General features: G+C 72.6%; 53 protein-coding genes, 1 tRNA gene and 1 pseudogene (2 of these 55 only partly in view). 34 read left to right on the forward strand and 21 right to left on the reverse strand.

Going from position 1 to position 56,339, the window contains the following annotated elements:
• On the reverse strand, positions 1-581 hold the 5' portion of the coding sequence (locus tag ACWC97_RS22600; protein ID WP_450651171.1) for a hypothetical protein. 55 nt of this gene lie to the left of the window's left edge; 581 of the gene's 636 nt are visible here — the first part of the coding sequence; its start codon is at positions 579-581; its stop codon lies beyond the left edge, outside the window.
• Between the two features lie 1,208 nt (positions 582-1,789).
• Between ACWC97_RS22600 and ACWC97_RS22605 the strand changes: the two genes are divergently transcribed.
• Both ACWC97_RS22605 and ACWC97_RS22610 read left to right on the forward strand, forming a co-directional pair.
• On the forward strand, positions 1,790-2,650 hold the full coding sequence (locus ACWC97_RS22605) for a helix-turn-helix domain-containing protein (RefSeq protein ID WP_450651173.1): 861 nt from the start codon (positions 1,790-1,792) through the stop codon (positions 2,648-2,650).
• Positions 2,647-3,591 carry a helix-turn-helix domain-containing protein gene (locus tag ACWC97_RS22610; RefSeq protein WP_450651175.1) on the forward strand — a complete coding sequence of 315 codons (945 nt, stop codon included), beginning with the start codon at positions 2,647-2,649 and terminating at the stop codon, positions 3,589-3,591. The genes ACWC97_RS22605 and ACWC97_RS22610 overlap by 4 nt, the downstream gene beginning before the upstream one ends.
• Before the next feature lie 142 nt (positions 3,592-3,733).
• Here ACWC97_RS22610 and ACWC97_RS22615 read toward each other — a convergent pair whose 3' ends face one another.
• The 5 genes from ACWC97_RS22615 to ACWC97_RS22635 form a co-directional block, all read right to left on the reverse strand.
• Positions 3,734-4,189, reverse strand: coding sequence for a peptidoglycan-binding domain-containing protein (locus ACWC97_RS22615; protein WP_352278227.1), 456 nt, complete (start codon positions 4,187-4,189; stop codon positions 3,734-3,736).
• Positions 4,190-4,440: 251 nt separating this feature from the next.
• Positions 4,441-4,671, reverse strand: coding sequence for a hypothetical protein (locus tag ACWC97_RS22620; protein WP_352278226.1), 231 nt, complete (start codon positions 4,669-4,671; stop codon positions 4,441-4,443).
• Between the two features lie 85 nt (positions 4,672-4,756).
• Positions 4,757-5,650 (reverse strand): SDR family oxidoreductase, encoded by an 894-nt coding sequence (locus tag ACWC97_RS22625; protein ID WP_352278224.1) that lies wholly within the window; start codon positions 5,648-5,650, stop codon positions 4,757-4,759.
• Complete coding sequence (locus ACWC97_RS22630; protein WP_450651177.1) at positions 5,647-6,657, reverse strand: alpha/beta fold hydrolase; 1,011 nt, start codon at positions 6,655-6,657, stop codon at positions 5,647-5,649. The genes ACWC97_RS22625 and ACWC97_RS22630 overlap by 4 nt, the downstream gene beginning before the upstream one ends.
• Positions 6,654-8,186, reverse strand: a complete 1,533-nt coding sequence (locus tag ACWC97_RS22635) for a flavin-containing monooxygenase (RefSeq protein WP_450651179.1) — start codon at positions 8,184-8,186, stop codon at positions 6,654-6,656. The genes ACWC97_RS22630 and ACWC97_RS22635 overlap by 4 nt, the downstream gene beginning before the upstream one ends.
• 180 nt (positions 8,187-8,366) lie before the next feature.
• Between ACWC97_RS22635 and ACWC97_RS22640 the strand changes: the two genes are divergently transcribed.
• Complete coding sequence (locus ACWC97_RS22640) at positions 8,367-9,056, forward strand: MerR family transcriptional regulator (RefSeq protein WP_450651369.1); 690 nt, start codon at positions 8,367-8,369, stop codon at positions 9,054-9,056.
• A 144-nt stretch (positions 9,057-9,200) separates the two neighbouring features.
• Here ACWC97_RS22640 and ACWC97_RS22645 read toward each other — a convergent pair whose 3' ends face one another.
• Entirely contained in the window at positions 9,201-9,377 is a 177-nt protein-coding gene (locus ACWC97_RS22645) for a hypothetical protein (protein ID WP_450651181.1), read from the reverse strand.
• A gap of 77 nt (positions 9,378-9,454) precedes the next feature.
• Entirely contained in the window at positions 9,455-9,742 is a 288-nt protein-coding gene (locus tag ACWC97_RS22650) for a hypothetical protein (protein ID WP_450651183.1), read from the reverse strand.
• Between the two features lie 267 nt (positions 9,743-10,009).
• Here ACWC97_RS22650 and ACWC97_RS22655 point away from each other — a divergent pair, with 267 nt between their 5' ends.
• The gene (locus ACWC97_RS22655) at positions 10,010-11,242 is read left to right on the forward strand and encodes a helix-turn-helix domain-containing protein (protein WP_450651184.1); all 1,233 of its coding nucleotides are present in this window, start codon (positions 10,010-10,012) and stop codon (positions 11,240-11,242) included.
• On the opposite strand, the gene ACWC97_RS22660 is transcribed toward ACWC97_RS22655, so the two are convergent.
• Complete coding sequence (locus ACWC97_RS22660; protein ID WP_352278220.1) at positions 11,223-11,885, reverse strand: HAD family hydrolase; 663 nt, start codon at positions 11,883-11,885, stop codon at positions 11,223-11,225. The genes ACWC97_RS22655 and ACWC97_RS22660 overlap by 20 nt on opposite strands.
• 177 nt (positions 11,886-12,062) lie before the next feature.
• Here ACWC97_RS22660 and ACWC97_RS22665 point away from each other — a divergent pair.
• Positions 12,063-12,655, forward strand: a pseudogene (locus ACWC97_RS22665) (flavoprotein).
• Here ACWC97_RS22665 and ACWC97_RS22670 read toward each other — a convergent pair.
• Positions 12,643-13,458: an exodeoxyribonuclease III gene (locus tag ACWC97_RS22670; protein WP_450651187.1), complete on the reverse strand. Its 816-nt coding sequence runs from the start codon at positions 13,456-13,458 to the stop codon at positions 12,643-12,645. The pseudogene ACWC97_RS22665 and the gene ACWC97_RS22670 sit on opposite strands and share 13 nt — an antisense overlap.
• A 78-nt stretch (positions 13,459-13,536) precedes the next feature.
• Positions 13,537-14,310, reverse strand: a complete 774-nt coding sequence (locus ACWC97_RS22675; RefSeq protein ID WP_352278241.1) for an SAM-dependent methyltransferase — start codon at positions 14,308-14,310, stop codon at positions 13,537-13,539.
• A 158-nt stretch (positions 14,311-14,468) separates the two neighbouring features.
• Between ACWC97_RS22675 and ACWC97_RS22680 the strand changes: the two genes are divergently transcribed.
• Complete coding sequence (locus tag ACWC97_RS22680; protein WP_450651189.1) at positions 14,469-17,198, forward strand: AfsR/SARP family transcriptional regulator; 2,730 nt, start codon at positions 14,469-14,471, stop codon at positions 17,196-17,198.
• 141 nt (positions 17,199-17,339) lie between these two features.
• On the opposite strand, the gene ACWC97_RS22685 is transcribed toward ACWC97_RS22680, so the two are convergent.
• Positions 17,340-18,398: a hypothetical protein gene (locus ACWC97_RS22685; protein WP_450651191.1), complete on the reverse strand. Its 1,059-nt coding sequence runs from the start codon at positions 18,396-18,398 to the stop codon at positions 17,340-17,342.
• 196 nt (positions 18,399-18,594) lie between these two features.
• Between ACWC97_RS22685 and ACWC97_RS22690 the strand changes: the two genes are divergently transcribed.
• The 3 genes from ACWC97_RS22690 to ACWC97_RS22700 all read left to right on the forward strand — a co-directional run bounded on the left by ACWC97_RS22690 (position 18,595) and on the right by ACWC97_RS22700 (position 21,884).
• Entirely contained in the window at positions 18,595-18,768 is a 174-nt protein-coding gene (locus ACWC97_RS22690; RefSeq protein ID WP_450651193.1) for a hypothetical protein, read from the forward strand.
• A gap of 49 nt (positions 18,769-18,817) precedes the next feature.
• Positions 18,818-21,685: a class III lanthionine synthetase LanKC N-terminal domain-containing protein gene (locus tag ACWC97_RS22695; protein ID WP_450651194.1), complete on the forward strand. Its 2,868-nt coding sequence runs from the start codon at positions 18,818-18,820 to the stop codon at positions 21,683-21,685.
• Between the two features lie 73 nt (positions 21,686-21,758).
• A complete protein-coding gene (locus ACWC97_RS22700) occupies positions 21,759-21,884 on the forward strand; it encodes an ALQxL family class IV lanthipeptide (RefSeq protein WP_352278210.1) in 126 nt (41 codons plus the stop codon).
• A gap of 179 nt (positions 21,885-22,063) precedes the next feature.
• Here ACWC97_RS22700 and ACWC97_RS22705 read toward each other — a convergent pair whose 3' ends face one another.
• Positions 22,064-22,711 carry a ScbR family autoregulator-binding transcription factor gene (locus ACWC97_RS22705; RefSeq protein WP_352278208.1) on the reverse strand — a complete coding sequence of 216 codons (648 nt, stop codon included), beginning with the start codon at positions 22,709-22,711 and terminating at the stop codon, positions 22,064-22,066.
• Between the two features lie 270 nt (positions 22,712-22,981).
• Between ACWC97_RS22705 and ACWC97_RS22710 the strand changes: the two genes are divergently transcribed.
• From ACWC97_RS22710 to ACWC97_RS22805, 20 genes are all read left to right on the forward strand, one after another.
• Positions 22,982-23,971, forward strand: coding sequence for a ScbA/BarX family gamma-butyrolactone biosynthesis protein (locus ACWC97_RS22710; RefSeq protein ID WP_450651197.1), 990 nt, complete (start codon positions 22,982-22,984; stop codon positions 23,969-23,971).
• Between the two features lie 50 nt (positions 23,972-24,021).
• The gene (locus ACWC97_RS22715) at positions 24,022-24,768 is read left to right on the forward strand and encodes an HAD family hydrolase (RefSeq protein WP_450651199.1); all 747 of its coding nucleotides are present in this window, start codon (positions 24,022-24,024) and stop codon (positions 24,766-24,768) included.
• A 188-nt stretch (positions 24,769-24,956) separates the two neighbouring features.
• Positions 24,957-25,559, forward strand: a complete 603-nt coding sequence (locus ACWC97_RS22720) for a TetR family transcriptional regulator (RefSeq protein ID WP_450651200.1) — start codon at positions 24,957-24,959, stop codon at positions 25,557-25,559.
• A 168-nt stretch (positions 25,560-25,727) separates the two neighbouring features.
• Positions 25,728-26,693 carry a 2-dehydropantoate 2-reductase gene (locus ACWC97_RS22725; RefSeq protein WP_450651202.1) on the forward strand — a complete coding sequence of 322 codons (966 nt, stop codon included), beginning with the start codon at positions 25,728-25,730 and terminating at the stop codon, positions 26,691-26,693.
• Positions 26,690-27,808 carry an NAD(P)/FAD-dependent oxidoreductase gene (locus ACWC97_RS22730; RefSeq protein ID WP_450651204.1) on the forward strand — a complete coding sequence of 373 codons (1,119 nt, stop codon included), beginning with the start codon at positions 26,690-26,692 and terminating at the stop codon, positions 27,806-27,808. Before ACWC97_RS22725 ends, ACWC97_RS22730 begins: the two co-directional genes overlap by 4 nt.
• 48 nt (positions 27,809-27,856) lie before the next feature.
• On the forward strand, positions 27,857-28,153 hold the full coding sequence (locus ACWC97_RS22735; RefSeq protein WP_450651206.1) for a 2Fe-2S iron-sulfur cluster-binding protein: 297 nt from the start codon (positions 27,857-27,859) through the stop codon (positions 28,151-28,153).
• 262 nt (positions 28,154-28,415) lie between these two features.
• Positions 28,416-29,168, forward strand: a complete 753-nt coding sequence (locus ACWC97_RS22740) for a hypothetical protein (protein WP_352278198.1) — start codon at positions 28,416-28,418, stop codon at positions 29,166-29,168.
• Between the two features lie 87 nt (positions 29,169-29,255).
• Entirely contained in the window at positions 29,256-30,617 is a 1,362-nt protein-coding gene (locus tag ACWC97_RS22745) for an ATP-grasp domain-containing protein (protein WP_450651208.1), read from the forward strand.
• Positions 30,614-32,008: an ATP-grasp domain-containing protein gene (locus tag ACWC97_RS22750; RefSeq protein WP_352278195.1), complete on the forward strand. Its 1,395-nt coding sequence runs from the start codon at positions 30,614-30,616 to the stop codon at positions 32,006-32,008. Before ACWC97_RS22745 ends, ACWC97_RS22750 begins: the two co-directional genes overlap by 4 nt.
• Entirely contained in the window at positions 32,005-33,267 is a 1,263-nt protein-coding gene (locus ACWC97_RS22755) for an ATP-grasp domain-containing protein (protein ID WP_450651211.1), read from the forward strand. The genes ACWC97_RS22750 and ACWC97_RS22755 overlap by 4 nt, the downstream gene beginning before the upstream one ends.
• Positions 33,268-33,318: 51 nt before the next feature.
• Positions 33,319-34,398, forward strand: a complete 1,080-nt coding sequence (locus ACWC97_RS22760) for an LLM class flavin-dependent oxidoreductase (protein WP_352278192.1) — start codon at positions 33,319-33,321, stop codon at positions 34,396-34,398.
• Positions 34,395-35,666, forward strand: a complete 1,272-nt coding sequence (locus tag ACWC97_RS22765; RefSeq protein ID WP_352278191.1) for an MFS transporter — start codon at positions 34,395-34,397, stop codon at positions 35,664-35,666. The genes ACWC97_RS22760 and ACWC97_RS22765 overlap by 4 nt, the downstream gene beginning before the upstream one ends.
• Positions 35,623-36,153 (forward strand): flavin reductase family protein, encoded by a 531-nt coding sequence (locus ACWC97_RS22770; protein ID WP_352278189.1) that lies wholly within the window; start codon positions 35,623-35,625, stop codon positions 36,151-36,153. The genes ACWC97_RS22765 and ACWC97_RS22770 overlap by 44 nt, the downstream gene beginning before the upstream one ends.
• Positions 36,150-36,437, forward strand: coding sequence for a hypothetical protein (locus ACWC97_RS22775; protein ID WP_352278188.1), 288 nt, complete (start codon positions 36,150-36,152; stop codon positions 36,435-36,437). The genes ACWC97_RS22770 and ACWC97_RS22775 overlap by 4 nt, the downstream gene beginning before the upstream one ends.
• Positions 36,428-37,678: a fatty acid desaturase gene (locus ACWC97_RS22780; RefSeq protein ID WP_352278187.1), complete on the forward strand. Its 1,251-nt coding sequence runs from the start codon at positions 36,428-36,430 to the stop codon at positions 37,676-37,678. Before ACWC97_RS22775 ends, ACWC97_RS22780 begins: the two co-directional genes overlap by 10 nt.
• A gap of 57 nt (positions 37,679-37,735) precedes the next feature.
• Positions 37,736-38,200 carry a cobalamin-dependent protein gene (locus tag ACWC97_RS22785; protein WP_352278185.1) on the forward strand — a complete coding sequence of 155 codons (465 nt, stop codon included), beginning with the start codon at positions 37,736-37,738 and terminating at the stop codon, positions 38,198-38,200.
• Positions 38,197-39,651 (forward strand): methylaspartate mutase, encoded by a 1,455-nt coding sequence (locus ACWC97_RS22790; protein WP_352278184.1) that lies wholly within the window; start codon positions 38,197-38,199, stop codon positions 39,649-39,651. The genes ACWC97_RS22785 and ACWC97_RS22790 overlap by 4 nt, the downstream gene beginning before the upstream one ends.
• A 4-nt stretch (positions 39,652-39,655) precedes the next feature.
• Positions 39,656-40,618 (forward strand): quinone oxidoreductase family protein, encoded by a 963-nt coding sequence (locus ACWC97_RS22795; protein ID WP_352278182.1) that lies wholly within the window; start codon positions 39,656-39,658, stop codon positions 40,616-40,618.
• Positions 40,615-41,586 (forward strand): EamA family transporter, encoded by a 972-nt coding sequence (locus ACWC97_RS22800; protein ID WP_352278180.1) that lies wholly within the window; start codon positions 40,615-40,617, stop codon positions 41,584-41,586. The genes ACWC97_RS22795 and ACWC97_RS22800 overlap by 4 nt, the downstream gene beginning before the upstream one ends.
• On the forward strand, positions 41,583-43,094 hold the full coding sequence (locus tag ACWC97_RS22805; protein ID WP_450651216.1) for a pyridoxal phosphate-dependent decarboxylase family protein: 1,512 nt from the start codon (positions 41,583-41,585) through the stop codon (positions 43,092-43,094). The genes ACWC97_RS22800 and ACWC97_RS22805 overlap by 4 nt, the downstream gene beginning before the upstream one ends.
• Positions 43,095-43,207: 113 nt before the next feature.
• Here ACWC97_RS22805 and ACWC97_RS22810 read toward each other — a convergent pair.
• The 7 genes from ACWC97_RS22810 to galU form a co-directional block, all read right to left on the reverse strand.
• Positions 43,208-43,281 (reverse strand) — tRNA-Ala (locus tag ACWC97_RS22810).
• A gap of 74 nt (positions 43,282-43,355) precedes the next feature.
• The gene (sepX, locus tag ACWC97_RS22815; protein WP_450651218.1) at positions 43,356-44,531 is read right to left on the reverse strand and encodes a divisome protein SepX/GlpR; all 1,176 of its coding nucleotides are present in this window, start codon (positions 44,529-44,531) and stop codon (positions 43,356-43,358) included.
• Positions 44,532-44,690: 159 nt separating this feature from the next.
• Complete coding sequence (locus tag ACWC97_RS22820; RefSeq protein ID WP_352278240.1) at positions 44,691-45,332, reverse strand: GNAT family N-acetyltransferase; 642 nt, start codon at positions 45,330-45,332, stop codon at positions 44,691-44,693.
• Complete coding sequence (locus ACWC97_RS22825; protein WP_352278175.1) at positions 45,329-45,850, reverse strand: MogA/MoaB family molybdenum cofactor biosynthesis protein; 522 nt, start codon at positions 45,848-45,850, stop codon at positions 45,329-45,331. The genes ACWC97_RS22820 and ACWC97_RS22825 overlap by 4 nt, the downstream gene beginning before the upstream one ends.
• Entirely contained in the window at positions 45,847-46,410 is a 564-nt protein-coding gene (gene moaC / locus ACWC97_RS22830; RefSeq protein ID WP_352278173.1) for a cyclic pyranopterin monophosphate synthase MoaC, read from the reverse strand. The genes ACWC97_RS22825 and moaC overlap by 4 nt, the downstream gene beginning before the upstream one ends.
• Before the next feature lie 124 nt (positions 46,411-46,534).
• A complete protein-coding gene (gene glp / locus ACWC97_RS22835) occupies positions 46,535-47,845 on the reverse strand; it encodes a molybdotransferase-like divisome protein Glp (RefSeq protein ID WP_450651220.1) in 1,311 nt (436 codons plus the stop codon).
• Positions 47,846-47,849: 4 nt separating this feature from the next.
• Positions 47,850-48,752, reverse strand: a complete 903-nt coding sequence (gene galU, locus ACWC97_RS22840) for a UTP--glucose-1-phosphate uridylyltransferase GalU (RefSeq protein WP_352278170.1) — start codon at positions 48,750-48,752, stop codon at positions 47,850-47,852.
• Positions 48,753-48,856: 104 nt separating this feature from the next.
• Here galU and ACWC97_RS22845 point away from each other — a divergent pair, with 104 nt between their 5' ends.
• Entirely contained in the window at positions 48,857-49,438 is a 582-nt protein-coding gene (locus tag ACWC97_RS22845) for a 5-formyltetrahydrofolate cyclo-ligase (protein WP_352278169.1), read from the forward strand.
• Between the two features lie 10 nt (positions 49,439-49,448).
• Here ACWC97_RS22845 and ACWC97_RS22850 read toward each other — a convergent pair whose 3' ends face one another.
• Positions 49,449-52,205: a penicillin acylase family protein gene (locus ACWC97_RS22850; protein WP_450651222.1), complete on the reverse strand. Its 2,757-nt coding sequence runs from the start codon at positions 52,203-52,205 to the stop codon at positions 49,449-49,451.
• A gap of 175 nt (positions 52,206-52,380) precedes the next feature.
• Here ACWC97_RS22850 and ACWC97_RS22855 point away from each other — a divergent pair, with 175 nt between their 5' ends.
• The 4 genes from ACWC97_RS22855 to ACWC97_RS22870 form a co-directional block, all read left to right on the forward strand.
• Complete coding sequence (locus tag ACWC97_RS22855) at positions 52,381-53,973, forward strand: potassium/proton antiporter (protein WP_450651224.1); 1,593 nt, start codon at positions 52,381-52,383, stop codon at positions 53,971-53,973.
• Between the two features lie 318 nt (positions 53,974-54,291).
• Positions 54,292-55,575: an MFS transporter gene (locus tag ACWC97_RS22860; RefSeq protein WP_352278166.1), complete on the forward strand. Its 1,284-nt coding sequence runs from the start codon at positions 54,292-54,294 to the stop codon at positions 55,573-55,575.
• Positions 55,576-55,641: 66 nt separating this feature from the next.
• On the forward strand, positions 55,642-55,986 hold the full coding sequence (locus ACWC97_RS22865) for an FmdB family zinc ribbon protein (RefSeq protein ID WP_352278164.1): 345 nt from the start codon (positions 55,642-55,644) through the stop codon (positions 55,984-55,986).
• Positions 55,987-56,074: 88 nt separating this feature from the next.
• A protein-coding gene (locus tag ACWC97_RS22870) for an S-methyl-5'-thioadenosine phosphorylase (protein ID WP_385206987.1) crosses the window boundary here: on the forward strand, positions 56,075-56,339 show its beginning. It continues 569 nt past the right edge of the window; the window shows 265 of its 834 coding nt (coding positions 1-265); its start codon is at positions 56,075-56,077; its stop codon lies off the right edge, out of view.

The following is a 56,339-nucleotide window of genomic DNA, read 5'->3' on the forward strand; positions in this document are numbered from 1 at the left end:
TCGGGCCTTCCCGGTACGCCGCACTCGGTGCACTCCGGCATCACCCGGCGCACCGGGGCCTCCGCCGGTACGGGCGGAGTGGGTGTCACGGGCAGGTGGGGCGGAAGCTTGTCCTGGAGACGGCGGCGCACCAGCCCGAAGGGAGACCCGACCGCATCGGGAAGCCCGGCCGTCAGGGCCCGGGTCAGGTAGTCGGCATCCACACCCCGCGCGAACCACTCGGCCACCAGCCCCTCCAACCCCGCACAGTCCGCCGCCGACAACGCCAGCCGGGAATCCACCCGCCCCAGCCGCGCCAACGCCGCGAACGCGGGCGAGGGAACGCCACCCTGCGGCTGCGGCTGCGGCTGAACCGGGGGCACCGGCTCCACGGCGCGCGGCTGCGGGACCTCTGCGGCAGGTACGGGTACGGAAGCGGGGGCGGGGGCGGGCGTCGAAGGGGCGGGGGCTTGGGGATTGGACTGTTGGGTGGCTCGGTGGTTCTCGGCGGCAAGGAAGGCGGTCCACCACTCGTTGTCGTGGGCGACCCGCGACCAGAACGTACGCGTGACCCACCGGACCTGACCGTCCTCGATACTCACGCAACGCCCCCGGCGAAGATGCCCGGCCACACTCAGCGCCCGTAACGCACTGCCCACCGCCGCCTGCCCGTACAACGGCAGAGACTTCGCAAGCGACTTGATGTCCATCGCCGCACCCTCCGCCAGGGCCGTCACGTATCCGGCGATGTGCCGCTCACGCACCGGCAGCAACGCGAAGTCGGCCTCACACGGCGGTCGTTCCTCCGGGACGGAACGCTTCCCGTAACCCGGCCTCGCCTTCGGCGGGGCAACGCGCGGAGCTGCGGGCGCACAAGGGTCGGAGATAAGCTCGGAAACAGCCACGGGATCGTCTTTCTACTGGGTTGCGATCTTGGGGTCAGGCCCCGGGCAGTGCTGAGAACACTGTGCCGGGGTCGTTTCGTTCGCACCGTAAGCGGGCACGACTCTGCGCCGCAACTCGATCACAATTAGTCATACTTGCTGGCCGTGACGGGTCCGGGAGGGCGGGTGGGGTTTCCCAACCCACCCAAGAAACCAACCACTTGGAACACACCGCTCGAATCCCGAAGCCCGGATCCCGACCCCCGAATCCCGAAGCTCAAGCCCCGGACCAAGGACCCACCCCGCGCCCACGAAAGAGTGAACCGGCCCCCTCCCGAAGCTCGGAACCCGGAGCCCGAAGCTCAAGCCCCGGGCCGCCACGAGAGCGCGCGCCAACGCATCGCCCCGGATACCGCCGCTTGCCCGGCGACGTGCCCCACGACGTCGACGCACTGCGCGAAAGCGGGCCGAGGCCGCCGCCGAGTCGGTGACCTACGCACGTCCCTGGCGTCGTGAGGCGCGCGCGGGCATCTATGCCGAACACCGGGTGAGCGACCCGCGCAGCGAAAACCGGACAGCGGCCTTCTAGCCAGGGCACTCCCCCGGGTGGACGGCCCCGGCGGCCGGTGCGAAGCAGACCCCCGTCCTTCTTCGCACCGGCCGCCGGTGGCGGCCTGCGGTCCTGGTCCGGAACGGGTCCGGACCAGGGCCGACAGCGACTCTGACGCACCGGATCCTCCGCCGCCAAGCCCGCTCGTGGATCAGGTGCGATGTGGGACGATACCCCTCCTGAACTGCGGGGATGCCCTGTCTCAGGGTGCGATCGTGGGACGGCCCCCGCCGGCCGACACGCCACGGCTTCGTCCATGTGGCAGCGATGCCGCACTATTTACGGGCAACGGCCGGAATGCATCGGGGGGATCTGAATGCCGCGTTGGAAAGAGCTGCCTGCCGAACTGACTACCAGCGAGCATCAGCTTCTGGTCCAGCTGCGCAGGTTGAAGGACCACAGCGACCTCAGCCTCGCGGCCCTCGCCGGTCGCACCAGCTACAGCCGCTCCTCGTGGGAGCGGTACCTGAACGGGAAGAAGCCCGTACCGCGCAAGGCCGTCGAGGAGCTGGCCCAGGTCTGCGGTACGGACCCAACGCGACTCGTCGTGCTGTACGACGTCGCCGAGCGGTCCCGCGCCAAGGAGGCGGGGCGGGCGGACGAGGTCCAGGAGCCGGAGGGTCCCGAGGGCGGGGACGCGGAGCGGGAAAAGGTCAGGTCTCCGGAGCCGGTCACGGAATCGGTCATAGAGCCGGTCGCGGAACCGGTCGTGGAGCCGTTGCGGGCGGGAGGTCCGCGTCGGGAGGGCCGTACGGTACCGCTGGGCCGGGCGATCGGCGTGGCGGTCGTGGCCGTCGCGGTGGCGTTCGGGGCCGGAATGCTGGCGGGCGGCGCCCGGAACGGAACCGAAGCACGGGAGGCCCGCCCCGGCAGCACGGTGGCGGCCGATGCGGGATACCTGCGCGGCCAGACGTACCCGTGCGAGGTCCGGCGCAAGCACGGCGAGCTGCGGGCGGGGCACAGCGGCACCCGCGAGATGCTGCTCGACATCAACAGCACCGGCTTCGACGTGGTGGAAGCGCAGTGCCTGCTGCGCGAGAAGGGCTTCGACCCCGGCGCCACCGACGGGCTGTACGACGAACGGGCCAAGGGCGCGGCCAAGAAGTTCCAGCAGGCCCACCACCTGGTCGTCGACGGGATCATCGGCCCGGACACCTGGAGAGAGCTGCGCCGATGACCGCTTCCACGGCGAGCGGGCAGTTGGCGGAGGAACTCCGTGCGATCAGGGCGCGGGCCGGGCTGAGCCTGGCCGCGCTGGCGGCCCGTACCCCGTACAGCAAATCGTCCTGGGAGCGGTACCTCAACGGGAAGAAGCCCGCGCCCCGGCAGGCGGTCGAGGCGCTGTGCGCACTCACCCGGACACCGACCGGCAGGATGCTGGCGCTCTGGGAGCTGGCCGACGCGGAGTGGAGCGGCCGGGCCCGTCCGGTCGCCGTGCCGAGGAACGCCCCAGCACCCGCGAGCAGCCCGGAGGACCGGCCGGAGAAGCCGGAAGACCGGCCGGAGGAGAAACCCGAGGAGAAAGAGGGGCAGAAAGAGGAGGCGGGGGCCGGAGCCCGGATCAGACCGGAGGACCGGCCCCAGGAACCGGAGGACCGGCCGGAGGAGGCGCCTGCCGCCCGGCCGGGTGTGCTGTGGTGGGCGGTCGCGGTGGCGGTCGTCGGAGTCGTGGCGGTGGGCGCGGCGGCGGGGGCCCTCGCCGGTGGGTCCGCCGAGGAGCCGGACCGGTCCGGGCGCACGGTGGCCGCGACGGAACAGGCCGTCCGCAACCCGGGCTGCCGTGGCGGGAGTTGCGAGGGCAGGAACCCGGTCGCGATGGGCTGCGGCGGGGCCGGGATGGTCACCACCCTGGCCAGCCACACCGCAGACGGCGGCCGCCGTCTGGAACTCCGTCACGCCGCTCTCTGCCGTGCCGTATGGGTACGTACCACCGGGCTGCGGCCGGGCGACAAGGTCGAACTGTCGCTGTCGGCCGGCCGCTCCCAGCAGGTCACCGCCGTGGGCACGCGCGACGCCGGGCAGTACCTGTCGACCCCGATGGCCGCCGGGGACAGCGGGGCCAGCACCCGGATCTGCCTCACCGTGCCGGGCGGCCGCCCCGAGTGCTTCACCGGCTGAGCGGACCCCCGCCGGTACGCCGGGCCCGAAGCCCCGACGTACCGGCGGACCGGCGTACGGACGTATCAACGTGCCGACGTGCCGATGTGCCTTCCGTCGGTCACCGCTCCCGGACGCCGGGAGCGGTGACCCGCTCAGCTACTCAGGTGGACATGAGGTAGATGGCGAACCGGGCGAACGCGGCCTGGGTGCCGGAACCGGCGATCCCGTCGATGGCGCCCGTGTACCCCCAGTAGCTCTTCAGCCAGTTCTGCATCGCCCGGATGGTGTTGGGGCCCGGGTCGCCGTCGATCGCGTCCGAGTAGCCGTAGTTCGCCTTGAGGAAGCGCTGCATCGCCTGCCAGCTTCCGTTGCCGAGCTGGCCGTCGATGGCGCCCGTGTAGCCCCAGTAGTTCCGCAGCCACATCTGGACCGCAGAGGCTGCCGAGCTGTTGAGGCCCATGTTGTTCACCGCGAGCGTGGAGACGGTCGTGGTGCTCACCGTCGCCTGCGCCTGGTGCCCGGTCGCCGCGTAGCTGGTCCCCGCTGCGGCCACGCCGCCCCCGGCGATCGCGACCGCCGTGGTCATGGTGACGAACATCCGCGTCATCCTGCGCATGTCTTGTTCCCTCCCCTTGATACGGAACCGGCCCCCCGGCCGGCTCGGGAACAAGATTGCGGGGCGAGGCGGGCGGGCCGCCATGATCGCCGGGAGACTGACGCGATCATGGGACGTCCCACCGTCCGACCTGCGGGGACGGGGGATGCGGTGAGGGGGCGGTGGGACGGCGGGGCCGGCCGGGACATGCGGAAGGGGCGCGCCCGGTCACCCCGGGCGCGCCCCTCACCGACAGACCCGCCGGACCCGTCTCAGCGGTCGCCGCGGCGGTCGCGGAGGTCGTCCATCGCGTCGGTCGCCCGGTCGCGGCCCCGCCGCATGGTGTCCGAAGCCTGGTCGGACGGGTTCTTCATCCGCTCCTGGGCCTCGTCGCTCGTCCGGTCCTGGCCCTTGTCGTTGCCCTGACCGCTCTGCCCGGCCCGCTTCTTCGCCTCATCGGCGAGCTGCTGCGCCTTGTCCTTGAACTGGTCTGCGATACCCATGCGGGGTCACTCCTCGTGGTGCGTGGGGGACGGTCCATGAGGACCGCGTTCAGCGTCGCAGCCCCCGCCGGGCACCGCATGTCGATCACTTACGCTGCGTGTCCGCCGCCCGCGCGTCCTGGTCGGCGGCGCCTCCGGCGCCCACCAGCCCCTTGCCGATGCTGTCCAGCCGGGGGGCGAACTTCCGTACCTCCCGCTGGCCGACGACCCCTATCAGCGTGGGCAGGTAGCCGCGTACCGACTGCATCCCGCGCAGCCACCACTGCGCGTACACGTGCGGGGCGCGGCGCTCGATGCCCGCCACGATCCGGTCGACGGCGGGCCCCAGCGGGTACGTGCGGTTAGCCGGGAAGGGCAGCCGCTGGCGCAACTCCCGCATCACGTCGTCCTGGTCGGCGCCGCGCACCATGTCCGTGTCGGTCCAGGACAGGTAGCCGACCCCCACCTTCACGCCCCGGTAGCCGACCTCGGCGCGCAGGCAGTGCGCGAACGCCTCCACGCCCGACTTCGACGCGCAGTACGCCGTCATCATCGGGGCCGGGGTCATCGCGGCCAGCGAGGCGATCTGGAGGAAGTAGCCCCGGCTCTCCATGAGCACCGGCAGGAAAGCCCGCCCGGTCACCGCGCCACCGATCAGGTTGACCTCGATGACCCGCCGCCAGGCGTCCGGGTCCGAGTCGACGAACGGTCCGCCCGCCGCGACCCCGGCGTTGGCGACGACGACGTCGATCTTTCCGAACCGCTCCTTGACCTCCTGGGCGACGCGTGCCATCGCCTCGTGGTCGGTGACGTCCGCGAACCAGTGGTCGCTCTCCGTGTGGAGCCGCTCGGAGACCTTCTTCAGCTCGTCCGGCTCCAGGCCGACCAGGGCGACCTTGGCGCCGCGCGCCGAGAGCTTGCGGGCCAGCAGCTCCCCCACGCCCCGTGCCGCGCCGGTGACGACGACGACCTGTCCTTCGAGACTCCGCCTGCCGCTCATGCGACCTCCTCCTTCTCGTCCGTGCCGTCCGTACCGTCCGCGCTCTTCGTAGCGCCCGTGCCGCTCGTGCCGCTCGTGTTCTTGCCCGTGTCCGTGCCGGGGATGCCTGCCGGGAGGTACGCGGCGGCCAGTTCCCGGATCTTCTCGGTGACCGCTTCCGGCGCCTCCACGGGGGTCATGTGGCCCAGGCCCGTCAGTTCGGTGAGGCCCAGGCCGTCGGGGAGCGCCGCCGCGATGGCGTGGGCATGCCCGATGGGCGTCAGCCGGTCCGCGGTGCCCGCGACCACGGCCGTGGGCACCCTCAGCTCCCGTACGCCCGCGTCGAGATCGAGGTCGGCGAGGACCTTGCCCCAGGCTGACCTGGCCGCCCTCGGGCAGGCGTGCACGATCCGGGCGCAGAGGGCGACGCGCTCCGGGGGCGCCCCCGCTCCCATCGTGGCGTACTTGAGCACCCGGCGGGTAATCGGAGTGACCGGGCCGAGCGGGGCGGCGGCCGCGAGGATCGCCCGGGTGCCGGCGGTCCGGGCCTTGCCGGCCGGGAGCGGGAGCACGGTCGACGCGTCGGGGAGCCGTGAGCTGCCGGTGCTGCACAGGAGTACGGCGGCGGCGTGTTCGCGCAGCCCGTCCCGGCGGGCGGCGGCCATGACCGTCATGCCGCCCATGGAGTGCCCGGCGATCACCGCCTTGCGCCCCGGTCCGAGGGTGGCGGCGAGCACGGCTTCGAGGTCGTCGGCGAGGGCGTCGGTGCTGTACCCGCCGGGGGCGGCGGCCGGGGAGCCGCCGTGGCCGCGCTGGTCGTAGGCGACGACCCGGTGGTCCGGCGAGAGGGCCCTGATCTGCGCGTCCCAGAAGCGGGTGCTGCACGTCCAGCCGTGTGCGAGGACCACGGTGGGGGCGTCCTGCGGCCCGTGCACCTCGACGTGGATGCGGGCGCCGTCGGCCGAGCGCACGGTCAGCTCGCGCTCCGGTACGGGCGGGGCGTCGACGCGTCGCAGCAGGCGGCTCATCCCACGACCTCCTCGGTGCGCGGGGTCCCCTCCGCACCGGCGGCGGGCTCCTGCTTCGGGGGGCGCACGACCTGGTACTCCGCGAGGTCGACCGTGCGGGTGGCGCGGCGGAAGTCGGCGGTGGTGCCGGGCCAGACGGTGGTGTTGCGGCCGTTGGCGTCCAGGTACCAGCTGTCGCAGCCGCCGGTGTTCCAGACGGTGCGCCGCATCCGGTCCTGCACCCGGCGGTTCCAGGCGCCGAGCGCGGAGGGGCGGGCGTCGAGGGCGACCCGGCCGCCGAGCACGTCCAACTGGCGTACGTAGTCGGCGAGATAGTTCAGCTGGGACTCGATCATCAGGATCATCGAGGAGTTCCCGAGGCCGGTGTTCGGGCCGATGATCGAGAGCCAGTTGGGGAAGCCGGAGACGGTGGCGCCGCGCAGCGACTGCACCCCGTCCTTCCAGTGCTCGGCGAGGGTGATGCCCTCGGCGCCCACCACGCGCTCGGCGATCGGCATGTCCGTGACGTGGAAGCCGGTGCCGAAGATGATGACGTCGGCCTCGGTCTCCGTACCGTCGGAGGCGACGAGGGTGGAGCCGCGCACCTCGGTGAGACCGGCGGCCACCACGTCCGTGTTGGGCTGCGCGAGCGCCGGATAGTACGTGTTGGAGAGCAGGATGCGCTTGCAGCCGATGCGGTACGAGGGGGTGAGCTTGGCCCGCAGCGCCGGGTCCTTGATCGCCCGCGCCATGTTGCCCTTGGCTATCTTCTCGACCAGGCCCAGTTCGTTCGGGTGCTTGGTGAAGGCGCCGACCTGCAACTCCCGGATGCCCCAGAGCAGTCCGCGGCGGGCGGTGCCGGTGACGGGCAGGGTGCGGTGCAGCCAGCGCTCGACGCCGCTGATCTTCCGGTCCATCCGCGGCATGACCCAGGGCGGGGTGCGCTGGAAGAGGGTGAGGCGGCCGACCTTCGGCTGGATCGCCGGGACGATCTGGATGGCGGAGGCGCCGGTGCCGACGACGGCGACGCGCTTGCCGGTCAGGTCGGTGTCGTGGTCCCAGCGGGCCGAGTGGAAGACCTTGCCGGGAAAGTCGGCGAGGCCGGGTATGTCCGGCATCTTCGGGTCGGAGAGCGGTCCGCAGGCGGAGACCACGAGGTCGGCGGTGAGGATGGCCCCGTTGGCCGTCTCGATGACCCAGCGCAGCTCCGTACCGTCCCAGCGCATGACGGTGACCTCGTGGCCGAGCCGGATGTGCGGGCGCAGCCCGAAGGTGTCCGCGACGTGCTCCAGGTACGCGCGGATGTGCCGCTGTCCGGAGAAGGTGCGCGGCCAGTCGGGGTTGGGCGCGAAGGAGAACGAGTAGAGGTGGGAAGGGACGTCGCAGGCACAGCCCGGATAGCTGTTGTCGCGCCAGGTGCCGCCGACCGAGTCGGCGCGTTCCAGGACGACGAAGTCCGTGATGCCTTCGCGGCGCAGCCGGACCGCGGCCCCCAGGCCCCCGAATCCGGATCCGATCACCGCCACCCGTACGTGCTCGTGCTGGGCCATGCTGCCGCCTCCTGCGGTACGTCACACGACTCTGCCAGCAATCACTGGCAATATCGGGAGCGTAGAGCAGCTCCGTACCGATGGGTAGGGGTACGACGGGGGAAAGTTACCGGCGGTACAACATAGGGTGCGGGTGTGGCCGAAGGACGCGAGAGGCGCGACAAGCAGCGTGAGTACCGCATGGCGGAGCTGGCCGAGAAGGCCGGGATCCCCGTGCGGACCGTGCGCTTCTACCGGGAGCGCGGGCTGATCTCGCCGCCCCGCCGCGAGGGGCGCATCGCCTGGTACGACGACCGGCACCTGGCCCGGCTCCGCACGATCACGGGCCTCCTGGAGCGCGGCCACACCCTCACCGGGATCGCCGATCTGGCCCGTACGTTCGAGAGCGGCCGGGACGTCGCCGAGGTGCTGGGGCTGGGCGAGCCCACCGAGGAGACCCCGGTGCACCTCACGCCCGAGCAGCTCGCGGACTACTTCGAGGGCGAGACCACCACCGAGAACCTGGCCACCGCGCTCGACCTGGGCTACCTCGCCATCGACGGCGAGGAGATCGTCCACATCAGCCGCCGCCTGCTGGACGTGTCGTCCGAGCTGGTACGGGAGGGCGTCCCGCTGGCCACGGTGCTGGCGGCCGGGAGCCGGGTCCGCGCACACGCGGACGCGCTCGCGGAACTCTTCGTGCACGTCCTGCGGGAGCACACCGACGACCCCGAACCACCCCAACTCCGCCCGCTGGCCCGCGCGGTGGTGGACGCCGAACTGTCCATGGCCCTCGACCGCCGCCTGCGCACGGAGCCGCCACAGAAGCCGGCCGAACCACCCAGGGGCGGTGCCGCCGAGGGCTCCGGGGAGCCCGGGGAGCCCGCCTGACGGTCGGCGGCACATGGCCCGGGCCGAGGTCTTCCGCGATCGCACGCCGGAATGCTGCCCGCCCCGAACGGCCCGGCACGCCCTCCCGTTCGCACGAATCCCCGTTCGACCGCCCCACCGTACGAGGCGGCGGGGAGCGGCGGATCAGAGCGTTTCGGCTTCTCCGGCGGTTTCGGCAGGTTCGGACAGGCGGTCGGACAGGCGGCGGGAGCGGGTCTGCTGGAGCCAGATCAGGTTGTCGAGGATGTCGCCTTCCCAGACGCGGAAGCCCCGCGCGTCCTCGGCGACCGGTTCGTCCTGCATGTCCTGGGAGTTGCGCACGGATCGCTCCTTCTCTGCTGCGGGAGGGGCTGGGCACGGGCCACCGTGCGACGGAAGGCCGGTGCGGGCCGACGCGGTCACCGCTCCTCCACCGGTCGAAGACCGCGCTGCTGACGGCACGGCGCGCACGCGTACCGCGGAGCGTCCGCGTCCGGCCCCTCCCCGGCTGCGTCGACCGGGACCGCGGTGCCGGACGGTCCCTTGTGCCAGTCGCACCAGCCGGTCGTGCCGGTGCACCGATCGCACCGGCAGGGTGGATACGCCTGGCTGACCGGGACGGTGTCGGCCGGAGTGACCTCGGTTTTGGGCCTCACCACCCGCTTCGTGAAACCGCTCCGGTCGACCTCGTACACCTTGATCGTCATGCCCGCCATCACGCCACCACAGAGGTGGGGAAGCGGGTCGTGCCCCAGTTGCTGGTACTGGGGGTGCGGGGTGGCATGGTGGCGGCTCCTCTGGGCACCGTGCTGGGCAGTACGTCAAGACTGGCCCGCTCACTGCGGCGCTTCGAGGACTCACAGAGGTCTTTTCACGACACAGAAGAGGACTTTTGTGTCGTCATACGGGTGATGAGTAGCGCCACGGAGGACCTTCCCGCCACACTGACGGAAGACCCTTCTCGGGAGGCCCGCATGCCGCAGTCAGCCAGCAATATCCGTCTTCGGTCAGCCCGTCATGCTGCGGGCTACCGGTCCCAGCAGGAGTTGGCCACTGCGCTCGGCGTGGGTGTTCGGCAGGTGCGGCGCTGGGAGTCCGAGAACCCCCCGTGGCCGCACCCTGATCTCCAGCAGGCTCTGACCGAATTGCTCGGGCAGGACATGGAGTCACTCGGATTCACCCCTCCGGCCGGTCGCGACCGGGTCGACCCTGTGCGGCGGTCGCTGATCGGGGCATCCGCGGCCGCCGTGGGACTGGCCGCAGTGCCGATGCAGTCGGCTGCGGCGCTGCAACCCGCCTCCGTCGCCGGGGACTTCGAAGCGGTTACGCGGTCGCATCGACGCCTTTACTGGTCCGTCGCTCCGGCCACTCTGCACCCGGCGGCCGTCGCACATGCCGCCCTCGGCTGCACGCTGCTGACCGAGACCGCCGGGCAGACCCGCCGAACCGTCGCTGCGGCTCTCGCCGAGACCTACCTGCTTGCCGGGCGCATCGAGTTCTTCGACCTCCGCGACGCAGACCGGGCAGGGAAGAGCCTGCTCCTCGCGCTCCAAGCCGCCGGGCAGGCGGACGACCCGCTCCTCGGCAGCGCGATCCTCGCCCACTCTGCCTTCGTGCCCGGCTGGGCGGGCGACCGGGACGCCGCTGTGGAGCGCATGGTGGCGGCCCGTACATACGCACGTCGCGGACCCGTCTCTGCTCTCCACCTCGCGTGGCTCGACGCCGTCGAGGCCGAGTGCGAGACCCGGTGCGGCAACGTCCGCACCGCCCTCCATCTGATTGGGCACGCCGAGGACGTCCTGGCGACGGGCGTCGAACACGGGGTTCCGGAGTGGCTCGACTGGTTCAGTCGGGTCAGGCTGGCAGCTTTCAAGGGGAACACCCAACTGAAGGCAGGGCACCTACCGCAGGCGCGCACCACCCTCCTCGGGGTCCTCGACGATCTGACAGCCACGGAGGACAAGCAGCGCAGCGTGGTCTACGGCGATCTCGCTGCGGTGGAAGCTGCTGCGGGGAACCTGGAGGAAGCGTGCGCGTATGCGTGCCGAGCCCTCGACCAACTTGAGGTCACCTGGTACGCGACGGGCATGGACCGGGTCAGGGACGTACGCCGGACCTTGGCCCCGCACCAGCACGACCAGTGCGTGCGGGACCTGGACGAGCGGCTGTACGGATGGTCGACGACAGTCAGCGCTCTCGCGCGTTGAACTCGGCGATCTCCGTGGGGAGGTCGGCCAGCGACGTCACGCGGAACGTGGGCAGGTCCCGGGCCTCCGCGGTGTTCCACTGGATGGTGCCCCACGGTCCACGCCTGATCAGCGCGGTCTGCATCCCGGCCGCGACGGCGGGACGCAGGTCGTTGTCGACGCGGTCGCCGACGTACAGGATCTCGCCCGGGGTGTGCGGGACAGCCTCGGCCACCCGGTCGAAGAACGCCCGATCCGGCTTGCTGGCGCCCCAGTCGTCCGAGGTGCCGATCAGATCGACGGAGTCCGTGAAGAGGCTTCGCAGGATACGGCCGGCGCGAACGGTCTGGTTGCCCGCGATGCCGAGCCACAACCCGTCGGCCCGAAGCTCGGCGAGCGCCGGGCGCACGTCCGGGTACAGGTCACTTTCGCCGAAGGTCTCGGGCTGTCCGACGGCGGCGCGGGCTTCCCGCTGTTCGTAGAGGTCGAACCCGGGCCGGAGCTCCTGGAACGTCTCACGGTAGTCCCGGCCCTGAGCGATCACGGCGCCGAACACGGCGGCGAATGTATGCCTCGGCACACCGAGCCAGTCGGCCCAGGTGCCGTACTCGCGGGTCTCGTCCACCAGGCACTCGCCAACGTCGAACACCACTGCGCGAATCATGACCGCATCCTATGGCGGCGCCCAATGCCTCGAATCACTGATCGCAGCAGTACGGCCGGCCCCGGAAGAGGTCGTCGGCCGACAGTCCACGGTCGGCCTCGTCGCCGACGTGGTCGGAGCGACTCCGGCCCCGGGCGGAGACTTGCGCCGCCTGGCCGCGCGATGTGGACTCCCCGCATGATCCTTTACCTCGTCGCCTGCGCGGCCGACCCCACCCAGTACGTCGACGAGGGCGTCAGGCAGGCACAGGCGCGGGGGTGGGACACCTGTCTCGTCCTGACCCCGTCCGCCGCCCGGTGGTGGGAACCGCGCCTCGCGGAGCTGGAGGGGCTGACCGGGCACCGGGTCCGCTCGCAGTACAAGCTGCCCGGAGAACGCGACGCGCTGCCGAAGGCGGACGCCATGCTCGTGGCGCCGCTCTCCTGCACGAGCCTGAACAAGTGGGCAACGGGGTGGCCGACACCCTCGCGCTGGGCCTGGTGTCCGAAGGCGTCCACCTCGGGGTGCCCGTGGCGGCCATGCCGTACTTCAACCGTGCTCAGGCCGCACAACCCGCCGTGGCCCGCAGCATCGCGGACCTACGGGCCCAGGGGGTGCTCTATCTCGATGGTCCGGACGGGTACGTGTCGCACCCGCCGAAGCAGGGATCCCCGGGGGACTACCCGTGGCACGCCGCGGTGGACGCGGTCACGAAGCTCGCCGAAGCCGTGCGACGCCCTGGGGGCCGGACCGGGGAGCCCGGGCCGGGGGCGTCCGGTCAGTGCTCGTAGACCGCCGTCACCGGCGCGTGGTCGCTCCAGCGCTCGGCGTGGGTCGCGGCGCGCTCGACGTACGCCTTGACGCACCGCCCGGCCAGGCCCGGTGTCGCCACCTGGTAGTCGATGCGCCAGCCGGTGTCGTTGTCGAAGGCCCGGCCCCGGTAGGACCACCAGGAGTACGGGCCCTCCTGGTCGGGGTGGAGGGCGCGTACGACGTCGACGTAGGCGGCCTCGTCGAAGACGCGGGTCAGCCAGGCGCGCTCCTCGGGGAGGAAGCCGGAGTTCTTCTTGTTGCCGCGCCAGTTCTTCAGGTCGGCCTCCTGGTGGGCGATGTTCCAGTCACCGCAGACCAGCACCTCGCGGCCACCGGCCGCCGCCCGCTCCTTCAGGCCCACCAGGTACGGGAGGAACGCGGCCATGAACCGCTCCTTCTCCTCCTGCTTCTCCGTGCCCACCTCGCCGGACGGCAGATACAGGCTGGCGACCGTGACGCCCGGGAGGTCGATCTCGACGTAGCGCCCGCTGGTGTCGAACTCGTCACATCCGGCGATCCCGAAGCCGCCGAACCCGATCTGCACCCGCTCCGGCGCGCGCCGCGTGTAGAGGGAGACCCCGGCGCGGCCCTTGGCGGCGGCCGGTGCGTGGACGGTGTGCCAGCCCTCCGGGTCCCGTACCTCCTCGGGCAGCTGGTGCGGCTCGGCCCGTACCTCCTGGAGGCAGATCACATCGGCCTCGGTCCGGGCCAGCCACTCGACGAAGCCCTTCTTGGCGGCGGCGCGGAGCCCGTTCACATTGACGGTGGTGACAGTGAGCATCCACCCGACGATACCGATCTCGGACCTCGGACGCGTAACGCCAGAAGGCCCGCACCGGCGCGGGCGGGGTCGGGTCGGTCAGCGGACCCGGCCCACGCCCACGTAGAAGCCGCTGCGCTCCTGGACCGGCGCGGGCTCCTCGCGGTACCACTCCGTGGCGAAGACCAGGCCTGGCTCGACCAGATCCAGCCCGTCGAAGAACGGCTCGACCTCGCTCCGGGTCCGCATCCGGAGCGAGATCTCCCCCTTCCGGTACGCCTCCTCGGTGGCCGCCTTCAGCTCCGGGTGCTGGTCCGCCGTGCCGTGCGAGAGCACCAGGTAACTGCCCGGGGCCAGGGCGTCGACGAGGGTGCGGGTGAGGCCGTAGGGGTCCTGGTCGTCCGGCAGGAAGTGCATCAGCGCGATGAGCGAGAGGGCGATGGGCCGGTCGAAGTCGAGCAGCGCGCGGGCGTGTTCGAGGATCGTCTCCGGCCGGCGCACATCGGCGTGGATGTAGTCGGTGACGCCCTCCGGCGTGCTGATCAGCAGCGCCTCCGCGTGGCGCAGCACGATCGGGTCGTTGTCCGCGTAGACGATCCGGGCGGTGGGCGTGATCCCCTGGACGACCTGGTGGAGGTTGGGCTCGGTGGGGATGCCGGTGCCGATGTCGAGGAACTGGGCGACGCCGTTGCGGGCCAGCCAGGCGGAGGCCCGGTGCATGAAGGCGCGGTTGCGCGCCGCGTTGCCGCGCGCCTCCTCGGGCAGCTTCTCGGCCACCTCCTGGTCGACGGGGTAGTTGTCCTTGCCGCCCAGCAGCCAGTCGTAGACGCGGGCGGGGTGCGGCTTGCTGGTGTCGATCCGGGACTCGGGCATGTCGACGGGCACGGGGCGCCTCCTTCGGGCTTGCTCACTCGTGCGAACGCGCACAGCGTAGGTGACACGATTCCACCGCAATACGGCAGGGTTCGTAAGATCATCGGTTCGGTAGCTGGCCTTCAGGGCGCGGCTTCCGGACCGTTGGGGAGGCGGCGATGGAATTCCGGTTGCTCGGCAGGGTGGGCGTCATCAGCGGGGCGGGAGAGCTCCAGCCGGGGCCCGCCAAACGGCGCGGCGTGCTCGCCGTACTGCTCCTCAAGGCCAACTCCCCGGTGTCCGTGGACCGGTTGATCGGCGCCCTCTGGGACACGGCGCCGCCCGTCCACGCCCGTACGGTCGTCCAAGGCCATGTCTCGCGGCTGCGGGCCCTGTTGGACTCGGCCGGGGCCGCGGAGCACGGGGTGCGCCTGCTGACCCGGGGCGCGTCGTACGTGTTCGAGGTGCCGGAGGCGCTGCTCGACACGTACCGCTTCGAACGGCTGGTCCGGCGCGGCAGGTCCCGGCTGCGGCCCGCCGACACGGTGGCCGACCTCACCAAGGCGCTGGCCCTGTGGCACGGTCCGGCGCTCGACGGCACCGCCCCGAGCGGCACGCTGCGGGCCGCCGCGCAGGCCCTGGAGGAGGACCGGCTGGCGGCCGTGGAGGCCCTGGCGGCCGGCTACGGCCGGCTCGGGGACGCGGCGGGCGCGGTGGCGGTGCTCCAGGCGGAGACGGAGGCGCACCCGCTGCGCGAATCGCTGGCCGAGGCGCTGGTCGGGGCGCTGCACCGGGCGGGGCGCCCATCGGACGCGCTCGACCACTACCACCGCACCCGCCGTCTGCTCGCCGACGAGTTGGGCGTCGACCCGGGGACGGGGCTGCGCCGGGCGTACGAAGCGGTCCTGCGCGCGTCGGGGAAGGCGGTCGAAGGGCGGCGGCGTTCCGGAGCGGCGGGTGCGGTGGCAGTGGCCGGGGCAGGTGGCGCGGTGCCCCGGCTGCTGCCGCGCGGGGTACGGGGGTTCCTCGGCCGGGACGCGGAGCTGGCCGAGCTGGACCGGGCCACCGCGTCCGGGGTCCCCGCACTGGTCACGGGCGCCCCCGGGGTCGGCAAGACCGCGCTCGCGCTCCACTGGGCGCACCACGCGCAGTCCCGCTACCCGGGCGGCACCCTCTTCGCCGATCTCCGCGGCTTCGGCGGAGTACCGGCCGAACCGGCCGAGGTCGTACGGGAGTTCCTGCTCGCACTGGGGGTGCCGGCGCGTGAACTGCCCGAGTCCGCCGCCGGTGCCGCCGCCCTGTACCGGGAGCTGACCGGGCGGCGCGCGCTCCTGGTCGTACTGGACGACGCGCGCGGCTCCGACCAGGTCCGCCCGCTGCTGCCCGCCGGGACCGGCTCGGCCGTCCTGGTCACCTCGCGCCTCCGGCTCGGCGGTCTGGCCGTCGAGGAGCTGGCCCGGCCGGTGCGGGTCGACGCCCTCGCCCCGGCAGCCGCCGCCGAACTGCTCGCGGCGGCGGTCGGCGAGGACCGGGTGGCGGCCGAGCCCGGGGCGGCGGACCGGCTCGCCCGGCTCTGCGACGGGCTGCCGCTCGCGCTGCGCATCGCGGCGGCCCAGCTCGCGGCCAGACCGCACTGGCGGCTCGCCGATCTGGCCGCCGAACTCGCTGACGAGCAGCGTCGGTTGGCCCTCCTCTCGCTGGACGACGCGGAGGAGTCGGGGGTCGCGGCGGCGCTCCGGAGCACGGTGCGGGGGCTGGCGCCCGAGGCGGTGCGGCTCTTCGCCCTGCTCGGGGTGGTGCCCGGCCCCGATCTGGACCGGTACGCCGCCGCCGCGCTGCTCGGCCGGCCGCCCGCTGTGGCCGCCGAGGCGCTGGACCGGCTCGCGGGGGCCCATCTGGTGACCGAGCACGCCCCCGGCCGCTACGCCCCGCCCGATCTGGTCCGGCTGTACGCGCGCGGCCTGCCCACCGACGACGGGGCGCTGCTGCGGCTGCTGGACGGCTACGCGGCCACCGCGCTCGCCGCCTCCCTCGCCGCCGAGCCGGGCGACAAGCCGTGCTGCGCCCTGCCCGCGACGGCCGCGCCGGACCTCCCGGTACGGAGGTTCGCGGACCGGGACGCCGCCCTGCGCTGGTACGCGACGGAGTGCGACAACCTGGCCGCCGCGGTCGCCGCCGCACGGGCGGCGGGCCACGACGACCGGGCCTGGCGGCTGGCCGTGCTCCAGTGGCCGTACGTGGTGTGGAGCGTCCGGGACGACTGGGTGCCGCTGCTCGAACAGGCCCTGGCGGCGAGCAGCCGGGTCGGCGACCCGGACGCGGAGTCCCGGGTGCGGGCGCTGCTGGGGTGGGTGCTGACCCGGGCGGGGCGGCTCTCCGAGGCGCTGACCCACCTGGAGACGGCACCCGCCCTCGCGGCCCGCGCGCACGATCCGTCGAGCGAGGCGATCGCCCTGATCAACCTGGCGGTCGCCCTGGACACGGACGGGATCACCGACACCTCCCTGCGCCATGTCACCCGGGCGGTCCGCCTCGCCCGCGAGGCCGACGACGTACTCACCGAACTCCTGGCACTCCAGCACCGCACGAACCAGCTCCTGACCCGGGGGGACGTCGCGGCGGCGGAGAGCTGCACGGCGTACGCGCTGGCGCTCGACGACCAGGGGGTGACGACCGGGCTGGGCGTGATGCGCCGGGCCACCTTGCGGCTGAGCCGGGGCGAGGCGCTGCTGGCGCTCGGCGAGCGGGAGGCGGCGGAGCGGTGCGTGCGCCAGGCGCTCGCGGAGGCCACCCGGCAAGGGTTCCAGGAGGGGGTGAACCGGGCCAGGTACCAACTCGCTTCCCTGAAGGGGGCGGTGGTCCCGCAGACGCGGCCCGGCGGGGACGACCGGTCCGTTCTGTCTCCCTGACCGACCCGCGCGTCCCCTCGCGGTCCGTGTCCGGTACCGCCGGGCCGCGTGGTGGACGGGATTGTCGCAGCGGCCGCCAACGCTTCACGGAGCACCGGCTAACGCCCCCTCGCTCCGGCGTTAGGGGTGTCTGGACGACGGTCAGGACACGTCGGCCCCGCCCGCCGCCTCCGGCGCGGCAGGCGCCGTGAGTCCCGCGCGTTCGGCGAGGGCGCCGCCCTGGAAGCGGCTCGTGGCCCCCAGCTCCTCCAGCAACTCCGCGATGTGCCGGCGGCAGGTGCGCAGTGACATGCCCATCCGCCGGGCGATCACCTCGTCCTTGGCACCTTCGGCCAGCAGCCCCACCAGGGCGCGCCGCAGGCTGTCGCCGACCTCCTTGTACGCGGCCCCGCTGGTGCCCCGGAAGGGCGTCGCCCCGGACCAGTGCTGCTCGAAGGAGCGGCAGAGGTAGGCCACCACGTCGGGGTCCCGCACCAGCACCGCGCCCTCGCCCGAGCCCCCGTTCGACCGCATCGGCAGAAAGGCCACGGCCCGGTCGAACACCACCGCCCGGTCCGGCAGTTCGGCGGCCGTGCGGTACTCGGCTCCGGCGGCGGTGAGCCGTTCCACGTACCCCTGGGTGGCCAGGCTGGTGCGGGCCGAGTGCTGGTAGAGGGTGCGCATCCGCACGCCCCGGTCGAGCATCGCCAGGTCCCGGTCGAGGGCGCTCCCGAGGTGGCGTGGCGAACGGCCGCCACCGGGCTGGACGGTGAACACCTCGTCCCAGCAACGTGCTGACTCTTCCGTGAGCATCGCCGAGGCGGCGGCCAGATCGGGCAGTACGGTGACGCCCTCCTCGCCGCGCCGGGCCCGCCGGGCGGCCCGGTACTGGGGCATCAGGGACCGCAGTTCGTCGCGTACCGCCTGGACGTGCGCGGCCGCCCGCGCCAGCTCCGCCTCCCGGGGACCGACCACCTCGGCGGCCGCGGTGTCCGGGCTGACCGGGATGAGCTGGTCGGGGTTGCCCGGGGCCGGTCTGAGCAGGCGCAGGGCCAGCAGGGAACGGCAGGCCCGCTCGACCTCCTCCGGGGCCAGACCGAGCCCCGGCGGCACATCGGGGCGCCGCCGCTCGACACCGCCCAGCGACAGCGCGTGCTCGAAGACCGCGACGGTCGCCGGGTCGAGGCGCGGCAGTTCGCCGAAATTTGTCCCTTGAGTCATGTTCTTCCCCGCAATGCGGCCCTGCTACTTCCGTGCCATGCAGGGTATTGCCAGCCGGGATCGCTGGACCGGGAGGGCGTCGGAGGATGAACTTCTGACGTCCGGCCGAAACCCCCTTCAGCTGCGACGACCGGCGGCGGACCCCGTCCCACGCGGTGCTCGCCGCCACCACACTCCCGATCCAGGAGCCGCACCCATGACCTCAGCCGTCCGCAGCCTTCTCGTCCTCACGGCGGTGCTCGCCGCCGGCGTCGCCGCCGTGGTGGCCGGTCCCGCGGACCACGGGCACGGCGCGGACCCGGCCGGCATGGTCGCGGCGTCCCTCGCCGACACCAGCTGGGGCGACGACTACGCCCCGCCCCGGCAGTAGACCCCGCGCCCTTTCGTCCGTCCGTCCACGACTTGCGAGGTCGATCCGCGTGTCAGCATCGCCCGAGGCCGCCGGACCGCCGGACGGGGAAGGTTCCCACCGGGAAGGTCCCCACCAGGAAGGTGCCCGTCCCGAACGCCCGGAGGACCTCGCGCTCCTCCCCGGTCTGGTACGCGCCGCCATCGCCCGGCACGCGCCGGGGGCGGAGCACGAATGGCGCCTCGACCAGGCGGCGTTCTGGTGCCACGCGGTCCCCGAGGGCCCGGCCCCGCGCGAGCAGGGCTGGAAGCTGCACGTCTCGGCCACCCCGCTCGCCGCGCCGCTGACGCTGGCCAGGGCCGCCGAGGTGCTGGTCGCCCACCGGTGCCGGTTCAAGTTCGCGGGAAGCCCGGCCCGGGTCACCGAGCTGGTCTCGGGGCGCTTCGCGCGCGGCGGGTCCGGCAAGTTCATCACCGTCTACCCGGCGGACGACGAGCAGTTCCGGTTGCTGGCCGAGGAGTTGCACCGGGCCACCGTCGGCCTGCCCGGCCCCGCCGTCCTCTCCGACCGGCGCTACCGCCCCGACAGCCAGGTCTTCTACCGGTACGGGGTGTTCTCCGCCCCCCGCCGGCTCGCCCCCGACGGCACGTACGTCCCGCTCCTCACCGACCCCGAGGGGCGGCCGGTGGCCGACGAGCGCAACGCCTGGTACAGCCCGCCGGCCTGGGCGGGCGACCCGTTCCCGGACCGTCCGGCCGCCCCGGTCCGCACCACCGCCACGGCGAAGCCCGTGCTGTTGAACGGGCGCTATCTCGTACGGGGCGCGATCCAGCACTCCAACAAGGGCGGGGTGTTCCGGGCCGAGGACACCCGGACCGGGGAGCGGGTCGTCGTCAAGCAGGCCCGCGCCCATGTGGGCGCGGGGGTGGAGGGGCTCGACGTACGGGACCTGCTGCGCCGGGAAGCGGCACTGCTGGAACGTTTTTCCGCAGCCGCCCGGACGCCGGACCAGGCCCCTGCCCCGGACCCCGTTTCGACCCCTGCCCCGGAGCTCCCCCTGGCGCCCCGCGTCGTCGAGGTGTTCGAGCAGCAGGGCAGTGTCCTGATGGCCGTGGAGTCGGTGCCCGGAGCCACGCTGCGCCGCACCGTCGCCCAACGGCTCGTCGCGGGCGGCGTGGCCTGCCCGGACATGGGGACGGCCGCGTCGCTGGTCGGTCAGCTCGTCGGGCTGGTCGCCGCCGCCCACGGACTGGGCGTCACCCTGCACGACTTCAACCCCAACAACATCATGGTCACCCCCGAGGGGCGGCTGCTCCTGATCGACCTGGAGATGGCGGCGCCGGAGGGCGAGCGCTGGATCCTCGGCTCGACCCCGGGCTACGCCGCCCCGGAGCTGCGCGCCGCCGGGCAGGTGGCGCCCACGCTGGGGCCGTCCGTCGATCTGTTCGCCCTGGGCGCGACCGTGCTGCACGCGCTGAGCGGCGCCGATCCGCTGTTCGCCCCGGACCTGCCCCGGGCGGCGGCCCGTCCCGGCGAGGAGCGCATGGCCCGGCTCGTGGAACTCCTCGGCCGCGACCGGCCGGTGGTGCGCGCGTACGCCCCGCTGGTCCTCGGGCTGACCCGGGACGATCCCGCCGGCCGCTGGACGCTGGAGCGGGCCCGCGCCTTCCGCCCGGCCCCGCCGGAGAGCGCCCCCACCGGCGCTCCGGACCGTACGGACCGGCCCGAGGACGTCCGCGAACGCCTTCTGCGCGACGGCCTCGCCCACCTCCTGGCCACCATGCGCCCCGACGACCCCGAACGGCTCTGGCCCTCGGACCGCTTCGGCGAGACCTGCGACCCGGTCGCCCTCCAGCACGGCTCGGCGGGCGGGGTCGCGGTCCTCGCACGGGCGCTGCGGCACGGCGCCGGGCCCGACCCGGCGGCGCTGCGCGAGGGGCTGCGCACTGCCGCGCACTGGACCGCGGACCGGCAGGACGCGCTCCCCGGCGACCTGCCCGGCCTGCACTTCGGCCGGTCCGGAACCGCCTGGGCGCTGCTCGACGCCGCCCGGGCGCTGAACGACACCGACCTCGCCGAACGCGCCGTGAAGACGGCCCTGGAGCTGCCCGTACGGTGGCCGAGCCCCGATGTGACGCACGGGGCGGCCGGTGCGGGCCTGGCCCAGCTCCACTTCTGGGACGCCACCGGCGACGAGCGCTTCCTCGACCGGGCCGCCCGGATCGCGGACGGGCTGCTCGACGCGGCGCGGCGCACCCCCGAGGGCGTCTTCTGGCCGGTGCCCGAGGACTACGGCACGGCGCTGGCGGGCTCCTGGCACTACGGATTCGCGCACGGCGTGGCCGGGGTCGGCACCTTCCTGCTCCGGGCGGCCGGGGCCACCGGCGAGGAGCGTTTCCGCGCCGTGGCCGCGGAGGCCGGCCGGACCCTGGCGACGGCCGCCCGCGGCGGTCCGGCCGGGACGCTCTGGCCCGTCGACCGCGCCCGGCACCTCTCCGACTCGCCGGACCTCGCCCGGCACTGGTGCAGCGGTTCGTCCGGCGCGGGAACCTTCCTGGTCCGGCTCTGGGCGGCCGGGGACGGCCGGGACGCCACCCTGCGTTCCCTGGCCGAGGGCGCGGCCGAGGCGGTCCTGGCGGGCCGGGTGACGGACTCCCCCGCCACCTGCCACGGGCTGACCGGCAACGCCGAACTCCTCCTGGACATGGCCGGGCTGACCGGCGAGGAGCGGTACCGCGCCGACGCCGAACTGCTCGTCGAGCACCTGGCCGCCCAGGCCGTCCTGCGCGACGGCCGCCTCCTGGTGCCCGACGAGAACCGCCGCACCGTCCTCGCCGAGTACGCCACCGGCCTCGCCGGAAGCCTCTCGCTGCTGCTGCGCCTGCGGTACGGCGGGCCCCGCGCCTGGCTCCCCGAGGGAGACCGCGCCACCCCCTGAGTCGTCCGGCGGCCACCCGGCCGCCGGCACCGGGTCCCCGCGGACCCGGCCCCACCGATCGAAGGAGACCGACATGATGGAGCACGACATCGACGCCCTGCAGCTCCTCCCCGAGGACCTGCGCGCCGAGGACAGCCGGGGCGAGGAGCACGCCGCCGCGCTGATCACCGCCTGCAACATCCACACCAGCGGCTGCTGACGGGACGTCACGGCACACCTCGGGGTACCGGCGTCCCAGGCCGGTACCCCGAGGTCGCGCCCGGCGGATAGCCGCCCGGCCGTCCGTCACCCGGAACTCCCCGGGCCGGGTGACGGACACCGCGCGGGCCCGGGGCGTCCCCGTCGCCCACACGGGAGGTCGCGTACGCGGTCGCTCGCCTACGCGGTCGCGTTCTGAAGCGCGCTCACACCGCGGGCCGGGTCGAGCTCGGTGCGGGCGATGACGGTGGGGACCGCGATCCCCGGCAGCAGGAGGCGCCACATGCGGACCACGCGGTCGACCAGGTCCGCGCGCCCCTCGCTCGCGACGGCCGAGTAGGTCTGCATCCCCGTACAGGACTCCACCACGAACTCGGCCAGCTCCGCCGGCTCGATGCCCGACAGGAGCTCCCCCTTCTCCACCGCCACCCGCAGGCAGTCGGCCATGATCCGGCTCCAGTCCTCGTACGGCGTGCTGTCGCGCAGGCCGAACGCGCCCTGCTCGCCGGTGAGCCGGACACCGGCCCGCAGAAGGACGTCCGTCTGGAGCCGGTGGGCCCAGACGAGAGTGATGTCGACCAGGCGCTGAAGACCCTCGGACGAGAGCTGCGGAACTATGGACTCCGGCTGCGCGTTCATGACGGCGCGCGCGAGGTCTTCCTTCGACTTGAAGTGGAAGTACAGCGCACCGGCCGTGAGATCGGCCTCCGCGAGGATGCGGTTGATGCTCGCACCGGCGAAACCCGACGTGTCGAAGACGACCGCCGCGGCCCGAAGGATCTCCTTGCGGGTCTGGATCGCCCTCTCCTGCTTCGGTCGCTGCGCCATGGTACGTACCTCCTAGAACAAACAGAACATTTCTTATGGTACGCGGGGGTAAGCAGCGCTGCCAAGCCAGCGGAAGGCGGCGGATTCCGATCGGAACCATCGGGCGACATTTCGGGAAACTGACCCCTAAACCACGGACATTTGACTTACCCATGACTTACACTTTGCCTTTTCTTTGCTCAAAACAAAACGAGCATTCTTTATTTTCGTTGGTGGAACAGCTCGGCCATACGCACCAGCTCCATTCCATGCATCTCGGGGGGATTCCAGATGTCCGTCACCACCACCGACACGAGTCCAGGCGATCTGCGCGAACTGCTCGCCACGTCCGTACCGAAGGAGTTCGTCCACAAGACGGTCCAGTCCGAAGTGCTGCTCACGGGCTGGTTCCCCGTGGCGCCCGACCGCTTCCGGGTCACCGCCCGCTGGCCCGTCGACCACGCCTTCTACGGCCCGGTGAACGCGCACCACGATCCGCTGCTCGTCGCCGAATCCGTGCGCCAGACCGTTCCGCTGCTCAGCCACGCCGCCTACGACGTCCCCTTCGGACACCGCCAGACGTGGAGCACCTTCCGCTACGAGATCGACCCCGCCGCCCTCGCGGTCACCGACGGGCCGGCCGAGGTCGAGATGGACATCCGCTGCTCCGACGTCGTCCGCCGCGCCGGACGGCTCTCCTCCGTGCGGATGCACGTCGAGATGTACGTCGACGGCAGGCCGCTCGGGTGGGCGGAGACCGCCTTCGCCAACCTCACGCCCACCGTCTACCCCCGTCTGCGCGGCCCCTACGCCGACATCGACGAGGCGGTCCGCCGGTCCGTGCCGCAGGCCCCGCCGATGGCTCCCGGCCAGGTCGGCCGCTCCCGGTTCGCCGATGTGGTGCTCTCCCCCACCGACGTGCCGCTCCGCGCCGGGCTGCGCGTCGACCACGCGCACCCGTTCCTCTTCGACCACCCGGTCGACCACGCCCCCGGCATGCTGCTCCTCGAAGCGGCCCGGCAGGCCACCCACTCCGCCACCGGGGCGCGGCCGGTGATCGCCACCGCCATGGACGCCACCTTCTCGCAGTACGTGGAGTTCGACGCCCACTGCTGGATCCAGGCGTCTCCCGGCGAGCGGACCGACGGCCGCGAGCGGGTGCGCGTCGAGGCCGAGCAGAACGGCACCCTCGCCTTCACCGCGCTCGTCACCGCCACCCCGCTCCGGCCGGTGCGGCTGCTCTCCAGGATTCCCGCCCAGCGCCGCGGGCACGGACGTTGATCCGCCCCGCCACCGGTCCGGACGACTCAGCACACCAGGGGGACACCACCATGATCCGACCGCTCACCCGGCTGCGCCTGGCCGCCGTCAACATCGACGGAGTGATGCTGGAGGACACCTTCAGCCCGGTCATCCACCACTTCCTCACCAGCCGCGGCTGCGCGTACACCGCGGAGACCGAGCGCAGCATCTTCTCCCAGCCCCGGGCGGTCGCCGGCCGGCTGCTCGCCGAGGCCGTCGACGAACCGATGACCGGGGACCAGGCTCTGGACGCGTACTTCGCGGAGCGGGCGCGGTACGTCGCCGAGCATCCGGTCCGGATGAGCGAGGGAGCGGTGGAACTGCTCGTCCGGCTGCGGGCGGCGGGGCTCGCGACGGTCTGTTACGGGGGCCTCGCCAAGGGCCACTTCGACAGGTTCCTCGGCGACCACGCGGAGCTCTTCGACGAGCCGGGCTACATCTGCACCGACTCCTTCCGGCCCGGTCTGCGGGAGATCGCCACGGACCACTTCGGGCTCGCCCACGACCAGGTGCTCGTCATCGACGACGTGGCCAGGGTGGGAGAGGAGGCCGCGCGGCTCGGCATGCCGTTCATCGGGCACCCCAGCTCCTTCGAGCACAGCTATCAGAGGCATCTGATGCGGGAAGCCGGCATCCGGCACGTGGTGGACTCGCTGCACGCGATCGACGGGGAGCTGCTCAGGGCCCTGGACGAGGAGGCGGCCGGGCCGCGCGACGGCCGGGCCTCCCTCTCCGCCGCCGGGAGCGCGGTGCACGACGGAGCACTCGCCCGGTAGGAGGTCAAGGGGTTGCGCATCGGGGGTGGTCGGCATCTAGCGGCCACCCCCGAAGTGCATCCGGGCCCGGCCCACAGTCGTCTTTCTTTCATCGAAGCCGTTCCAGGGCCACAAATAATACAGAACGCTTGCTATTTTTTGACGGACAGGAAACGGGGGGTATCGAAGCAAGGAAGGAAGACGCGTTGATGGTGATCCAGGGAAGGGCCGCTCGCACGCGCGGCATACTCGTCCGGGCGGCCGCGACGGAGTTCTGCGAGGTCGGCTACCAAGGCGCCAGACTGTCGCGCATCAGCCAGCTGGCCGCCGTCTCCATGGGGGCGCTGACCTTTCACTTCCCTGCGAAGGCCGCCCTGGCCGACGCCGTCGAGGAGGAAGGTCTCGCGATCACGAGAGACCTGGTGGAGCGGCTCTCGAAGGAGCGGGACCCCGGCCTGGAGGCGGTCGTCGGGCTGACCGTGGGGATCGCGACGCTCCTGGAGGAGGACGACGTCGTGCGCTCCGCCGTCCGGCTCGCCCGGGAACGACCCGGCGGGGCGGGCCGGTGGGTGGAGGTGTGGCTGCCGGCGGTGCGCGAACAGCTCCACCGCGCGTACGAGGACGGCCACCCGTCCCGGGCCGAAGAGCTCCGGCAGACCCTGGCGGACATGGCCGTATACCTGCTCGCCGGTGCGGAGTTGCAGGTCAGGGCCGACAGGGAGGCCACCGACCCGGTCGTACGGAGCCCGGCCGCGCGGCTGGAGCGGATCTGGCGACTGGCCCTCACCGGGACCCCGGCCGAGCGGATCTGACGCACGGAAACCCCGTCTCCTCCGGTCGATGCCAGGAAACCCCTAGCAAAACAAAGCGAACGTTCTGTATTGTTCTCGGTGCAGGAGGTGATCCGGCCTCCGGGGCGCGCGCCCATCGGGCGCCGCCCGCCGCATCGCAGAGAAACGGGGAAGTCCGTGAAAGTAGCGGTGGTTGGAGCCGGCGGCATCGGCGGCTACTTCGGTGGCCGTCTCGCCGCGGCCGGGCACGACGTCCGGTTCATCGCGCGGGGGCGCCACCTGGAGGCCCTCCGGCGCGACGGACTCACCGTCGAGGGCCCGGCGGGCGGCGCGGCCGCGGGCTCCCCCGGCGGCTTCTCCGTTCCGGCCGACGCACTGCAAGCGACCGGTGACCCGGCCGAGGCCGGGCCGGCCGACTTCATCCTCCTCGGCGTGAAGACCTGGCAACTCCCGGACGCGCTACCCCTGTTGAAGCCCCTGATGAAGGACGGCACGGCGGTCCTCACCACGCAGAACGGGGTGGAGGCGCCGGCCGAGGTCGCCGAGGCCGTCGGCAGGGACGCGGTGCTGCCGGGCAGCGCGAAGATCATCACGTATCTGGAGGGGCCCGGCCGGATCCGCCACGTGGGCGGGCTCGGTTCCCTGACCTTCGGCGAGTGGGACAACCGCCCCTCGGAGCGGGTCGGGGCGCTGCGAGAGGCACTCGACGGGGCCGGGGCGACGGCGGTGGTTCCGCAGGACATCTGGGCCGAACTCTGGGCCAAGTTCCTGTTCGTGGCCCCGTTCGGCGGCCTCGGAGCGGTGACCGACGCACCGATCGGCGCGCTCCGGTCCCGGCCGGGCACCCGCCGCCTGCTCGCGGACGCGATGACCGAGATCCAGGAGGTCGCCCGGGCCACCGGCACCGTCCTGCCCGAGGACATCGTCGCCACCACCCTCGACTTCGTCGACCAGCAGCCCGCCGAGGGCACCTCGTCGCTGCAACGCGACATCGCGGCGGGCCTCCCCTCCGAGCTGGAGGCGTGGACGGGCGCGGTGGTCCGCCTCGGCGCCCGCCACTCCGTCCCGACCCCGGTCAACGGCTTCCTCCACCAGGTCCTCGGGCTGCGCGAGGCGCGCGCGGCCGAGCGGCGCGCGGAAGCGGGTGCGGCATGACCTCCCCGGCCGGACCCACCGGATCCCACAACTCCGTCCGAACCAACGGTCCCACCGAGACCACCGCGGACGTCGCGATCGTCGGCGCCGGCCCCGCCGGTCTCTACGCCGCCTACTACGCCGGGTTCCGCGGCCTGTCGACCGTCGTCATCGACGCGCTGGACGAGCCGGGCGGCCAGGTCGCGGCGATGTACCCGGAGAAGCTGCTGTACGACGTCGCCGGGCACCCCGGCATCAGGGGCCGGGAGCTGGTCGACAACCTGCTCGCGCAGGCCGCGCCCTTCGAGTCCACCCATCTCCTCGGCCGCACGGCCGTCACCCTGACCCCCCGGAACACCGATACCGGCACCGGCACCGGCACCGGCACCGGCACCGGCTGGACGCTCGGCGCCGACGACGGCACCCGGGTGCACGCGGGCGCGGTGGTGGTCGCCGCCGGGCTCGGCAGGTTCGTCCCCCGCAAACTGCCCTGCTCGGTCCCCTACGAGGGCCGGGGCGTCGCCTACCACGTACCGCGGCTCGACGCGCACGCCGGGAACGACGTCGTGGTCGTCGGCGGCGGTGACAGCGCCGTGGACTGGGCGCTGGCCCTGGCGCCGATCGCCCGGAGCGTGACCCTGGTGCACCGCCGGGCCGCCTTCCGCGCCCACGAGCACAGCGTCCGCCAGCTGTACGCGTCCTCCGTGCGCGTCCTCACAGACGCCCAAGTCGTCGCCTGCCACGGGCCGGACCGGCTCGAACGGGTCGAGGTCCGCACCGGGACGGGGATCCTGGAGCTGCCCGCCCACTCCCTGGTGGCGGCACTGGGCTTCTCGTCCGGGCTCGGACCGGTCGCGGACTGGGGCCTGGAGCTCGAACACCGCCGCATCCGCGTCGACCGGTCCATGCGGACCAACCTGCCGGGGGTGTACGCGGTCGGCGACGGCTGCACCTACCCCGGCCGGGTCCCGCTGATCTCCGTCGGCTTCGGCGAGGCCGGGACCGCCGTCAACCACGCCGCGGTGGCCCTGCGGCCGGGCCAGCGGCTCGCCCCCGAGCACTCGTCCGACACCCTCCCCGGGGGCATGCCGCCCGCACCGGCCCCGCCGACCGCACCGGTCGCCGTGCCCGTCTGAGCCACGCCCCCGCCACTTCGACCCCGCCCAAGAGGGGACTTGGAAGCGATGAAGCTCAACACACTCACCCTCATGCCCGACGGCGTCGCGATAGCCCTACCGCAGGGCTCGCCGCTGACGGACATCGAATACGAGACCTCCGAGCCGCTGATCCCGTTCGGCTGCCGCTCCGGAGCCTGCGGCGCCTGCGTCGTCGAGGTCATCGACGGCACCGACGCCCTCGGGGAGAGCGACCCCGAGGAGACCGACTTCCTGGAGGACCTGGGCTGGGCGGACGGCAACCACCGTCTCGCCTGCCAGTGCCGCCTCCTGGATTCCGCGACCATCCGCGTCGTGGCGAACTGACGACCCGGCTCGAAGAGCGCCCGCCGGTTCCCGCGGGCTTCCGGTAACGCGCGCGCCACCCCCTCCGGGGCGCCCGGAGCACGCGTCCGTACGGCAGTCCGGCCGATGTCCGCCGGAGCCGGCGAAGAACTCCGACCCGAGTCACCCCCGCATGTCCTCCCCGGATCACGACCAGGGGCCGGGATCCCTCCTGCCCAGGGACCGGGGGACATGTCACAGCCCATCCGTAAACGCACCACCATGTCCTTTGACGAGGAGAGTCATGAACAACCGTGTGTCCAACGTGGGTTACGGCAACCGCAAGCCCTTCCTCGGCGCCGCCGCCGCGGTCGAGCTGCGGGCCGAGATGGACCGGCTGATCGACGCCCAGGTCGTCGAGTGGTACGCCAACGTGCCGGCCGCGGCCCACCTGGAGAGCAAGAACGTCGACTCCGCTTACTACAAGCGCAACCTCATAGAGACCGCCTGGCGCATCCGCCTGCTGCGCGTCGCCGAGGCGAAGGCGCTCACCGAGATCGCCAAGCAGAGCCCCGAGGCCGCCCAGATCTGGGCCAACTACGAACAGGAGGAGATGCTCCACGACGAGCTCTTCATCCAGGACCTCGCCAAGGTGGGCGTCTCGCGCGAGGAGTTCCTCGCCACCGAGCCGTACCTCTCCACCAAGCTGCTCGCGGGCTACTTCTCGTACCTGCTGGACCACGAGGGTCCGCTCGGCGTGGTGGCGTACTCCTACCTGGTCGAGTACGTGAACGTGAAGCTGGAGCCGCGCAAGCTCGTCGCGCTCAAGGAGTCGATCGGCGAGAAGAACATCGGCGGCCAGATCAGCCACTCCCACACGGACATCAACGACGACCACCCGGGCGAGGTCTGGGCGGCCGTGCGCTTCCTGATCCGTGACGAGCAGGACATCGAGTCCTTCAAGAAGTACCTCCAGGAGCACCAGACGGTCCTGGCCCTGTACTTCAAGGAGCTCGCCGACAACACCATCGCCGCGGCCGAGAAGACCGCCGCCTGATCCTGGCCGGTCCGCAACGGCGTGGACGCCGCCGACCCCACCGGCGGCGTCCGCGCCCGGCCTCTCCGTAAAGGAGCAAGGAGCATCGTGCACAAGCAGCACACGGGCGGGGGGATCCTCCTTCTCAGCCATGTCGGCTTCTCCTTCGTGGAGGACCTCGTCGAGGCCCTCCGCGCGAGGGGACTGAAGAGCTTCGTACTCAGCTCGCGGCCCGAACCGGCCCACCCGGGCCGCCTGGACGAACTGCGGCGGATCGGCGACCACGTCACGGCCACCACGGAACACGCCCTGACCCGCCAGGACGTGGAGTCCTGCCTCGACGGACTCCGCCGCGACGGCGAGACCGTCCTCGCCTGCCTCACGGTCTGGGAGGGCTACCGCCATCTGATGGCCCTGGCCAACGAGTCGCTCGGCGTGAGCGACCTCGGTGAGAAGCAGGTCCTCGGCATCCGCGACAAACTGACCCTGCGCAACCGGCTCTTCGACGCGGGGCTCACCCGCGTCCGGGCCGCCGGACTCACCCCCGCCTCACTCGCGGCCCACCAGGCGGCCGAGGGACGCCACTTCGTCAAGCCGGTGAGCGGCATCGCCTCGTACGGGGCCTTCCCGCTCACCCCGCGGACCACCTGGGCGGATGTCGAGCGGATCGCCGCCGAGTCGCGCGACGACGCGGTCTACGTCTCGGCCTTCGGCGACGACGGACCGGCCTTCCTCGTGGAGGACTACCTGCCCGGGCAGGAGTTCAGCTTCGAGGTCGTCGCGGTCGACGGAACGGCGCACGTCGTCGCCCTGCACGAGAAGTGCGAGGTGACCGAGACGGCCGGCACCGTCCTGGAGAACGCGTGCACCAGCCCGCCGGTGAGCATCGGTGCCGCCGAGCGCGCGGCGGGAATCGGCTGGGTGCGCCGGATCCTCACGGAACTCGGCCTGGAACAGGGCTGCTTCCACATCGAGGCCCGGTACGACGCCTCCCGTCCCGACGGGGAACGCTGGGACCTCATCGAGATCAACCCCCGGGTCGGCGGCAGCCTGATCTCCCACAGCACCAGGGAGCTGACCGGCGGCGTGAGCCTCCTCGACCTCTGGATCGGCTCGCTCCTGCCCGACGCCGGCGACGGGTTCCCGGAGCGCCTCGCCGCCCTCTCCTACACCGCCGACGGCGAGACGCCGACGGAGAACGCCACCTTCTTCCGGGTCTTCTTCGCCGAGAAGGGGCGCATCGCCTCGGTGCGGGTGAACGAGGAGCTGGCACTCGCCCCCGTGGTCACACACCTCCTGCTCAAGGCCGGTGACACGGTCGACGCCACCGCGCGCGAGGTGTTCCTCGGGCAGCTGCTGTGGCGCTTCCCGCGCGGGGAGACCGACCAGGTCCTCCCCGGGCTGACACGCGCGTCCACGCACGCCATCGACATCGAGTACGAGACCCAGGACGAGAGGGGTGCGCGGTGAGCCGATCGACCGGCCGGTTCCTGATCATCGACTACAACCTGTCCCGCATCGACGACGTACGGCACATGAGCGCGTACGCCCGAACGCACCACGGCACGGAGGTCACGCTGATCCGGGCCGACCCGTCCGCCTCCGACGCCGAGATCTGCGACGAGGTGATCGACCTCGACCCGCTGAGCCCGGACTTCGTCGAGCGGGCCGAACGGCTCCTTTGGCCCCGGCGCGAGGAGTTCAGGGCGGGCGTGGTCTTCTCCGACAACGCGGTCCAGAGCGGGGCGGTGCTCCTCGACCGCCTCGGGCTGCGGATCGACTCGCCGGAGCTGGCCGGCGGGGCCTTCTGCAAGCACGAGTACCGGCTCAGCGAGGCGGCCCACCGCAAGCTGCTCGCGGCGCAGCGGCTGCTCGTGCCCGACTTCGCCACGGTCGACTCGCGCGAGGACTTCGCGGACTTCGCCCGCAGCCACCCCCACGGCTTCGTGGTGAAGCCGACCAAGGAGGGCAACAACCGGGGCGTGGCCGTGGTCGGTCCAGGCGACTCCCTGGACACGGCCTTCGCCGAGGTCGGTCCGTACCTGGAGAACGGGGTGATCTGCGAGGAGCTGCTGCCCTACCGGCGGGAGTACTCCTTCGACGGACTGGGCCGGGTCTCCTTCATCACCGAGAAGGTCAGCGCCACCGGGCGCTACCCCGTCGAGGTGGCCCAGATCCTCCCCGCCCGGCTGAACCACGCCGAGCGGACCGCGGTGGAGCGGGCCGGGTGGCAGGTCAACTGGCTGGTCGGGCAGTGCGACGGTCCCTTCCACAACGAGATCAGGCTGAGCGACGACGCGGCCGGCACGGCGGTCGTCGAGCCCAACCGGCGGCCGGCCGGGATGAAGATCTGGTCGCTGGCCCGCTGGGTCTACGGCATCGACTTCTACCACCGCTGGGTCGACGCGGCCTTCGGGCTGACGGCGGGGACCGCGCTGCCGGAGCCCCGTTGCTCGGCCGCGACGGTGATGCTGGGCGTGCGGACCGACCGGTCCTTCGCCCCGGTGGACGTCGCCCCCGGCGCGCGTCCCTTCGAGGACGCCGTCGCGGCGACCGCCGCCGCCCACGGCCTGCTCCCGCACGAGCTCGCCGTCAAGGAGTTCGCCTGGCTCTCCCCGGAGCGGCGGGAGCTGCACGCCACCGCCCGGGACAACGCCGACTTCGCCGCCCAGGGGTGCGTGGTGCTGACCGCCGCGGGCGCCGACATGGGCGAGGTCGTCCGCACCCTGCGCGCGCTCTGGCTGGAGGCGCTGGACGGGGCGACCGGCCGGACGTCCGGGGCCGGTGCGTTCGGGCCGGTGCCCGCCGCCGTTGCCCCGGCGACCCCCGATCCGACCACGATGATGGAGGCGGCCCGATGAGGATCCTGGTCCTGCACCGTGTGCCCTACCCGAAGATCGCCTACCACCGGGGCATCGACCACGCGCTGCACGACGTCACCTACTTCGGCCGGCGCGCGGCGCTCGACACCCTCCCGGACGGGCTGCGCTGCGAGCGGGTCGAGCGGCCCGGCCTGCGCACCCCCTACGACGAGGCGCGGGCGTGGCTCGACGCGGAGCCCCGGGGCTTCGACCGGGTGATCTCGATGTCCGAGTACGAACTCCTCGACGCGGCCCGGCTCCGCGCCGACCTCGGCGTCCAGGGCGCCACCGTCGAGCAGGTCGAACTGGCCCGGGACAAGGTCCTGATGAAGCGGGCGGTCGCGGCGGCCGGGCTGCGCGTGCCGCGATTCCTGCCCGTGGAGGAGTTCCTCGCCTCCGGCGGCGCGTCCCCCTGGACGGGCCGGACGGTCCTCAAGCCGCACCGGGGCGCCTCCAGCGTCGACGTCGTCGTGTTCGACAGCGCGGCCGAGGCCCACGCCGCACTCACCGGACGGCGCACCGGGGTCGCGTCGATCGACGAGGACGGCCGGGGCCTGCCGGACCACGAGGTCGAGGAGTTCGTCGAGGGACCGATCCTGCACTTCGACGGGCTGGTCGAGCGCGGATCCGTCCTGACCCTGGGCGCCGCCGAGTACGTGGGCACCTGCCTGGCGTACGCGCAGGGCGCCCCGATGGGCTCCTTCCAGCGCGAGGTCACGGACACGCTCGCCGACTGGGTCGCCGCCGCGCTCGCGGCCGTGCGCATCGAGAACGGCAGCTTCCACCTGGAGGCCATCCTCGACGAGTTCGGCCCGGTCTTCCTGGAGGTCGGCAACCGGGTCGGCGGCGCGGACGTCGTCGACACCTTCGAGCTGGCGACCGGCGTCCACCTGCCCTCCTTCGAACTGCGCGTCCTGGTCGGCGGATCCGTCGCGGGCACGCTGCCGCCGCCGCCCGCCGAGCGCGGCTGGTACGGCTGGTTCGTCCACCCCGGGCACCACCTCGGAGCGGGCGTCTTCGAGGGGTTCGACGGGGCCGGGGCCTTCCGCTCCGACCCCCGGACCGTCACCTGGCACGAGCTGCCGGCCGGCGCCCCGCTGCCCGACCACATCACGTACGGAGCCCACGAGACCGCGCTCGCCGGGATCGTCGGCACGGACTCCCCGGGGGAGACCCGCGACTGGCTGACGCGCCTGTTCGCGTCGCTGTCCCTGCGGACCTCCGCGCCGCACGCCCGCGTGCCCGATCCGGTCGCGTAGCCCTCCGCCCGGCACGCGACCACCACCCGAGACCGAGGAAGAAGAAGGAACATGGCCGAACTCAGGTTCCACTGGGGATCGTCACTCGACAGTGGCCAGAAGAAGTCGACACAGAAGTACCGGTCCGACCTGCTCGACCTGGACGGCGCGATCGAGTTCGCCCAGGACGCGGACGCGCTCGGGGTCGAGTCCCTGCTCATGGCGCAGAGCTACACCCTGCCGGACCCGCTGCCCATCATCGGGGCGCTGGCCCGGGAGACCGAGCGGGTCAAGTTCATCCTGGCGTACCGGCCGGGCCTGCTCTCGCCCACGCTCTTCGCCCAGATCGTCAACACGGTGTCGTGGATCTCCGAGCGCCGGATCGCGCTCAACATCGTCGCCGGCACCTCCCCCGCCGAACAGGGCTACTACGGCGACTTCCTCGCCCACGACGAGCGCTACGCCCGGGAGGGCGAGTTCCTCGACATCCTGCACCGCCTGTGGGGCGAGGGACGTCCGGTCACCTTCACCGGTGACCACTACCGTGTCGTCGACGCGCAGCTCGGCCTCGGCCACCGGGGCGGCGGCCGACCCGAGATCTATATCAGCGGGAACTCGGCCGTGGCGCAGCGGACCGCGATCCGCTACGGCGACTGCTGGTTCCGTTACGGGGACACCCCCGAGGAGATCGCCAAGGCGGCGGCCCCCCTGGTGGCCGAGGGCACGGACGTGGGCCTGCGCCTCCAGGTGCTCGCCCGCGAGACCCGTGAGGAGGCGCTCACCGAGCTCGCCGAGATCATGAGCGAGACCGACGAGAACCACCGCGCGTACGTGAAGGCGTTCGTCGAGGCGGGCGACTCCGAGGCGGTCAAGAACTCGATGCGCCTGGCCGAGCAGGCCGGGCACGGCTGGCTCTCGCCGGTCCTGTACTCCGGCGCCGTCGCCTACCGGGGCGGCCCGGCCCTCTGCCTGGTCGGCAGCTATCAGGAGGTCGCCGCCTACCTGATGGAGTACAAGGCGGCCGGGGTCGGGCAGTTCATCTTCTCCGGCTGGCCGGCCCGCGACGAGATGCGGACCTTCTTCACCCACGTCCTGCCGGTCGTCCGCGCGTACGAGAAGGACCACGACGGCGCCCTGGCGGGAACACGGTGAGCAGCGAGCGTACGCGCCGGAGCCTGTTCGGCTCCGGCGTGCTGCTCGGCCTCATGGCCGAGCAGGTCGTGATGTTCAGCGTCCCGCTGCTCATCTTCCAGCAGACCCGCCAGGTCTCCTCGCTCGGCATCGCCTATGCCGTCGAGTGGCTGCCCTGCCTGCTCGCGTACCCGTTCGCGGGGCTCGTCGCCGACCGCGACGGCGGTGCCAGGCTGTTCTCGCGGGCCAACGCCACCCGTGCGGCCGTCATCGTCTGCGCCGTGCTGCTCATCGTGGCGCGGCCGTCCTGGACGGTGCCGACCCTGATGGTGACCGGTGCCGTGCTGGCCACGCTGGTCGCGCCGATCCGGATGGCGATCGAGAAGGTCGTACCGCAGCTCGCGCAGGGCTCGGACCTGGCCAGGACCCAGTCCCTGGTGCAGAACATGGAGCTCCTGGCCATGGCGCTCGGGCCCGGGATCGCCATGGTGGCGGTGCTGTTCCTGGGGAAGGTCTGGCTGCTGGCCCTGGCGGGCGCGCTTTTCGCGACGGCCGCCTGCTGCTGGCTGGTGCTGCCGCGCACGGCCGCCGCACCGGCTCCGGCCGGGGCCCGGGGCGCGCGGGCGGTCCTCTCCGAGCTGGGCCTGGGCTGGAAGCTCCTGGTGGGGAACCGGCCGGTCATCCTGCTCGCCGGTCTGAACTTCTCCATCAACCTGGTCTTCTCGACGGTCCTCGCCGCCAACGCGGCCGTGGTCACCGGCGTACTGAAGGCCCCCGAGTCGCAGTACGCGATGCTCAACATGTTCGTCGGCATCGTCGGGCTGCTCAACCTGCTGCTGACCCCGCTGCTGCTGCGGAAGTTCGACGTGAACTTCCTCGGTTCGCTCGGCTACACGGTCCTCACCGGCTGCCTGCTGCTGCTCGGCACCGCCTCGTCCTTCTGGCTGTACGCGGCGGCGTTCGTGGTCGCCATGTCCGGGGTCGCGTACTTCAACATCTTCAACCGCACCCAGCGGGTGAAGGTCATCCCCCGGGAGCACCTGGGCAAGGTCATGGGCCCCTTCTTCCTGATCGGGCTGCTCTCCTACCCGGTGGGCGGACTGCTCATCAGCACCGTCGGGGCGAGCATCGGCCCGCAGCGGCTCGTCGCCTGCCTGGCCGTCCTCCTCGGGGTGTACGGCGCGGTCTTCGTACCGCTGACCATCCGCAGCTTCCGCGACTTCCACGAGAAGAAGGAGGTGTCCCGTGTCGGCACTGGAACTGAGCCCGCCCTGTCCGGTGGACAGTGACACGTTCCGCGAGGCGATGGCGCACCTCGCGGCCCCGCTGACCGTCGTCACCACCCGCGACGCGGACGGACGCCGGTGGGGCTTCACCGCCAGCGCGGTGACCTCGGTGTCGATGGATCCGCCGCTGCTCCTGGTGGGTCTGGGCAACGGATCGAGCTGCCGGGAGGCGCTGAGCTCCTCGCCCGAGTTCGTGGTCAACGTGCTCGGCGAGGAGCACACCGAGGTCGCCGGCCGGTTCGCCCGGCACGGGGTGGACCGGTTCGCCCAGGGCGGCTTCACCACCTGGCCCGGGAGCGGGCTGCCGTGTCTGGCCGACGCCGCCGCGGTGTTCCGCTGCACGGCCGTCGACCGGATACCGATGGGCGACCACCAGCTGCTCATCGGCGAACTCACCGGTCTGCGCATCCCCAAGGAGACCAGTCCGCTCCTGTGGTACCGGCGGGGCTTCCGCGCCGCCGTCCCGACCCTCACCGGAGAGCCCCGATGACGATGACGACGACGCGGACGCCGAGCACGACGATCCCCGGGGTCGTGGACGGGACGGTCACGCCCTCGGTGGACGGGGAGGGCAACCTCTCCCTCCACATCGAGGTGCGCAACGGTCCCGGCCGCGCGGACGGCGGCGACTACATCGAGATCGTCCTCACCGGCAAGGACGCCCGCGCGCTGCTCTCGACCCCGGTGCGGACCACCTTCCCCTGCTCGGTCGGGGTCCGCCTCCAGACCGATGCCCCACTCGTTCCCACCCGCCAGGAGACGTCATGTCCGTGATCAACCCGGAAGCCCCCGCCGCGCTCCGCCGCCCGGACCCCGTCGACCAGCGCCGCCCGGCCCCCGTCGAACCGCGGCAGAGCATGGCCGGGCTGCCCGGATTCCTCCAGTACCCGCTGACCGTCTTCACCGGCAAGCCGCTGCCCGGACAGCGCTCCTCGGGCTGGACGCCCACCTTCCACCTGGTGACCGCGACGGCCTCGCTGCTCGCCGGGGTCGCGGTCGGCGTCACCGCGTACGCCCTCGGCGGCCTCGCGCTGCTGTTGCTGCTGCCCGGCTGGGCGGTGACCCTGCACGGGATGCGCAACCTCCGGATGATGATCTACCACCAGTGCTCGCACCGGAACATGTACCGGAAGCGAAAGCCCGACAAGGCCATCGGCCACGCCGTGTCGAGCCTGCTGATCATCCAGAACTTCGCCCGCTACAGCCGCGAGCACGTCGCCGACCACCACGCCACCGGCCACATGACGCTCCAGGACCCCACGGTGCAGGCGTTCCTGGTCAGCCTGGACATGCATCCGGGCATGACCCGCCGGCAGATGTGGCGCCGCCTCCTGCTCAAGCTGGTCTCGCCGCGCTTCCACTTCGCGTTCGCGGTCTCCCGGGTGCTGTCCTTCTCCAAGGAGTCCGCCCGCAGCGAGAAGGCCACCGCGCTCGCGCTGTACGGCACGGCCGTCACCGCCACCGTCCTCACCGGCACCTGGCCGGCGCTGCTCGTCGTCTGGTTCGTGCCGCTCCTGCCGCTCTTCCAGATCAGCAACACCCTGCGGCTCTGCGTGAAGCACACCTTCCCGCCGGCGGGGCTGGAGGACCGGCGCAGCCGGGCGTACTTCACCTCCCTCACCAACGCCATCTTCATCGGCGACCGCGCCCCCTCGCCCGGACTGCCGGCCGCCCGGCGCGCCCTCGCCTGGGCCCGGTGGACGCTGCGCGCGCTCTTCGTCCACGCCCCGTCCCGCTACCTGGTGCTGACCGGTGACACCGTCGTCCACGACTACCACCACCGCCACCCGCGCAGCGCCGACTGGTCCAACTACCTCTTCGCCCGCCAGCGGGACGCCGAGGAGGCCGCGGCCGCGGGCGACCCCAACCGGCCGCCGTACCACGAGGTGTGGGGCCTGGTGCCCGCGATCAGCCACGTCTTCGACTCGCTGGCCGTCGCCGACCCGGACGAGTTCGACGTGAACCACCTGAGGTCCGTCAGCAAGCGTGAACTCTTCGCCGCCTTCGACGACTGAGCCCCCTCCCCGTGCCCGCCCCCACTCCGTCCTCTCCTCATGATTCGGGAACCAACGATGCGGACCAGCTCCCACCAGGCACCAGCGGCTCGTACGGTCATCCTCGGCGTCGCCGCCAGCGACAGCCACGCCGTGGCCAACCACCTCATCGCCTACTCACTGCGCGGCCTCGGCTACGACGTGGTCAACCTCGGCACCTGCACCCCGGTCGACGAGTTCGCCGCGGCGTGCGCCCGCCACCCCGAGGCGGAGGCCGTCGTCATCGGCAGCCTCAACGGGCACGTCCACGAGGACCTGCGCGGCCTCGACCGGGTCAAGCGGTCCGGCCGGATCCGGTGCCCCGTGATCGTCGGCGGCAATCTGTCGGTCGGCAGCCACAAGGACGGTTCCTCGCACGACCGGCTCTACGCCGCCGGGGTCGACCACATCCTCACCGACCCGTCCGAACTGCCGCTGCTGCTCGACGAGTTGCGCGCCCGGAACGAGCGCACCGCCGTGGTGTCCGGACGGGCGGCGTCATGACGCTGACCTCGCTCCCCCCGCTCGGCACGGCACCGGCCCCCGGCACCGGCCCGGACGGGCTCCCGACACCGGCCGAGTCGGCCGCGTACATCCACGCGCTCGGCAAGCCCACGGCGGCCGAGGTCCTCGACCGCTGCCGGGCCCGGGGCCGGGTGGCCATCCAGCCCCGCTGCGGGGTCGGCGGGCACGAGGAGATGAAGGCCCTCCTCGCCACCCTCGAAGCCGAGGCCGCGCCCGACATCCTGACCCTCACCATCGACTCGCACACCCGGCTCAAGCGGTTCGAGGAGGCGCTGCGCACCCTCAACCTGCGCCCCGCCGACCTGAACGGCTACCCGATGGTGGCGCACGGCTGGCGGCGCGGCCGCGAACTCAACGAACTGGTCGCGGCCCCCCTGGAGATCCGGCACGGCTCGCCGGACGCCCGCCTCCTCTTCGACGTGTCCGTGGCCTCCGGCATCACCTCCTTCGAGGGCGGCGGGATCTCGTACAACCTGCCCTACTCGAAGGCCGTGCCGCTCGCCGAGTCCCTCGGGGCCTGGCAGGACGTGGACCGGCGCTGCGGCGAACTCGCCGAGCACGGCGTGGTCGTCGACCGGGAGCTGTTCGGCACGCTCACCGCCGTACTCGTGCCACCGTCCATCAGCCTCGCCATCAGCGTCCTGGAGGCGGTGCTCGCCGCCCGCGCGGGCGTGCGCTGCATCTCCGTCGCGTATCCGCAGGGCGGCCATCTCGCCCAGGACGTCGCGGCGCTGCGGAGCATCCCGCTCCTCGCCGAGCGCTACCTCCCGGCCGGGGTCACGGTCCACGCGGTGCTCCACGAGTTCATGGGGGTCTTCCCGCGCGACCGGGGCAACGCCGAGGACCTGATCCTCTACGGCGCCCTGGTCGCCCGGCTCGGCGGCGCCTCCAAGCTGATCACCAAGACCCACCAGGAGGCGTACGGGATCCCGGACACCACCGCGAACGTGGAGGGGCTCCGGCTCGCCGACCGCGCCAACTCGCCCCTCCTCGGCTTCATCGGCGCCGACGAGGACCAGGTGGGCCAGGAGCTGGAGTGGATCCTCGCCGAGGTCGCCGACCTCGTCGAACCGCTCCTCGCCCGGCCCGACCTGATCGGGGCGGTCGTCGAGGCGTTCGCGGAGGGCCGGCTCGACATCCCGTTCAGCGCCAGCCGGTACGCCCGCTCCGACCTGATCCCGCGCCGCGACCGCACGGGCGCCATCCGCTACCTGTCGACCGGCGCGCTGCCGTTCTCGCCCGCCCATGTGCACCGCAACACCGAACTCCTGCACGCGGTGGACGGACCGGAACCCGCCCTGGACACGCTGATGAGCGGCCTGACCGGCGACATCAACCACTTCCGCCACGTGTTCCAGGAGGAGCAGCGCCCCGCCGGGCCCTCCTCCGCCCCCTCCCCCTCCCCCGTCCCCACCGAACCGAGGAACTGATCAGATGCGAGCCGTCCACGTCACCGAGGCCGGTACCGCCTCGGCCCTCACCCCCACCGAGCTGCCCGAACCGGTCGCCGCCCCCGGCCAGGCCGTCGTCCGCAACGCCGCGATCGGCCTCAACTTCATCGACGTCTATTACCGCAACGGCACCTACCCGGCCCCGTACCCCCTCGTCCCCGGCCAGGAGGCCGCCGGCATCGTCACCGCCGTCGGCGAGGGCGTCGACGAGGTCCGCCCGGGCGACCGGGTCGCCTACGCGACCCAGCTCGGCGCCTACGCCGAGTTCACGGCGGTACCGGTGGGCAAGCTGGTCCCCGTCCCCGAGACCGTGCCCCTGGACGACGCGGCCGCCGTGCTGCTCCAGGGCCTCGCCGCGCACTACCTCAGCCACACCACCCACCCGGTGGCCCCCGGCGAGACGGTCGTCGTCCTCGCCGCCGCCGGCGGCCTGGGCCAGCTCCTCGTCCAACTGGCCGCGGACCGGGGCGCGACCGTCGTCGCCGTGGCCTCCACCGAGGAGAAGCGGAAGACCGCCCTCGCGGCCGGCGCCCACCACGCCCTGCCCTACGAGGGGTTCGCCGACGCCGTGCGCGAACTCACCGGCGGCGAGGGCGCGCACGCGGTCTACGACTCGGTCGGCGCGGCCACCTTCGCGACCAGCGTCCGGGCGCTGCGCCGCCGCGGCACCCTCGCCGTGTGCGGGCTGTCCAGCGGCCCGGTCCCCCCGGTCGACGTGGAGCTGCTGCGCACCGCCGGCTCGCTGTACCTCACCCGCCCCACCCTCGCCGACCACGTGCCGGACACGGCCTCCCTGCGCTCGGCCGCCGCCCAGCTCTTCCGCCACGTCGCCCGGGGCGTCGTCCGCCCGGACGTGCGGGCGCGGCTCCCGCTGGCCGAGGCGGCGCGGGCGCACGAGTTGCTCGAAGGCCGGGGCACCACCGGCAAGGTGCTGCTGACGCCATGAGTGTCGACATCCGAACGGGCGCGCCGGCACGCCCGGCCACGGGCACCACGACGGCCGCCGCCACGGGCCGGAAGGGCATCGGCGTGGTCCCGGCCCCGGCGCTGATGCTCGTCGGCATGGTCAGCACCCAGCTGGGCGCGGCCTTCGCCAAGCAGCTCTTCGGCACCGTCGGCCCGGCGACGATCACCCTGATGCGGCTCGGCTTCGCGGCGCTCGTGCTGCTGCTGTGGTGGCGCCCCTCGGTCCGCCTGGACCGGCGTACGGCGGGTGCCGTGGCGGCGCTCGGCGTGGCCATCGCGGGGATGAACATCTGCTTCTACCTGGCCATGGCCCGGATGCCGGTCGGTGTGGCGCTGACCGTCGGCATGGCGGGCCCGCTCGCGGTCGCCGGGCTGTCCTCGCGCCGGGCGGCGGACCGGCTGTGGATCGTGCTCGCGGCCCTCGGCATCGCGCTCCTCGGCTGGCAGGGCGGTGCGGCGGGCCTGACCGGTCTGCTGATCGCGCTGGCCTGCGCCGTCTTCTGGGGCTCGTACGTACCGCTGTCGGCCCGGGTCGGGGCGGTGCTGCCGGGCGGCGGCGGGCTCGCGCTCGCCATGGCCTTCGGCACGCTGTGCTCCCTGCCGGCCGGTCTGGCCGAGGGCGCCGGCGCGCTCGCCCGGCCCGAGGTCCTGGCCTTCGGCTTCGGCGTGGCGATGCTGTCCTCGCTCGTCCCGTACACCTGCGAGATGGAGACCCTGCGCCGGGTCTCCGCCACCGTCTTCGGGGTGCTGCTCAGCCTCGAACCGGCGATCGGCGCCCTGGTCGCGCTCGCCGTGCTGCGGGAGACCCTCTCCCCGGCCCAGGCGGCGGGTCTGGTCGCGGTCGTCGCGGCCTCGATCGGCGTCATCCGGGGCACCCGCAGATCCTCCGCCGCCCGGCAGACCCCGCCCGCTCCTCCCACCCCCACCGAAGGAAGCCACACGTCATGATCTCCACCGGCAGCAACGCGGCCCTCGCGGGCCGTCCCGAGGGCCTGGAGCAGCTCAGGAGCCTTCTCGACACGGCACTCGGCGCCCTCGGCGACGCCGCCCTCAAGCGCGGCGGCCCGGTCGCGCCCGGGGGCCCCGAGGCGGCGGTGGCCGCGGTGTCCGAGGCGCTGGACGGCGGGAGCTTCCTCGCCGAGGAGCCCGGTGCCGAGCGGGTGACGGCGCTCTTCGAGGCGTACGCGCGCTGGTCCGTCGATCTCACCCACCCGTCGGCCGTGGCCCGTATGCAGTGCGCGCCGACGGCCGCCTCCGCCGCCGCCGAACTGCTCGCCGCCACGCTCAACCAGTCGCTGCACGCCTGGGAGAGCGGCCCCTTCGCGCTCGAACTGGAGCGGCGGCTGATCGCGGAGATGGCCTCCTGGGTCGGCTTCGGCCCGGAGGCGGGCGGCACCCTCACCCCCGGCGGCTCCATCTCCAACCTGATGGGGCTGCTGTTCGGCCGGGAACGGGCTCTGGGTTCCGCCGGCGCGGTGTCGGAGACGGGGCTCGCGGGCCGCCCGGTGCGGCCGCGGATCCTGTGCTCCGCGGCCGCCCACTTCTCGGTGGCGCGGGCCGCCGGATTCCTGGGGCTCGGCCGCTCCGCCGTGGTGAAGGTGCCGGTGGACGACCGGGGCCGGATGCTGGCCGACGAGGCCCGCCGGATCGTCGAGGGCCTCTACGCCGACGAGGTCCCCGTCGCCATCGTCGCCACGGCCGGCACCACCGATCACGGCTCCTTCGACCCGCTGCCCGAACTGGCCGACCTGGCCGCCGAGTACGGGATCTGGCTGCACGTGGACGCCGCGTACGGCATCGGCGCCCTCTTCTCGCAGCACCTGGCCCCGCTCCTCGACGGACTCGACCGGGCCGACTCGGTCGCCTTCGACCTGCACAAGTTCGGCTGGGTCCCGGCCTCTTCGAGCGTGATCGTGGTGCGGGACCGGCAGCACATGGAGTGCCTCGACGAGCAGGCCGTCTACCTCAACCCGTCCGACGACGAGGCCCACGGCTTCAGCGCCCTGCTCGGCACGTCCCTCCAGACCACCCGCCGCTCCGACGCCCTCAAGATGGCCGCCACCCTCCTCACCGTCGGCCGCGCGGGCATGGGCGAGTGGGTGGACGCCTGCCACGCCCGGGCCCGCTACGCCGCGAGCCGGATCGCCGCCACCGAGGGCCTGGAGCTGGTCGCGGACCCGCTGCTCAGCACGGTGGTCTTCCGCTGCGTAGCCGCCGGCGGGACCCCGGTGGCCGACGAGAACGCCTGGAACGCGGCGATCCGCCGCACCCTCATGACGGACGGCCGCGCCCTGCTCGCCCGCACGAAGATCCCCGGCCCGGACGGCACTCCCCAGGTCCACCTCAAGCTGGTCTTCCTCAACCCGACGACGACCGACGACGACATCGACACCCTGCTCACCGACATCACGACCACCGCCCACACCCTCACAAAAGCCCCCGCACCATCGCGGTAGCCCCTGTCCCGGCGCGCCGCAGGCCCCTCTTGATCCCTGCGGCGCGCCGCACCACGCCCGGGAAACACGAAATCCCGCCCGATCTTCCGATCGGACGGGATCCGTATGTGCGGTGGACCTGTGGGGATTTGAACCCCAGACCCCCTCGATGCGAACGAGGTGCGCTACCAGACTGCGCCACAGGCCCTTGCAACGAGTGAAACTCTAGCACCCCCTGCGCGATGTACAAAAATCCGGTCCGCGCTGGTCAGCCGAGGCGACTCACTCGTTGGCGGCCCGTGGGCGTTCGCCGTCCTCGTACTGGTCGAAGAGCGGGGTCCGGCCCCGGTCGCGGGTGCGGCGGGACTGGGCCGGGCGGCGGCGGGGGGCCTGGTCGGCGGGGGGCTCCACGGGGTGCGAGGTGCCCGTCTGGCTCGGCTCGGCGGAGCTGGAACGGGCGGCGCTCCAGGTCTCCGGGTCGCCGACCTCGACGCCGCCGGTGGCACGCGGGGCGACCGGGGCGGTGACGTACGTCGGCAGCGGGACCGGGACCGGCTCCCAGCTGTCGCCCTGGACCGGGCCGCGCTCGCGCTGCTGGTCGACCCACTCCGCGTGGTCCGTCTGCTCGACCAGGGCGCGGCGGCCGGCCTCCTGCGGGGAGACTTCGGGCGCGGGCTCCGGCTCGGGGTGGCGCGCCTCGGGCTCCTCCTCGGGCTCGACGGCGGACGGACCGGGCGGCTGGTGCCTGCGGGTGCGGTTCTCGCGCAGGTGCTGCGCGGCCACCTCGGCCCGGCGCCGGTCCATGGTGAAGGCGAACCGGTGCCGCTCCTGGGCCCGCAGATGCACGATGTACGAGCTCAGCAGCACCGCCGGGACCGCGGGGGCCCACAGGAAGTGGATGCCGCCGACCGCGGCGACGACCGCGCCGAGGGTGAAGGCCAGGAAGAGGACGACGGTGGTGCGCCGACGCCGCGCGAGGACCTGGAGGCGCTGGGCGCGGCGGGCGCGCTCGGCTTCCGTGCCGCCGCCGCCCGGGCGGGGACGGGCGCGTCTCGCGGGGGCCTGCGCCCGGGGCTGGGCCCCCGCCTGGCCCGGCGCCTGGGACGGGGCCGACGCCTGGGCCGGGACCGGTGCCGGTGCCTGGGCCGGGTCGTGCGCCCGGTTGCCGGTGCGCGTCTCGGGCGCGGCGAAGGCCCGGACGTCCACGGAATCCAGTCGGTCCGTGGCGACGTCCGGGTCTGCTTCGTCGGGCCCGGGCTCCTCGGCCGTGCGTCCCCGCAGGTCCTTGGCGTACCGGCGCTCCATCGCCGCCCGTCCGGACAGCAGCCGGATGGCCGTGCTGAAGCGTTCCGTCGGACGGGCTTCGTTGAGCTCGTCCTGCCTGCGGAGCCACATCGGCACCAAGTAGGCGGCCCAGGCCCCGACGATGACTGCGTAGATGAGGCCGCTGCTGCTCACGTCTCACACCGTAGAGGGGTTTGCGCGGGGGGATCCGCCAATTGGGCCGGTGTGTCGCACGATCCGGGTGATATCACAAACGTTTTTTGTGTTTGTTCGGATCGTTCCTGGACGTTTGCCCCTGCGGTGTCGCTCGAACGAAGGAGAAATATCGAACACCTATTTGATTTCACGCGGTGTTTGCGGAACCGCAGGTCGGGTCCGGTGCCAGCGCCGGAGCATCCCGTCCGGCACCTCCTCCGCGGTGAGCGCGTAGATCAGGTGGTCGCGCCAGTCGCCGTCGATGTGGAGATAGCGCGGGCGCAGCCCCTCCGAGCGGAATCCCAGTTTCTCCACGACTCTTCTGCTCGGCCCGTTCTCCGGCCGGATGCACACCTCGACGCGGTGCAGTCCGACCGTGCGGAAGCAGTGGTCGACGGCGAGGGCGACGGCGGTCGGCATCACCCCTCGGCCGGCCACGTCCTGGTCGACCCAGTAGCCGACGTGGCCCGAGCACATCGAGCCCCAGGTGATCCCGGCAACCGTCAGCTGGCCGACGAGCCGGCCCCGGTACTCGATGGCGAAGGGCAGCATCCGGCCCGCGTTGGCCTCGCTCCGCAGATGGCGGACCATCTGACGGTACGTGGGCCGCTGGATCAGCGGGCCGCCCGGGGCGGGCGGCGGCACGGTCGCCTCCCAGGGGCGCAGCCAGTCGCGGTTGCGCCGGTTGACCTCGCGCCAGACGCGCTGGTCACGCAGTTTGATCGGCCGGAGCACGATGTCTCCGTCGCTGAGGACGACCGGCCAGGTCGAGACGTTCAGATCGAGCTCCCCGGTCGGGGGTGGTCGCCACCGCGCAGTTGGTCGACGGCGTGCACCAGGAGACGGGTGAGGACGGCGAGACCGTCGCGCACCCCGCCGGTGGAGCCCGGCAGGTTCACGATGAGGGTGCGGTCCGCGGTGCCGGCGAGGCCCCGGGAGAGCGCGGCGGTGGGGACCTTGTCGCGGCCCTCGGCGCGGATCGCCTCGGGGATGCCGGGGATCTCGCGGTCCAGGACGCGGCGGGTGGCCTCGGGGGTGCGGTCGGTGGGCGAGATGCCCGTGCCGCCGGTGGTGACGATGACGTCGTACCCGGCGGCGACGCCCTCGCGCAGGGCCCGCTCGACGGGGTCGCCGTCGGGGACGACCCGGGGGCCGTCGACGGCGAGGCCGAGCGCGGTGAGCGCCTCGGCGATCAGCGGGCCGCCCCGGTCCTCGTAGACCCCGGCGGCGGCGCGGTTGGAGGCGGTGACGACCAGGGCGGTGTACGGGGTGGCGGGGCCTCCGCCGTCCCCGGTCACGCGTCCGTCCCGGAAGTCCCAGAAGTCCTGGCGGCCCCAGCAGTCCCGGCAACCCCGGCGGTCCCGTCCGTCCCGTCCGCCCCGGGGCGGTGGTAGTCGCCGGACTTGCCGCCCGACTTCGACTCGACCCGTACGTCGGTGATCACCGCGGCCTTGTCGACCGCCTTGACCATGTCGATCACCGTGAGCGCGGCGACCGAGACCGCCGTCAGGGCCTCCATCTCGACGCCGGTGCGGTCGGTGGTCTTCACGGTGGCCGTGATCTCCACCGCGTCGTCGGCCACGGAGAGGTCGACGGTGACCCCGGAGACGGCCAGCGGGTGGCAGAGCGGGATCAGGTCGGGGGTGCGCTTGGCACCCATGATCCCGGCGATCCGGGCGGTGGCGAGCGCGTCGCCCTTGGGGACGCCCTCGCCGCGGAGCAGCTCGACGACGCGCGGCGAGACGAGGACCCGTCCGCTCGCGCGGGCGACCCGCGCCGTGACGGCCTTCGCCGACACGTCGACCATCCGGGCCGCGCCCGCGTCGTCGATGTGCGTCAGGCTGTTCTGCGTACTCAACTCACTCCGCCTCGCGGTAGGGCGCCGGTTCCCGCGCGGCCCGCGCCGGGGCGCGGGTCTGCGGGGCCCGGGGGTGTCCCCGGGACGGCACAGCGGCAGACACCGTACCGCCACCGCCCGGGAATCAGCGGAGCAGGACCACCTCGACGTCCGTTCCGGGCTCGGCCGAGGTGGTGTCCTCGGGGAGCACGATCAGCGCGTCGGCGTGGGCGAGCGCGGCGACCAGATGCGATCCGGAGCCGCCGACGGGGGTGACCGTGCCGGCCTCCGCGTCGTACGTCCCGCGCAGGAACTGGCGTCTGCCGGACGGCGAGGTGAGCGCCTTCTCGCTCGTCAGGGCGGCCCGGACGGTGGGGCGGTGGACGTCGGGCAAGCCCATCAGCGTACGGATCACGGGCCGGACGAACAGTTCGAACGAGATGTACGCGGAGACCGGGTTGCCGGGCAGCGCGAGCAGCGGGGTGTGCTCCGGGCCGATCGAGCCGAAGCCCTGCGGCTTGCCGGGCTGCATGGCGAGGGTGCGGAAGTCGATGCCGCTGCCCTCCTCGTCCTCGTCGCCGACCGAGGCGAGGGCCTCCTTGACGACGTCGTAGGCGCCGACGCTGACGCCGCCGGTGGTGACGACGACGTCGGCGCGGATCAGCTGGTCCTCGATGGTGGCGCGGAGCGTCTCGGCGTCGTCGGTGACGGCTCCGACCCGGTACGCGAGCGCCCCGGCGTCCTTGGCGGCGGCCGTGAGCGCGAAGCTGTTCGAATCGTAGATCCGGCCGCCGGTCAGCTCCTCGCCGGGCTGCGCCAGCTCGCTGCCGGTGGAGACGACGACGACCCTGGGCCGGGGCAGCACCTTCACCGTCGAGCGGCCGATCGCGGCGAGCAGGCCGATCTGCGGCGGACCGAGCACCGACCCCTCGGCCAGCGCCGGATCGCCCGGCTTCACGTCGCTGCCCCGGCGGCGGATGTGGGCTCCGGCCTCGGCCGGCCGGTGCACCCGCACCTCGCCGCCCGCCGCCCCCGGGTCCACGCTGTGGGCCCGCATCGTGGTGGCGGGGCCCTCGCCCGTCCCCCCGTCGGTCCACTCGACCGGGACCACCGCGTCGGCACCGGCCGGGAGCGGGGCGCCGGTCATGATCCGGGCGGCCTCCCCCGGGCCGACCTCGCGGCCGTCGGCCAGTCCCTCGCTGCCCGCCGCGACGTCCCCGACGACGGTGAGCACCGCGGGGAACTCCTCGTCGGCGCCCGCGACGTCGGCGGCGCGGACCGCGTACCCGTCCATCGAGCTGTTGTCGAAGGGCGGCAGGGCGATCTCCACCATGACGTCCTCGACGAGGACGCAGCCCTGGGCGTCGTGCAGTTGCAGCTCGATGGGTTCGAGCGGGCGCACCGCTTCGAGAATGTCCTTCAGGTGCTCTTCCACCGACCACATCGTGCTGCTCAAGGTGCTACATCTCCTCGGTGACGTAACTGCGGAGCCAGGTCCGGAAGTCCGGACCCAGATCTTCACGTTCGCACGCGAGTCTGACAATGGCACGGAGGTAATCGCTACGGTCGCCGGTGTCATAGCGGCGGCCCTTGAAGACGACGCCGTGCACGGGGCCGCCGGCCGACTCGTCCTCGGCCAGGAGCTGGAGCGCGTCGGTCAGCTGGATCTCGCCGCCGCGGCCCGGTCCGGTCCGGCGCAGTATGCCGAAGACGGCCGGGTCCAGGACGTAGCGGCCGATGATGGCGAGGTTGCTGGGCGCCTCGGCGGGCTCGGGCTTCTCGACCAGTCCGGTGATCCGCACCACGTCGCCCTCGGCGGTGGGTTCGACCGCCGCACAGCCGTACTGGTGGATCTGGGTCGGCGCGACCTCCATCAGGGCGATGACGCTGCCGCCCTCGCGCTCCTGGATCTCGACCATGCGGGAGAGCAGCGGGTCGCGCGGGTCGATCAGGTCGTCGCCGAGGAGGACCGCGAACGGCTGGTCGCCCACGTGCGGCTCGGCGCAGAGGACGGCGTGGCCGAGACCGCGCGGGTCACCCTGACGGACGTAGTGCATGGTGGCCAGGTCGCTCGACTCCTGGACCTTCTTGAGCCGTTCGGCGTCTCCCTTCCGGGTGAGCGCGGACTCCAGCTCGTAGTTGCGGTCGAAGTGGTCCTCCAGCGGACGCTTGTTCCGTCCGGTGATCATCAGCACGTCGGAGAGGCCGGCGGTCACGGCCTCCTCGACGACGTACTGGATCGCGGGCTTGTCGACCACAGGCAGCATCTCCTTGGGAGTGGCCTTGGTGGCGGGCAGGAAGCGGGTCCCGAGCCCGGCGGCCGGGATGACCGCCTTGCTGATCCTGGGGTGCGACTGAGTCATGCGCAGAACGATAACCGGTACGTATGTGAGGAAGATGAGGTTTCGGTTAACTTTGTACGCCTATATGCACATGGGGAGATCAGGGGTGCCGGTTGAACACCGAGATGGACCGAAAAGCCCGGCTGCGGCGTGAACTGCTGGCCGCGCGACGCCTTCTGACCGGGGAAGACGTGGAGAACGCCGCGGCGGTTCTGTCCCGGCGGGCACGGGCGCTGCCGGAGCTGTCCGGGGCCCGCACCGTCGCCGCGTACGTCTCGGTGGGCACCGAGCCGGGCACCCGGGTGCTGCTGGACGCGCTGCGCGAGCACGGCGTCCGGGTGCTGCTGCCGGTCCTCCTCCCCGACAACGACCTGGACTGGGCCCCGTACGAGGGGGCCGGCCGGCTCGTCCGGGCGGGCCGGGGACTGCTGGAGCCGGACGGCCCCCGCCTCGGCCCCGGGGCGGTGCTGGAGGCCGACGCGGTGCTGCTGCCCGGACTGGCCGCCGACGCGCGCGGCATGCGGCTGGGCCGGGGCGGCGGCAGCTACGACCGGGTGCTGGCCCGCCTCGCGGCGGCCGGGGCGCACCCCGCCCTGATCGTCCTGCTGTACGAGAACGAGGTGGTCGCGCGGGTCCCGGAGGAACCGCACGACCACCCCGTCGACGTGGTGGTGACACCGGCCGCGGCCCGTCGGACGGGCCGCTGACCTCAGCGGGTCATGGCTTGAGGGTCAGGGTGTCGGTCGTCGACCGGGCGACGGCGTTGGTGCCGAAGGACCAGTCGAGCAGTTCGCCGTTGACCCACTTGTCGGTCTGATCGGTGTAGTGCGCGTTGAACGCGTGCCCGGAGGCGCCGGTCAGGTTGATCCAGCGGGACTTGTCCCAGTCGCCCACGTTGACCACCATCCGCATCGACGGCACCCAGACGACCTCGTAGCCGCCCGCCGCGTTCCAGCCGGTGGCGTTCACCGCGGCCTCGCCGCCGCCCAGGTTCCACGGGCCGCGGTTGAGGGCCCGCTGGAGCAGGTCGGGGCCGGCGGTGCCGAGGGTCTGGTTCTTCAGCGTCAGCTGGTGCAGCCGACCCCAGTTCCAGGTGGTGATGTCCTTGCCGAGCTTGGCCGTCAGCTCCCAGCGGGCGTCCTTCATGGCGCGCGCGAAGAGCTGGTCGCGGTTCTCGGTCGGCTCGTCGCGGCGGTTGCCCGCCGTCTTCCACCAGTCGTTGTCCTGGTCGTCCATCAGCTCGGTGACCACCTGGTACCAGCGGTCGCCGCCGTCGGGCTGGGCCGAGTCCGCGTCGCGCATGCCGCACTCGCGCACCAGCTTGTTCTGCTCGTCGACCGGACCGGAGGCGTCGGCCCGGCGCACGTTGAGGCACTCGCCCTTGACCCGCAGCTCCTTGGGCAGCTTGTTGCCGAAGGCCAGCTTGAGGACGTTGCGCCAGACCGCGTTGAAGTACGCGGCCGCCGCCGAGTCGGGCTCCTGGGTGTAGTCCCAGCCCTCCAGGAGCTTCTGCGCCTCGCGGACGCTCTTGTCCGAGATGTTGATCTTCAGCAGCTCGGGCACCAGCAGCGCGGCGATCGCGCTGTTGTTGTCCATCTGCATCTTCTGCATGTCCTCGGTGGAGATCTTCCCGCCGTCCTTGATCTTCGACTCGATCAGGTCGTTGATCCGCTGGCTGCGGGTGCCGTAGCCCCAGTCCTTGGTCAGCAGGGGGGAGTAGTTCTTCTCGTCGACGACGGCCTGGTTGGCCGTGACGATGTAGCCGCGCTCCGGGTTGTACTCGTAGGGCAGCTGGTCGAACGGGATCGGATCCTTCTCCCAGCCGTACTCCGAGGTCCAGCCGGGGCTGGGCATCGTGCCGTCGCCCTTGAGGCGCACCGGGATCGTGCCGGGCGCCTGGTAGCCGATGTTGCCCTTGGTGTCGGCGTAGATCAGGTTCTGCGAGGGGACCTCGAAGTGCGCGGCCGCCTTGCGGAAGGTGGTGAAGTCCTTGGCCCGGTTGAGCTCGAAGACGGCGTCCATGGAGTGGCCGGGCTGGAGCGCGGTCCACTTCAGGGCGATCGCGTAGCCCTCGGCGCGGTCCGGGGCCCCGTCGGTGACGGGGGCCTTCTGGCCGACCGTCTCCAGCTCGCCGCTGCGGTCGGAGACCAGCGGGCCGTTGTTGGTCTCGCGGACGGTGATCGTCCGGTCCTTGCCGCCCGCGACCTTGATGGTCTCCTCACGGGTGGTGAAGGGCTTGGTCCTGCCGTCGTAGAGGTAGCCCTTGCCGGAGACCTTCTCCAGGAAGAGGTCGGTGACGTCGGCGCCCAGGTTGGTGAAGCCCCAGGCGATGTCCTGGTTGTGGCCGATGATCACGCCGGGCATGCCGGAGAAGGTGTAGCCGGCGGTGTCGTACTGGCACTTCGCCGAGATCTCGCGGCAGTGCAGGCCCATCTGGTACCAGAGCGAGGGCAGTTGCGGCGCCAGGTGCGGGTCGTTGGCCAGCAGCGGCTTGTCGGTGGTCGTGTACTTGCCGGAGACCACCCAGGAGTTGGAGCCGATGCCGTTGCCGTTCGGGCCGAGCAGCGCCGGGACCTGGTCGAGGGTGTCGGAGAGCGAGGCGAGCTGGGTGTTGAGCCCCTCGGTGGCGCCCTGGACGGTGCCGGTACCGGTGCCGAGGGCGTCGGACGGCTTCGCCTCCGGGTCGTACTTCCCGGTGACCGGGGAGACGGCGCCCTGCTCGACGATCGGCCGGTGCTCCTTGTACGGGTACTCCGGGTACAGGGACTTGATCTGCTTCGCGTCGAGCCTGCTGGTCATCAGCGAGCGGTCGATCTCGTCCTGCATGTTGCCGCGCAGGTCCCAGGCCATGGCCTTGAGCCAGGCGACCGAGTCGACCGGGGTCCACTCGGAGGGCTTGTAGTCGTTGGTGAAGCCGAGGGCCGCGTACTCGACGGAGATGTCCTTGCCGTCACGCCCCTTGAGGTAGGCGTTCACGCCCTCCGCGTACGCCTGGAGGTTCTTCTTGGTGTCCTCGGACAGGACCTTGTCGTACTCCTCCTGCGCGACCTTGCGCCACCCCAGCGTGCGCAGGAAGGCGTCGGTCTCGACCTGGTCGGAGCCGAACATCTCGGAGAGCCGTCCGGCCGTCATGTGGCGGCGGACGTCCATCTCCCAGAAGCGGTCCTGCGCCTGGACGTAGCCCTGGGCGCGGAAGAGGTCGGCGTCGGTGTCCGCGTACAGCTGCGGGATGCCGTAACTGTCGCGCTTGACGTCGACGTTCGCGTCGAGGCCGTCGAGCTTGACCGAGCCGGTCGTCTGCGGGTACGAGGCCCGCACGGTCGATACGGACCAGAACGCCCCGTATCCGATACCCGCGACAAGCGCCAGCACCAGAACGATGACGATCAGGCGGGCACGTCGCCCCTTCTTCCGGCCGGTCTTCGCACCGGCAGCGCCGGGGGCGTCGGAAGAGGCGGTGGTATTGGCGGGCATCGCTGTCCTTCGAGGGGCAGGTGGTCCTGGGAGTGCAGGAGCAACCATAGGCGCAGCGCCGGGGAGGCTCCGACGCGGTATGCGGATGACTCGTACGACGGAGCGATCGTACGGATGCCTGAACCCGTCAAGAAAGCGTTAAAGATTAGGTAAGGTAACGAAGTACCGGCCGCAGATGGCCGATGCCGAAGATCGATACCGGGGGATCGACCGACTCGGCAGGCGCACGCGGGGAAAGGAACGGCCACTGTCTGTCCACACGCTCAACGAACTCCTGCTCGTCTGCTCGCTCGTCCTGCTCGTCGCGGTGGCGGCGGTACGCGTCTCGTCCCGCAGCGGGCTCCCCAGCCTGCTGCTCTACCTGGGCATCGGGATCGCGCTGGGGCAGGACGGCTTCTTCGACGTCTCGTTCAACAACGCGGAGCTGACCCAGGTCATCGGCTACGCCGCCCTGGTCGTGATCCTCGCCGAGGGCGGCCTGGGCACGAAGTGGAAGGAGATCCGCCCGGCGCTGCCCGCCGCGGCGATGCTCTCCCTGGTCGGCGTCGCGATCAGCGTCGGCGTCACGGCGGCCGCGGCCCACTACCTGGTCGGCCTGGAGTGGCGGCAGGCCCTGATCATCGGCGCGGTCGTCTCGTCGACGGACGCGGCGGCGGTCTTCTCCGTGCTCCGCAAGGTGCCGCTGCCCGCCCGGGTCACCGGCGTCCTGGAGGCGGAGTCCGGCTTCAACGACGCCCCCGTCGTCATCCTGGTCGTCGCCTTCTCCACCCGGGGCCCGGTGGACAGCTGGTACGTCCTGATCGGCGAGATAGCCCTGGAGCTCGCCATCGGCGCGGCCGTGGGCATCGCCGTCGGCTGGCTCGGCTCGTACGGGCTGCGCCATGTGGCGCTCCCCGCCTCCGGTCTCTACCCGATCGCCGTGATGGCCATCGCCATCTCCGCGTACGCGGCGGGCGCGATGGTCCACGGCAGCGGCTTCCTCGCCGTCTACCTGGCCTCGATGATCCTCGGCAACGCCAAGCTGCCGCACTGGCCGGCCACCCGCGGCTTCGCGGACGGGCTCGGCTGGCTGGCCCAGATCGGGATGTTCGTCCTGCTCGGCCTCCTGGTCACCCCGCACGACCTGCTCGACGACTTCTGGCCCGCGGTCATCGTGGGCCTGGTGCTGACCGTGGTCGCGCGCCCGCTGGAGGTCTTCGTCTCGCTGGCACCGTTCAAGCTGCCCTGGCAGGAGAAGGCGCTGATGTCCTGGGCCGGGCTGCGCGGCGCCGTGCCGATCATCCTGGCGACCATCCCGATGGTCTCCGGCGTCGAGGGCTCCACCCGGATCTTCAACATCGTCTTCGTCCTCGTCATCGTCTACACCCTCATCCAGGGGCCGACCCTGCCCTGGCTGGCGAAGGCCCTGAGGATCGCCGACGATCCGGGCGAGACCGCCGACCTGGGCATCGAGTCGGCGCCGCTGGAGCGGCTGCGCGGCCATCTGCTCTCCGTGGCGATCCCCGGCCGGTCGAAGATGCACGGCGTGGAGGTCGGCGAGCTGCGACTGCCGTCCGGGGCCGCCGTCACCCTCGTGGTGCGGGACGGGAAGAGCTTCGTGCCCGCCCCGTCCACGGTCCTGCGCCACGGCGACGAGCTGCTGGTGGTCGCCACCGATCCGGTGCGCGACGCGGCGGAGGAACGACTGCGCGCGGTCGGCGAGGGCGGCAAGCTCGCGGGCTGGCTGGGAACCGGCGGGCCGCCGAAGGTACAGCACCGGGGCGTCTGAGTCCTCGGTCCAGGCAGGGGCCCACACGCACATTCACAGGTTCACAAGGGCCCCTGCCTGTACCATCAAGGAAGCTGTCCGTCCCCGGTACGGGGTCGGCCGGCCCGATCGACCAACCCGAACGACCAACTCTGCCTGACGCAGAGCTGGCGCGACCGTATGGCGGTCGTGGCGTCCTCCGCCTCTGCTGAGCGCCCGGCATCTACCGCAGTTCCGCGCGAAGAGGACAGCTCTCGGCAGCACCCGTACGAGCCCGTCGGCGCCCCGTGCCGACGACCGGCGGATGCCCGGCCACCAGGCGGCAGAAAGGCATGGACCGTGGCGTCCACGGTCACCGACCGCCCCGGATACGGGCAGTTGCTGCGCACCCCCGGTGCGTGGACCTTCCTTCTCCCCGGCTTCGCCGCACGGCAGCCCTTCGCGATGCTGACCATCGGCATCGTGCTCCTGGTCCAGCACACCACCGGCTCGTACGGCAGCGCGGGCGCCGTCGCCGCCGTCACGGGTGTCTCCATGGCGCTGTTCGCGCCGCAGACCGGCAAGCTCGCCGACCGGTTCGGGCAGCGCGCCGTGCTGCTGCCCGGCGTCGTGGCGCACGCGGCGTCGGTCTCGGCGCTGACCGCGCTGGCGCTGGCGGGTGCGCCGCTGTGGGCCCTGTTCCTGGCGGCCGTGCCCACGGGCGCGTCCGTTCCGCAGGTCGGCCCCATGGTGCGGGCCCGCTGGGCGGCGCTGCTGGGGGCGGCTCCGGGGCGCGCGGCCTCACCGCTGCTGCCCACCGCCGCGGCCTTCGAGTCCGTGACGGACGAGTTCACCTTCGTCATCGGCCCGGTGCTGGCCACCGCGCTGTGCACCGGGGTGCACCCGGCGGCCGGGCTGATCACCGAGGCCGCGCTGACCCTGCTGGGCGGGCTGCTCTTCGCCGCGCAGCACCGCACCCAGCCGGCGGTGCGCGCCACCACCGGCGGCCCCGCCGAGCGGCACGCCTCCGCCCTGTCCGTACCGGGCGTACGGGTGCTCGCGGTGGCCTTCCTCGGCATCGGCGCGGTCTTCGGCGGGATGCAGGTCTCGCTGACCGCCTTCGCCGAGGAGATCGGCCGTCCCGGGGCCAACGGACTGCTGTACGGGGTCTTCGCGGCGGGCAACATGCTCGCCGGGATCGCCTGCGGCGCCATCGCCTGGAAGAGCGGCCCGCGCCGCCGGCTGATCGCCGGGTACACGGCACTGGCCCTGACCGCGTCCGGGCTGTGGGCGGTGCACTCGGTGCCGCTGCTGGCCGGTCTCGGTCTGCTGGTGGGGCTCTCCATCGCCCCGGCCCTGATCAGCGGGTACACGCTGGTCGAGTCGCTGGTGCCGGGGTCCGCCCGGACCGAGGCGTTCACCTGGCTCACGGGCTCGGTGGCGCTCGGCCAGGCGGCCGCGGTGACGGTGGCCGGGCGGCTCGCGGACGCCCACGGGGCGAGCACCGGATTCCTGGTGCCGCTGGTCGGTACGGTCCTGGCGCTGTTCACCCTGGTGGGGCTGCGTTCCCGGCTGATTCCGGCCGGGAAGGAGCGGACCGTGGCACGTGGCGTCGGTCACCGGGAACCGGTCACGGTGGACTGATGCAGCGGAATACGTCAGTATGGAGCGTCGTTAGCACTCATTGAGTCAGAGTGCCAGGAGGAGCAAGTGCCGACCTATCAGTACCAGTGCACCGAATGTGGCGAGGGCCTCGAGGCGGTGCAGAAGTTCACCGATGACGCCCTTACCGTGTGCCCGAACTGCGACGGACGCCTGAAGAAGGTGTTCTCGGCGGTCGGCATCGTCTTCAAGGGTTCCGGTTTCTACCGGAACGACAGCCGCGGCTCCTCGTCGAGCAGCACGCCGGCCTCGTCGTCGACGAAGACGTCCGGTTCCGGTTCGACGTCGTCCGACTCCGGTTCGTCGTCCTCCTCTTCCGCCTCGTCCTCTTCCTCGGCGTCGACGTCCACCGCGTCCTCGTCGTCCTCGACGAGCGGTACGTCGGCCGCCTGAGCAGCGCGCTCCACACTCTTTCCCGGGAAGCCCCGCCGGTTCGTCCGGCCGGGGCTTCCCGCGTTTCCGGCGCCGTTAGTGTGATCGCATGGCGAACGCAGAGATCGGTGTCATTGGCGGTTCGGGCCTGTACTCCTTCCTGGAGGACGTGACGGAGGTCCAGGTGGACACCCCGTACGGGCGACCGAGCGACTCCCTCTTCCTCGGCGAGGTCGGCGGCCGCCGGGTCGCCTTCCTCCCCCGTCACGGCCGCGGCCACCATCTCCCGCCGCACCGGATCAACTACCGGGCCAACCTGTGGGCCCTGCGCTCCGTGGGGGTGCGCCAGGTGCTCGGCCCGTGCGCGGTGGGCG

This window comes from Streptomyces sp. NPDC001108 (assembly GCF_053598535.1).

Coding starts and splice junctions, on each gene's coding strand:
- ACWC97_RS22605 (WP_450651173.1), top strand. CDS start 1,790: ATGCCGCGTTGGAAAGAGCTGCCTGCCGAACTGACTACCAGCGAGCAT.
- ACWC97_RS22610 (WP_450651175.1), top strand. CDS start 2,647: ATGACCGCTTCCACGGCGAGCGGGCAGTTGGCGGAGGAACTCCGTGCG.
- ACWC97_RS22615 (WP_352278227.1), bottom strand. CDS start 4,189: ATGCGCAGGATGACGCGGATGTTCGTCACCATGACCACGGCGGTCGCG.
- ACWC97_RS22620 (WP_352278226.1), bottom strand. CDS start 4,671: ATGGGTATCGCAGACCAGTTCAAGGACAAGGCGCAGCAGCTCGCCGAT.
- ACWC97_RS22625 (WP_352278224.1), bottom strand. CDS start 5,650: ATGAGCGGCAGGCGGAGTCTCGAAGGACAGGTCGTCGTCGTCACCGGC.
- ACWC97_RS22630 (WP_450651177.1), bottom strand. CDS start 6,657: ATGAGCCGCCTGCTGCGACGCGTCGACGCCCCGCCCGTACCGGAGCGC.
- ACWC97_RS22635 (WP_450651179.1), bottom strand. CDS start 8,186: ATGGCCCAGCACGAGCACGTACGGGTGGCGGTGATCGGATCCGGATTC.
- ACWC97_RS22640 (WP_450651369.1), top strand. CDS start 8,367: ATGGCGGAGCTGGCCGAGAAGGCCGGGATCCCCGTGCGGACCGTGCGC.
- ACWC97_RS22650 (WP_450651183.1), bottom strand. CDS start 9,742: ATGACGATCAAGGTGTACGAGGTCGACCGGAGCGGTTTCACGAAGCGG.
- ACWC97_RS22655 (WP_450651184.1), top strand. CDS start 10,010: ATGCCGCAGTCAGCCAGCAATATCCGTCTTCGGTCAGCCCGTCATGCT.
- ACWC97_RS22660 (WP_352278220.1), bottom strand. CDS start 11,885: ATGATTCGCGCAGTGGTGTTCGACGTTGGCGAGTGCCTGGTGGACGAG.
- ACWC97_RS22670 (WP_450651187.1), bottom strand. CDS start 13,458: ATGCTCACTGTCACCACCGTCAATGTGAACGGGCTCCGCGCCGCCGCC.
- ACWC97_RS22675 (WP_352278241.1), bottom strand. CDS start 14,310: ATGCCCGAGTCCCGGATCGACACCAGCAAGCCGCACCCCGCCCGCGTC.
- ACWC97_RS22680 (WP_450651189.1), top strand. CDS start 14,469: ATGGAATTCCGGTTGCTCGGCAGGGTGGGCGTCATCAGCGGGGCGGGA.
- ACWC97_RS22685 (WP_450651191.1), bottom strand. CDS start 18,398: ATGACTCAAGGGACAAATTTCGGCGAACTGCCGCGCCTCGACCCGGCG.
- ACWC97_RS22690 (WP_450651193.1), top strand. CDS start 18,595: ATGACCTCAGCCGTCCGCAGCCTTCTCGTCCTCACGGCGGTGCTCGCC.
- ACWC97_RS22700 (WP_352278210.1), top strand. CDS start 21,759: ATGATGGAGCACGACATCGACGCCCTGCAGCTCCTCCCCGAGGACCTG.
- ACWC97_RS22705 (WP_352278208.1), bottom strand. CDS start 22,711: ATGGCGCAGCGACCGAAGCAGGAGAGGGCGATCCAGACCCGCAAGGAG.
- ACWC97_RS22710 (WP_450651197.1), top strand. CDS start 22,982: ATGTCCGTCACCACCACCGACACGAGTCCAGGCGATCTGCGCGAACTG.
- ACWC97_RS22715 (WP_450651199.1), top strand. CDS start 24,022: ATGATCCGACCGCTCACCCGGCTGCGCCTGGCCGCCGTCAACATCGAC.
- ACWC97_RS22720 (WP_450651200.1), top strand. CDS start 24,957: ATGGTGATCCAGGGAAGGGCCGCTCGCACGCGCGGCATACTCGTCCGG.
- ACWC97_RS22730 (WP_450651204.1), top strand. CDS start 26,690: ATGACCTCCCCGGCCGGACCCACCGGATCCCACAACTCCGTCCGAACC.
- ACWC97_RS22735 (WP_450651206.1), top strand. CDS start 27,857: ATGAAGCTCAACACACTCACCCTCATGCCCGACGGCGTCGCGATAGCC.
- ACWC97_RS22740 (WP_352278198.1), top strand. CDS start 28,416: ATGAACAACCGTGTGTCCAACGTGGGTTACGGCAACCGCAAGCCCTTC.
- ACWC97_RS22755 (WP_450651211.1), top strand. CDS start 32,005: ATGAGGATCCTGGTCCTGCACCGTGTGCCCTACCCGAAGATCGCCTAC.
- ACWC97_RS22760 (WP_352278192.1), top strand. CDS start 33,319: ATGGCCGAACTCAGGTTCCACTGGGGATCGTCACTCGACAGTGGCCAG.
- ACWC97_RS22775 (WP_352278188.1), top strand. CDS start 36,150: ATGACGATGACGACGACGCGGACGCCGAGCACGACGATCCCCGGGGTC.
- ACWC97_RS22780 (WP_352278187.1), top strand. CDS start 36,428: ATGTCCGTGATCAACCCGGAAGCCCCCGCCGCGCTCCGCCGCCCGGAC.
- ACWC97_RS22785 (WP_352278185.1), top strand. CDS start 37,736: ATGCGGACCAGCTCCCACCAGGCACCAGCGGCTCGTACGGTCATCCTC.
- ACWC97_RS22790 (WP_352278184.1), top strand. CDS start 38,197: ATGACGCTGACCTCGCTCCCCCCGCTCGGCACGGCACCGGCCCCCGGC.
- ACWC97_RS22795 (WP_352278182.1), top strand. CDS start 39,656: ATGCGAGCCGTCCACGTCACCGAGGCCGGTACCGCCTCGGCCCTCACC.
- ACWC97_RS22800 (WP_352278180.1), top strand. CDS start 40,615: ATGAGTGTCGACATCCGAACGGGCGCGCCGGCACGCCCGGCCACGGGC.
- ACWC97_RS22805 (WP_450651216.1), top strand. CDS start 41,583: ATGATCTCCACCGGCAGCAACGCGGCCCTCGCGGGCCGTCCCGAGGGC.
- galU (WP_352278170.1), bottom strand. CDS start 48,752: ATGACTCAGTCGCACCCCAGGATCAGCAAGGCGGTCATCCCGGCCGCC.
- ACWC97_RS22845 (WP_352278169.1), top strand. CDS start 48,857: ATGGACCGAAAAGCCCGGCTGCGGCGTGAACTGCTGGCCGCGCGACGC.
- ACWC97_RS22850 (WP_450651222.1), bottom strand. CDS start 52,205: ATGCCCGCCAATACCACCGCCTCTTCCGACGCCCCCGGCGCTGCCGGT.
- ACWC97_RS22855 (WP_450651224.1), top strand. CDS start 52,381: ATGGCCGATGCCGAAGATCGATACCGGGGGATCGACCGACTCGGCAGG.